At 67.7% G+C, this 55,958-nt stretch carries 53 protein-coding genes, 1 tRNA gene and 1 other RNA gene (1 of these 55 cut by a window edge); 36 read left to right on the top strand and 19 right to left on the bottom strand.

Going from position 1 to position 55,958, the window contains the following annotated elements; genetic code table 11:
- Together ACGVWT_RS12785 and ACGVWT_RS12790 are read left to right on the top strand one after the other, a co-directional pair.
- Positions 1 to 2,161, top strand: the 3' portion of a protein-coding gene (locus ACGVWT_RS12785; protein ID WP_315462761.1) for an ATP-binding protein. 239 nt of this gene lie to the left of the window's left edge; the window shows 2,161 of its 2,400 coding nt (coding positions 240-2,400); its start codon lies beyond the left edge, outside the window; it ends in the stop codon at positions 2,159 to 2,161.
- A gap of 58 nt (positions 2,162 to 2,219) precedes the next feature.
- Positions 2,220 to 2,609 carry a response regulator gene (locus tag ACGVWT_RS12790; RefSeq protein WP_315462762.1) on the top strand — a complete coding sequence of 130 codons (390 nt, stop codon included), beginning with the start codon at positions 2,220 to 2,222 and terminating at the stop codon, positions 2,607 to 2,609.
- Here ACGVWT_RS12790 and ACGVWT_RS12795 read toward each other — a convergent pair.
- A complete protein-coding gene (locus tag ACGVWT_RS12795; RefSeq protein ID WP_315462763.1) occupies positions 2,606 to 2,818 on the bottom strand; it encodes a hypothetical protein in 213 nt (70 codons plus the stop codon). The genes ACGVWT_RS12790 and ACGVWT_RS12795 overlap by 4 nt on opposite strands.
- A 208-nt stretch (positions 2,819 to 3,026) precedes the next feature.
- Here ACGVWT_RS12795 and ACGVWT_RS12800 point away from each other — a divergent pair, with 208 nt between their 5' ends.
- Positions 3,027 to 4,388 carry a carboxylesterase family protein gene (locus ACGVWT_RS12800; protein ID WP_315462764.1) on the top strand — a complete coding sequence of 454 codons (1,362 nt, stop codon included), beginning with the start codon at positions 3,027 to 3,029 and terminating at the stop codon, positions 4,386 to 4,388.
- 203 nt (positions 4,389 to 4,591) lie between these two features.
- On the opposite strand, the gene ACGVWT_RS12805 is transcribed toward ACGVWT_RS12800, so the two are convergent.
- Together ACGVWT_RS12805 and ald are read right to left on the bottom strand one after the other, a co-directional pair.
- The gene (locus ACGVWT_RS12805; RefSeq protein WP_116460728.1) at positions 4,592 to 4,810 is read right to left on the bottom strand and encodes a DUF3072 domain-containing protein; all 219 of its coding nucleotides are present in this window, start codon (positions 4,808 to 4,810) and stop codon (positions 4,592 to 4,594) included.
- Between the two features lie 38 nt (positions 4,811 to 4,848).
- A complete protein-coding gene (gene ald, locus ACGVWT_RS12810; protein WP_315462765.1) occupies positions 4,849 to 5,955 on the bottom strand; it encodes an alanine dehydrogenase in 1,107 nt (368 codons plus the stop codon).
- 123 nt (positions 5,956 to 6,078) lie between these two features.
- Here ald and ACGVWT_RS12815 point away from each other — a divergent pair, with 123 nt between their 5' ends.
- The 5 genes from ACGVWT_RS12815 to ACGVWT_RS12835 all read left to right on the top strand — a co-directional run bounded on the left by ACGVWT_RS12815 (position 6,079) and on the right by ACGVWT_RS12835 (position 9,662).
- Complete coding sequence (locus tag ACGVWT_RS12815) at positions 6,079 to 6,522, top strand: Lrp/AsnC family transcriptional regulator (RefSeq protein ID WP_017978174.1); 444 nt, start codon at positions 6,079 to 6,081, stop codon at positions 6,520 to 6,522.
- A gap of 199 nt (positions 6,523 to 6,721) precedes the next feature.
- Positions 6,722 to 8,644 carry a potassium transporter Kup gene (locus ACGVWT_RS12820; RefSeq protein ID WP_116460730.1) on the top strand — a complete coding sequence of 641 codons (1,923 nt, stop codon included), beginning with the start codon at positions 6,722 to 6,724 and terminating at the stop codon, positions 8,642 to 8,644.
- On the top strand, positions 8,641 to 9,150 hold the full coding sequence (locus tag ACGVWT_RS12825; protein ID WP_315462766.1) for a 2'-5' RNA ligase family protein: 510 nt from the start codon (positions 8,641 to 8,643) through the stop codon (positions 9,148 to 9,150). Before ACGVWT_RS12820 ends, ACGVWT_RS12825 begins: the two co-directional genes overlap by 4 nt.
- 44 nt (positions 9,151 to 9,194) lie before the next feature.
- Positions 9,195 to 9,271 (top strand) — tRNA-Met (locus tag ACGVWT_RS12830).
- 202 nt (positions 9,272 to 9,473) lie between these two features.
- The gene (locus ACGVWT_RS12835; RefSeq protein WP_243402929.1) at positions 9,474 to 9,662 is read left to right on the top strand and encodes a hypothetical protein; all 189 of its coding nucleotides are present in this window, start codon (positions 9,474 to 9,476) and stop codon (positions 9,660 to 9,662) included.
- Here ACGVWT_RS12835 and fdhD read toward each other — a convergent pair.
- Genes fdhD through ACGVWT_RS12850 form a run of 3 tightly spaced genes read right to left on the bottom strand, consistent with a single transcriptional unit; the run spans position 9,659 to position 13,235 of the window.
- A complete protein-coding gene (fdhD, locus tag ACGVWT_RS12840; RefSeq protein WP_315462767.1) occupies positions 9,659 to 10,450 on the bottom strand; it encodes a formate dehydrogenase accessory sulfurtransferase FdhD in 792 nt (263 codons plus the stop codon). The two genes, ACGVWT_RS12835 and fdhD, sit on opposite strands and share 4 nt — an antisense overlap.
- The gene (locus tag ACGVWT_RS12845) at positions 10,447 to 11,040 is read right to left on the bottom strand and encodes a molybdenum cofactor guanylyltransferase (protein WP_394426661.1); all 594 of its coding nucleotides are present in this window, start codon (positions 11,038 to 11,040) and stop codon (positions 10,447 to 10,449) included. The genes fdhD and ACGVWT_RS12845 overlap by 4 nt, the downstream gene beginning before the upstream one ends.
- Positions 10,947 to 13,235 (bottom strand): FdhF/YdeP family oxidoreductase, encoded by a 2,289-nt coding sequence (locus ACGVWT_RS12850; RefSeq protein ID WP_315462768.1) that lies wholly within the window; start codon positions 13,233 to 13,235, stop codon positions 10,947 to 10,949. The genes ACGVWT_RS12845 and ACGVWT_RS12850 overlap by 94 nt, the downstream gene beginning before the upstream one ends.
- A 360-nt stretch (positions 13,236 to 13,595) precedes the next feature.
- On the opposite strand from ACGVWT_RS12850, the gene ACGVWT_RS12855 reads away from it, so the two are divergent.
- Entirely contained in the window at positions 13,596 to 16,658 is a 3,063-nt protein-coding gene (locus tag ACGVWT_RS12855; RefSeq protein WP_315462769.1) for a TonB-dependent receptor domain-containing protein, read from the top strand.
- 87 nt (positions 16,659 to 16,745) lie between these two features.
- Positions 16,746 to 17,714: a thioredoxin-disulfide reductase gene (gene trxB / locus ACGVWT_RS12860; protein ID WP_147034968.1), complete on the top strand. Its 969-nt coding sequence runs from the start codon at positions 16,746 to 16,748 to the stop codon at positions 17,712 to 17,714.
- 131 nt (positions 17,715 to 17,845) lie between these two features.
- Here the strand turns inward: trxB and ACGVWT_RS12865 are convergent, their stop codons facing one another.
- The 3 genes from ACGVWT_RS12865 to ACGVWT_RS12875 are packed head-to-tail and all read right to left on the bottom strand — an operon-like array spanning position 17,846 to position 19,592.
- A complete protein-coding gene (locus tag ACGVWT_RS12865; RefSeq protein WP_315462770.1) occupies positions 17,846 to 18,610 on the bottom strand; it encodes a hydrolase 1, exosortase A system-associated in 765 nt (254 codons plus the stop codon).
- A complete protein-coding gene (locus ACGVWT_RS12870) occupies positions 18,598 to 19,308 on the bottom strand; it encodes a hypothetical protein (protein ID WP_315462771.1) in 711 nt (236 codons plus the stop codon). Before ACGVWT_RS12870 ends, ACGVWT_RS12865 begins: the two co-directional genes overlap by 13 nt.
- A gap of 11 nt (positions 19,309 to 19,319) precedes the next feature.
- Positions 19,320 to 19,592 carry an acyl carrier protein gene (locus tag ACGVWT_RS12875; RefSeq protein WP_116460738.1) on the bottom strand — a complete coding sequence of 91 codons (273 nt, stop codon included), beginning with the start codon at positions 19,590 to 19,592 and terminating at the stop codon, positions 19,320 to 19,322.
- Positions 19,593 to 19,677: 85 nt separating this feature from the next.
- On the opposite strand from ACGVWT_RS12875, the gene ACGVWT_RS12880 reads away from it, so the two are divergent.
- Both ACGVWT_RS12880 and ACGVWT_RS12885 read left to right on the top strand, forming a co-directional pair.
- The gene (locus ACGVWT_RS12880) at positions 19,678 to 21,171 is read left to right on the top strand and encodes an acyl-CoA ligase (AMP-forming), exosortase A system-associated (RefSeq protein WP_315462772.1); all 1,494 of its coding nucleotides are present in this window, start codon (positions 19,678 to 19,680) and stop codon (positions 21,169 to 21,171) included.
- Positions 21,168 to 22,382 (top strand): pyridoxal-dependent decarboxylase, exosortase A system-associated, encoded by a 1,215-nt coding sequence (locus ACGVWT_RS12885; protein ID WP_315462773.1) that lies wholly within the window; start codon positions 21,168 to 21,170, stop codon positions 22,380 to 22,382. Before ACGVWT_RS12880 ends, ACGVWT_RS12885 begins: the two co-directional genes overlap by 4 nt.
- A 94-nt stretch (positions 22,383 to 22,476) precedes the next feature.
- On the opposite strand, the gene ACGVWT_RS12890 is transcribed toward ACGVWT_RS12885, so the two are convergent.
- Positions 22,477 to 22,914, bottom strand: coding sequence for a DUF4879 domain-containing protein (locus ACGVWT_RS12890; RefSeq protein WP_315462774.1), 438 nt, complete (start codon positions 22,912 to 22,914; stop codon positions 22,477 to 22,479).
- A 161-nt stretch (positions 22,915 to 23,075) separates the two neighbouring features.
- Between ACGVWT_RS12890 and ACGVWT_RS12895 the strand changes: the two genes are divergently transcribed.
- The 11 genes from ACGVWT_RS12895 (at position 23,076) to ACGVWT_RS12945 (ending at position 37,145) form a co-directional block, all read left to right on the top strand.
- A complete protein-coding gene (locus tag ACGVWT_RS12895; protein ID WP_017978189.1) occupies positions 23,076 to 23,723 on the top strand; it encodes an XrtA/PEP-CTERM system exopolysaccharide export protein in 648 nt (215 codons plus the stop codon).
- Positions 23,724 to 23,727: 4 nt separating this feature from the next.
- Positions 23,728 to 25,239: an XrtA system polysaccharide chain length determinant gene (locus tag ACGVWT_RS12900; RefSeq protein ID WP_315462775.1), complete on the top strand. Its 1,512-nt coding sequence runs from the start codon at positions 23,728 to 23,730 to the stop codon at positions 25,237 to 25,239.
- Between the two features lie 10 nt (positions 25,240 to 25,249).
- A complete protein-coding gene (locus ACGVWT_RS12905; RefSeq protein WP_315462776.1) occupies positions 25,250 to 26,281 on the top strand; it encodes an AAA family ATPase in 1,032 nt (343 codons plus the stop codon).
- Positions 26,281 to 27,882 carry a hypothetical protein gene (locus tag ACGVWT_RS12910; protein ID WP_315462777.1) on the top strand — a complete coding sequence of 534 codons (1,602 nt, stop codon included), beginning with the start codon at positions 26,281 to 26,283 and terminating at the stop codon, positions 27,880 to 27,882. The genes ACGVWT_RS12905 and ACGVWT_RS12910 overlap by 1 nt, the downstream gene beginning before the upstream one ends.
- A gap of 12 nt (positions 27,883 to 27,894) precedes the next feature.
- The gene (locus tag ACGVWT_RS12915; protein ID WP_315462778.1) at positions 27,895 to 29,337 is read left to right on the top strand and encodes an AAA family ATPase; all 1,443 of its coding nucleotides are present in this window, start codon (positions 27,895 to 27,897) and stop codon (positions 29,335 to 29,337) included.
- Positions 29,327 to 30,181, top strand: coding sequence for an XrtA system polysaccharide deacetylase (locus ACGVWT_RS12920; protein ID WP_315462779.1), 855 nt, complete (start codon positions 29,327 to 29,329; stop codon positions 30,179 to 30,181). The genes ACGVWT_RS12915 and ACGVWT_RS12920 overlap by 11 nt, the downstream gene beginning before the upstream one ends.
- Complete coding sequence (locus ACGVWT_RS12925; RefSeq protein ID WP_315462808.1) at positions 30,181 to 31,224, top strand: FemAB family XrtA/PEP-CTERM system-associated protein; 1,044 nt, start codon at positions 30,181 to 30,183, stop codon at positions 31,222 to 31,224. The genes ACGVWT_RS12920 and ACGVWT_RS12925 overlap by 1 nt, the downstream gene beginning before the upstream one ends.
- Positions 31,224 to 32,378 carry a TIGR03087 family PEP-CTERM/XrtA system glycosyltransferase gene (locus ACGVWT_RS12930; RefSeq protein ID WP_315462780.1) on the top strand — a complete coding sequence of 385 codons (1,155 nt, stop codon included), beginning with the start codon at positions 31,224 to 31,226 and terminating at the stop codon, positions 32,376 to 32,378. The genes ACGVWT_RS12925 and ACGVWT_RS12930 overlap by 1 nt, the downstream gene beginning before the upstream one ends.
- Positions 32,375 to 33,871, top strand: a complete 1,497-nt coding sequence (xrtA, locus tag ACGVWT_RS12935) for an exosortase A (protein ID WP_315462781.1) — start codon at positions 32,375 to 32,377, stop codon at positions 33,869 to 33,871. Before ACGVWT_RS12930 ends, xrtA begins: the two co-directional genes overlap by 4 nt.
- Entirely contained in the window at positions 33,871 to 35,757 is a 1,887-nt protein-coding gene (locus ACGVWT_RS12940) for an XrtA/PEP-CTERM system amidotransferase (RefSeq protein ID WP_315462782.1), read from the top strand. Before xrtA ends, ACGVWT_RS12940 begins: the two co-directional genes overlap by 1 nt.
- 77 nt (positions 35,758 to 35,834) lie before the next feature.
- On the top strand, positions 35,835 to 37,145 hold the full coding sequence (locus ACGVWT_RS12945; RefSeq protein WP_315462783.1) for a methyl-accepting chemotaxis protein: 1,311 nt from the start codon (positions 35,835 to 35,837) through the stop codon (positions 37,143 to 37,145).
- Here ACGVWT_RS12945 and ACGVWT_RS12950 read toward each other — a convergent pair whose 3' ends face one another.
- Both ACGVWT_RS12950 and ACGVWT_RS12955 read right to left on the bottom strand, forming a co-directional pair.
- The gene (locus ACGVWT_RS12950; RefSeq protein WP_017978200.1) at positions 37,146 to 37,331 is read right to left on the bottom strand and encodes a hypothetical protein; all 186 of its coding nucleotides are present in this window, start codon (positions 37,329 to 37,331) and stop codon (positions 37,146 to 37,148) included.
- Entirely contained in the window at positions 37,331 to 37,756 is a 426-nt protein-coding gene (locus tag ACGVWT_RS12955; protein WP_315462784.1) for an MAPEG family protein, read from the bottom strand. The genes ACGVWT_RS12950 and ACGVWT_RS12955 overlap by 1 nt, the downstream gene beginning before the upstream one ends.
- Positions 37,757 to 37,867: 111 nt before the next feature.
- Between ACGVWT_RS12955 and ACGVWT_RS12960 the strand changes: the two genes are divergently transcribed.
- Entirely contained in the window at positions 37,868 to 38,641 is a 774-nt protein-coding gene (locus tag ACGVWT_RS12960; protein WP_315462785.1) for an SDR family oxidoreductase, read from the top strand.
- A gap of 170 nt (positions 38,642 to 38,811) precedes the next feature.
- On the opposite strand, the gene ACGVWT_RS12965 is transcribed toward ACGVWT_RS12960, so the two are convergent.
- Together ACGVWT_RS12965 and ACGVWT_RS12970 are read right to left on the bottom strand one after the other, a co-directional pair.
- The gene (locus ACGVWT_RS12965) at positions 38,812 to 39,894 is read right to left on the bottom strand and encodes a deoxyhypusine synthase (RefSeq protein WP_053111627.1); all 1,083 of its coding nucleotides are present in this window, start codon (positions 39,892 to 39,894) and stop codon (positions 38,812 to 38,814) included.
- A gap of 117 nt (positions 39,895 to 40,011) precedes the next feature.
- Complete coding sequence (locus tag ACGVWT_RS12970; protein ID WP_207771668.1) at positions 40,012 to 41,253, bottom strand: type III PLP-dependent enzyme; 1,242 nt, start codon at positions 41,251 to 41,253, stop codon at positions 40,012 to 40,014.
- Between the two features lie 139 nt (positions 41,254 to 41,392).
- Here ACGVWT_RS12970 and ACGVWT_RS12975 point away from each other — a divergent pair, with 139 nt between their 5' ends.
- Positions 41,393 to 42,355, top strand: coding sequence for a threonine/serine dehydratase (locus tag ACGVWT_RS12975; RefSeq protein WP_315462786.1), 963 nt, complete (start codon positions 41,393 to 41,395; stop codon positions 42,353 to 42,355).
- A 47-nt stretch (positions 42,356 to 42,402) separates the two neighbouring features.
- Here ACGVWT_RS12975 and mtgA read toward each other — a convergent pair whose 3' ends face one another.
- The 4 genes from mtgA to ACGVWT_RS12995 form a co-directional block, all read right to left on the bottom strand.
- On the bottom strand, positions 42,403 to 43,086 hold the full coding sequence (mtgA, locus tag ACGVWT_RS12980) for a monofunctional biosynthetic peptidoglycan transglycosylase (RefSeq protein ID WP_315462787.1): 684 nt from the start codon (positions 43,084 to 43,086) through the stop codon (positions 42,403 to 42,405).
- A 9-nt stretch (positions 43,087 to 43,095) separates the two neighbouring features.
- Entirely contained in the window at positions 43,096 to 44,505 is a 1,410-nt protein-coding gene (locus tag ACGVWT_RS12985; protein ID WP_315462788.1) for an NAD(P)/FAD-dependent oxidoreductase, read from the bottom strand.
- 1 nt (position 44,506) lies between these two features.
- Positions 44,507 to 45,409: an RNA polymerase sigma factor RpoH gene (rpoH, locus tag ACGVWT_RS12990; protein WP_017978208.1), complete on the bottom strand. Its 903-nt coding sequence runs from the start codon at positions 45,407 to 45,409 to the stop codon at positions 44,507 to 44,509.
- Positions 45,410 to 45,472: 63 nt separating this feature from the next.
- Complete coding sequence (locus ACGVWT_RS12995) at positions 45,473 to 46,420, bottom strand: RluA family pseudouridine synthase (protein ID WP_315462789.1); 948 nt, start codon at positions 46,418 to 46,420, stop codon at positions 45,473 to 45,475.
- 20 nt (positions 46,421 to 46,440) lie between these two features.
- Here ACGVWT_RS12995 and ACGVWT_RS13000 point away from each other — a divergent pair, with 20 nt between their 5' ends.
- From ACGVWT_RS13000 to ACGVWT_RS13050, 11 genes are all read left to right on the top strand, one after another.
- On the top strand, positions 46,441 to 46,842 hold the full coding sequence (locus ACGVWT_RS13000) for a M67 family metallopeptidase (RefSeq protein WP_315462790.1): 402 nt from the start codon (positions 46,441 to 46,443) through the stop codon (positions 46,840 to 46,842).
- 186 nt (positions 46,843 to 47,028) lie between these two features.
- On the top strand, positions 47,029 to 47,673 hold the full coding sequence (locus ACGVWT_RS13005) for a histidine phosphotransferase family protein (RefSeq protein ID WP_116460760.1): 645 nt from the start codon (positions 47,029 to 47,031) through the stop codon (positions 47,671 to 47,673).
- A 78-nt stretch (positions 47,674 to 47,751) separates the two neighbouring features.
- Positions 47,752 to 50,043: a chemotaxis protein CheA gene (locus ACGVWT_RS13010; protein WP_394426688.1), complete on the top strand. Its 2,292-nt coding sequence runs from the start codon at positions 47,752 to 47,754 to the stop codon at positions 50,041 to 50,043.
- Positions 50,043 to 50,468: a chemotaxis protein CheW gene (locus tag ACGVWT_RS13015; RefSeq protein WP_116460762.1), complete on the top strand. Its 426-nt coding sequence runs from the start codon at positions 50,043 to 50,045 to the stop codon at positions 50,466 to 50,468. The genes ACGVWT_RS13010 and ACGVWT_RS13015 overlap by 1 nt, the downstream gene beginning before the upstream one ends.
- A 68-nt stretch (positions 50,469 to 50,536) precedes the next feature.
- Positions 50,537 to 50,902, top strand: a complete 366-nt coding sequence (locus tag ACGVWT_RS13020) for a response regulator (protein ID WP_017978214.1) — start codon at positions 50,537 to 50,539, stop codon at positions 50,900 to 50,902.
- Between the two features lie 14 nt (positions 50,903 to 50,916).
- Positions 50,917 to 52,068 carry a chemotaxis protein CheB gene (locus tag ACGVWT_RS13025; RefSeq protein WP_315462792.1) on the top strand — a complete coding sequence of 384 codons (1,152 nt, stop codon included), beginning with the start codon at positions 50,917 to 50,919 and terminating at the stop codon, positions 52,066 to 52,068.
- On the top strand, positions 52,065 to 52,970 hold the full coding sequence (locus ACGVWT_RS13030; protein WP_315462793.1) for a protein-glutamate O-methyltransferase CheR: 906 nt from the start codon (positions 52,065 to 52,067) through the stop codon (positions 52,968 to 52,970). The genes ACGVWT_RS13025 and ACGVWT_RS13030 overlap by 4 nt, the downstream gene beginning before the upstream one ends.
- Before the next feature lie 58 nt (positions 52,971 to 53,028).
- On the top strand, positions 53,029 to 53,718 hold the full coding sequence (locus ACGVWT_RS13035; RefSeq protein ID WP_116460765.1) for an N-acetylmuramoyl-L-alanine amidase: 690 nt from the start codon (positions 53,029 to 53,031) through the stop codon (positions 53,716 to 53,718).
- Between the two features lie 79 nt (positions 53,719 to 53,797).
- An RNA gene (gene rnpB / locus ACGVWT_RS13040) (RNase P RNA component class A) lies at positions 53,798 to 54,162 on the top strand.
- A gap of 55 nt (positions 54,163 to 54,217) precedes the next feature.
- Complete coding sequence (locus ACGVWT_RS13045) at positions 54,218 to 54,757, top strand: J domain-containing protein (protein WP_116460766.1); 540 nt, start codon at positions 54,218 to 54,220, stop codon at positions 54,755 to 54,757.
- Entirely contained in the window at positions 54,742 to 55,062 is a 321-nt protein-coding gene (locus tag ACGVWT_RS13050) for a (2Fe-2S) ferredoxin domain-containing protein (RefSeq protein WP_116460767.1), read from the top strand. The genes ACGVWT_RS13045 and ACGVWT_RS13050 overlap by 16 nt, the downstream gene beginning before the upstream one ends.
- Before the next feature lie 135 nt (positions 55,063 to 55,197).
- Here the strand turns inward: ACGVWT_RS13050 and ACGVWT_RS13055 are convergent, their stop codons facing one another.
- Positions 55,198 to 55,602, bottom strand: a complete 405-nt coding sequence (locus tag ACGVWT_RS13055; protein ID WP_017978220.1) for a SufE family protein — start codon at positions 55,600 to 55,602, stop codon at positions 55,198 to 55,200.
- Positions 55,603 to 55,958 lie beyond the last annotated feature (356 nt).

The following is a 55,958-nucleotide window of genomic DNA, read 5'->3' on the forward strand; positions in this document are numbered from 1 at the left end:
CGACGTCGATGGCGCCCGCCCATTGATCGAACATGCGGTACGCGTGTCGGCGCGACTGGCGCCGAATGCGATGCTGCACGGCGACGCCTTGCTGGCGCGGGGCTGGATCAACACCGCGCAGGCCGATGTCGCGGATGCGCTCAGCGACTATCAGAACGCCTATGCAATCTTCCGCCGGCAGGGCGAGGTGCGCAGCCAATCCAAGGCGTTGCAGTCGATCGGGGCGCTGTACAGCGGCGCGAACGACCATGCGAGCGCGCTACGCTATTTCGATCAGGCACTAGCGACCTACCGCGGTGATCCGATGTTGGCGCTGTCGCTGTACAACAACCGCGGCGGCGCGCTGAAAAAGCTGAAACGGCTGCGCGAGGCGGAGGCGCAGTTCGACAAGGCACTGGCGCTGACCGCGCAGATGCGAAGCCCGCTGCTGCGGTCGCTGGTGCTCGGCAATATCGCCGAAACGCGGCTGGCGATGGGCAATGTCGCGGGCGCGCAGCGCGCGATCGACGAAGGTTTGCGTCTGTCGGGTCGGGACGGTGCCGGTCAGCCCTATCGCACGGTCTTGATCGGGCTGGCCGCGCAGGCGGCGTATCAGCGCCACGATCTCGCGACGGCGGCGCGGCTGATCGGCGAGCGTTTCGCCGGCCAGGATTTCGCCAAATCGACGCTGATCGATCGCGAAGCGCACCAGACCGCGTATACGATCTACCGCGCAAGCGGTGCGCCCGACCTCGCGCTACAACATTTGGTGGCGCTGAAGCGGCTGGACGACGAGGCGACCATGCTCGCCCGGTCGACCAATGCGGCGCTGATGGCGGCGCGCTTCGATTTCGCGAATCAGGAACTGCGGATCGCCAACCTGCAGCGCGACGAAGCGCGGCGGAACGTCGCCTTCGAAAAGGCGCGGGTACGCACGCAGCAGACCGTGTTCGTCGGCTTCGCCGTTGGCGTCTTGGCAGTGCTGCTGATGCTCGGCATCGGCATCGTCACGCTGCGGCGCAGCCGCGACCGGGTACGTGCCGTCAACGCCGACCTTAAAAAAGCTCTGGCCGCCAAGTCCGAATTCCTCGCGACGACCAGCCATGAAATCCGCACGCCGTTGAACGGCATCCTGGGCATGACGCAGGTAATGCTGGCGGACGGCAGCGTCGCGGGCGATTTGCGCGATCGGCTGACCGTCGTCCACGGTGCCGGCGTGACGATGCGCGCATTGGTCGACGACATCCTTGATGCCGCCAAGATCGAAAGCGGTCGCCTGACGATCGAAGACGCGCCGTTCGATCTTGCTGCGATGCTGCGGGACTGCCTGCGCCTGTGGCAGGATCAGGCGGCGGCCAAGGGTCTCGTCTTCCACGCCGACCTGTCGCGCTGCCCCGATTGGATCGTGGGCGATGCATTGCGCGTGCGGCAGATCGTGTTCAACCTGATGTCCAACGCGTTGAAGTTCACCGCGAGCGGCAGCGTGACGTTGACCGTCGAGGCGATCATGGCGGCGGGTGAAAGCGAGCGCATCCGAATCGTGGTCGCCGACACAGGCACCGGCATCGCCATCGAACAGCAGCAGGCGATCTTCGAATCGTTCACCCAGGCGGACACCAGCACCACGCGGCGTTTCGGCGGGACCGGGCTGGGTCTGTCGATCTGCCGCAACCTTGCGCGGGCGATGGGCGGCGAGGTGACGGTGGCGAGCGTGCCGGGTCAGGGCGCCTGTTTCACGGTCGACCTGCCGCTCCGTCATGCCGACCGGCCGGAGCAGCCCAGGAACCAAGCCGAGGCGGGGACCCTGGTCGTCGATCCGCATCCGATCACGCGGGCGATGCTGAAGACGGTGATCGCGACGCGGGCACAGGACGTCGTACCGCTCGCGTCGCTGGACGAGGCGTTTGATCGGCTGGCTGCCGACCCCGTCGACCGGATAGTCGTCGACGTCGCCGCGCTGCGCACATGCGACGACCCACAGGCCGAGGTGCGGCGCCTGGTCGCAGCGGCGGACCGCGAAGCGACAGTGCTGCTGCTGTGGCCGGCGGATGCCGCTGGGGCGCATGCGGCCTTCGATCCCGAAATCGAAGTCCTGCACCTTCTCAAACCGATAGCGGCGAGCGATTTGCTCGCCGTCCTATTCGCCAGCCGCGACGCAACGCTTGTGTCGCAGGCGGCATGAGGCGTAGACGCGCAGCCATGTTGACCCATTGCCCTCGCGGACGCCGGATCATGGTGCGATGAACGTATTGTTCATCGAGGACGACCGGATGAATCGCCGCGTCGTCCGCGACATGCTGGACGTCGCCGGCGTCGGGATGGTCGAAGCGGAGAACGCCGAGGCGGGCCTGGCGGCGATCGAGGCCGAGACGTTCGATATGCTGCTGATCGATCTACGCATGCCGGGGATGGATGGCATCACCGCGATCGGGCACATTCGCGCGCGCACCGATGACAAGGCCAATGTGCCGATCATCGTCATCACAGCGGACACGGCGCTGGATCTGCGCGAACGCTGCCTGGCGGCGGGCGCGAACGAGGTCCTGTTCAAGCCGGTGGCGATGGATGCGCTGTTTGAGGCGATGGGGCGGATCCTGGCACAGGACCCGGGCGGCGCGACGATTGGCTAAGCCGTTTCGTCCTCGCCGGACGCTGGCGCACGCGTAGGCAGAATCGGGCTTTCCTTCGCCACGGTCGGGTCGGGCGTGCCGACGAGGGCGATCGTGTCGTCCTGCTCCTTCACCGCGAAGCCGACGTCTTCCAACCCGAGCTTCAGGTGGATGCGGGTAAGATGATCCGCCTCGACAAGGGCGAACAACGTCTCTGGTGTTGCGCTCATCCGCGTCCAACTGGTCAGGAATGGAGCCGTTCCGATATTAACCACCAATATGAATGATTTGCGACAGACCGTTGGCTGACGTCCGCGAAGGATGGCACCACCCGCGATCAGCGCCCGCGCTGTTGCCCGTCCGATGATCCCATGCGAGGCTTGGCGCGTCGCGATGTGACCGGAGCGCCCTATGAATTTGATTCCCCTTCGTTTTGCCATGACCCTGGCGATCGCCGGTGCGAGCACCGCGGCACTTGCGCAAGCCGTTCCGCAGGCGCGCACCGCCAGCGGGCCGGTCCGCGGCACGACCGAGGCGGGGGTGGATGCGTTCAAGGGCATCCCCTTCGCCGCGCCGCCGGTGGGGACGCTGCGCTGGCAGCCGCCGCAGCCGGCCAAAGCCTGGACGGCGCCGCGCGATGCCACGCGCTACGCCGCGGATTGCATGCAACTGCCGTTCCCCAGCGATGCCGCGCCGCTCGGCACGGCGCCGGCGGAAGACTGTCTCTACGCCAATATATGGCGGCCAGTGGGTGTGACGGCGGGGGCGAAGCTGCCTGTGCTGGTGTGGATCTATGGCGGTGGGTTCGTCAACGGCGGGTCGTCCCCGCCGACGTACAGCGGTGCGGCGCTGGCGCGGCAGGGCATCGTGATGGTAAGCTTTAATTATCGATTGGGGCGTTTCGGCACGTTCGCGCATCCCTCGCTTGTCACCACGCCGCGCGACGTAGATTTCGGGCTTCTCGACCAGCTTGCCGCGCTGCGCTGGGTAAAGCGTAACGTCGCCGCGTTCGGGGGTGATCCCGATGCGGTGACGATCATCGGCGAAAGCGCGGGCGGCATGTCGGTCCACGCCATGCTGACTTCGCCCGCCGCGCAGGGGCTGTTCCGCGCCGCGGTGATTCAGTCGGGTGGCGACGGATCGTACAAGGGCGCCAGCGTGGCGACCGCAGAGGCGGCGGCGACCGCCTTCGCGCGCGCCAAGGGCATCGACGGTACAGGCCCCGCCGCATCGGCGGCGTTGCATGCTCTGTCCGGCGAGCAGGTGGTCGACGGCCTCAACCTTGCCACGCTGGGGCAGCAGCAGGGCGAGGGGCGCACGTACAGCGGTCCGGTGCCCGACGGCCGCACCTTCGTCGACAGCCGCGACGCCTATCGCGCCGGCCGGTTCGCGCATGTGCCGGTGATGGTGGGGGCGACCAGCAACGATATCGGCGGACCGGGCGGCGTCATGCTTGGGGGCGCACGCGACGTCGCCGGGCTGCTCGCGAAGCAGGGCGTGCCGGTGTATTATTATCGCTTCGATTATGTCGCGACCTCGGCGGCGACGCCGGATGGCGCGGGGGCGGGGCATGCCACGGACATCCCGTTCTTCTTCGATACGGCCGACGTCAAATATGGCGCGGCCACCACGAAGACCGATCGCGCAGCGGCGACCGTGGCGAGCCGCTATCTCGTAAATTTCGTCAAGACGGGCGATCCCAATGGCGCGGGCGCCGTGCCGTGGCGGCGGTTCGGGGCGTCCGACCCCGCGATGCTGACGATGACGCGGGGCGGCGGGGCGGTGCTGGCGCGCGAGTGAACTGGCAAAGCGCTTGGTCTCGTCGCGACGGGCGCGCGGTGCTGGTCGTTGTTACGTTATTGCAACCGTAGCGAAGCAATCCAAGGCGCCTTGCGCCGACCAGAGATTGCTTCGCCACCCTGCAATGACGGGCCACTTAAAATTGCTGGCCCTGCTGGGGCGCCGAACCTGCCCCGCATCAAACGAAGGTAAGCTTCGCCGCCTTACTTCCCGCGCCCAGTTGCCTCTTGCAGCGCATCGATGCGCTTCGACGCTTCCGCCTTGGTCAGCGTGTCGTCGAACGTTTCGCCGGCTTCCTCGCTTAGCGTCTTGAGGTAGCTCGCCTGCGCGCCGGTCATCGCCTCGTCGCCGGTCGTCCAGTCGTCGGGATCCTTTTCGGCGTTGCCGGTCGGATGATCCTTGGGATTTTCGGTCATGGACATGGGGTCTTCCTTTCAGAAGACCCCAACATTCCTGTTCCTTATCCGTTCCAGCCGGTGAACGGCATGTTCAACGCCTCGGCCACCGCATGGTGCGTGATCTTGCCGTGATAGACGTTGAGGCCGTTGGCGAGGTGCGCGTCCGCCTTCATCGCCGCTTCCGCGCCCATGTTGGCAAGCTTGATCGCGAACGGCAGCGTCGCGTTGTTGAGCGCGAAGGTGCTGGTGCGCGCGACCGCGCCCGGCATGTTGGCGACGCAATAATGGATCACGCCATCGACTTCGAACACCGGGTTTTCGTGGGTGGTGGCATGGCTGGTTTCGAAGCAGCCGCCCTGATCGATGGCGATATCGACCATCACCGCGCCGCGCTTCATCGTCTTGATCATGTCGCGCGTCACGAGCTTCGGCGCCGCGGCGCCCGGCACCAGCACCGCGCCGATGACGAGATGCGCGTTCTTCACCGCCGACGCGATCGCCGCCTTCGATGCGTAAGCCGTCTTGATCTGCGAGCTGAAGAACATGTCCAGCTCAGCGAGGCGATCGTTCGAAATGTCATAGATCGTCACGTCGGCGCGCATGCCGACCGCCATCTGCGCGGCGTTGACGCCCGAGACGCCGCCGCCCAGGATCGCGACCTTCGCCGGTGCCACGCCCGGCACGCCGCCGAGCAATACGCCACGGCCGCCCTGTTCCTTCTCGAGATAATGCGCGCCGACCTGCACCGACATGCGGCCCGCGACCTCGCTCATCGGCTTCAGCAGCGGCAGGCCGCCGCGTGCCGCCGTCACCGTCTCATAGGCGATGCAGGTCGCGCCCGACTTCACCAGCCCCTCGGCCTGCGCCTTGTCGGCGGCGAGGTGGAGGTAGGTGAACAGCAGGTGGCGCGGTTCGAGCAGCGCGATCTCGCTCGCCTGCGGTTCCTTCACCTTCACGATCATGTCGGCGGCGGCGAAGACCGCAGCGGGATCGGCCAGGATCGTGGCGCCCGCGTCGATATAGTCCTGATCCTCGAAATCGATGCCGGAGCCGGCCTTGGTCTCGACGACGACCTCATGGCCGGCGGCTACCAGTTCGGCGACCGACGGCGGGGTCAGGCCGACGCGATATTCGTGGTTCTTGATTTCCTTGGGAACACCGATGCGCATGGGAATCTCCTCTTCCGACGGCGCTCTTACTACGCGCAGGGCGGGAGAGGCTTGCAATGTCATTGCCCCTGGACAGTCACAGCGGGATTTCCTTGCGTGAATAGGTATCGTAGAGCGAGGATCATGCTCGACGCCCTCGACCAGAAGATCTTAGGCCAATTGCTCGTTAGTTCGGACCTTACCAGCGCCGAACTGGGGGAGAAGGTGGGCCTGTCGCCCAGCGCCGCGCATCGCCGCGTCGGATCGCTCAAGGACCGCGGGCTGATCGCCGGCTTTCGCGCTGTGCTCAGCAAGGCCGCGCGCGGCAATCCCAGCGTCGTGATGGTCAACGTCACGTTACGCGACCAGCGCGAGGAGACGATGGCGGCGTTCGAGCGCCAGATCGTCGATGTCCCGGAAATCCGCGACTGTTTCCTGATGAGCGGCGAGGCGGATTATATGCTCCACGTCGAGGTGCGGCGCGACGATACGTTCGAACGCATTCACCGCGAAACGCTGTCACGATTGCCCGGCGTCACCCGGCTGGCGTCGCACTTCGTGATCCGCGAGGTGTTCCGCAGGCCGTAACTCCCGTTTGCTTCCAATGCGGTACGCCAGCGGAGAGTTTGGCGGCACCACTGGTCGCATCACCCGCCGTCCTTTGCTCAGCGCGGCTCATCGCCTTCCGCCGCCGTTGCTCCCGCCGTTCAGGCCATGCTAAGGCGACACCGATGCAACAGCTTGCGAACAACGCCGGTCGCGTACCGACGGACCGATCGAGCCGCTCGTGAGCAGCCCCGTACCGGCAGCCCCTCCCGACGCCCGCGCCGAGGACGAAACCCCCGTTCATCACAGCGATGGCCTGCTGAAGCTGGCAGTCGGCGCGATCGGCATCGTCTTCGGCGATATCGGCACCAGCCCGCTGTACGCTTTCCGCGAAACCTTCGCGGGACACCATAAGCTCGCGCTCGATCCGCTGCACATCATGGGCGTGTTGAGCCTGATGTTTTGGTCGATGATGATCGTGGTGACGATCAAATATGTCGCCATCATCATGCGCGCCGACAATAACGGGGAAGGGGGAAGCCTGGCGCTGCTCGCCCTCGTGTCCGGCCGGACGAAGAGCAAGCGATGGTCGACCGGCATCGTGCTGCTCGGCGTCTTCGCCACCTCGCTGTTCTACGGCGATTCGATGATCACGCCTGCGGTGACCGTGCTCGGCGCGGTCGAGGGGTTGGCGATCGCGGCGCCGGCCTTTTCCGGGCTCGTGCTGCCGATCGTGCTGGCGATCCTGATCGCGCTCTTCTGGGTCCAGCGCAGCGGCACGGCGCGTATCGGTCTGATTTTCGGGCCGATCATGCTCGTCTATTTCGGCGTGATCGCGGTGCTGGGGCTGCTCAGCGTCGTCCAGACCCCCCACGTCCTGTGGGCGTTTTCGCCGCACCACGCGATCCACTTCTTCCTTGCCGATCCGGTTCGCGCCTTCCTGGCGCTCGGCTCGGTCGTGCTTGCGGTGACGGGGGCGGAGGCGCTGTACGCCGATATGGGGCATTTCGGGCGCAAGCCGATCGGCCTGTCGTGGCTGGTGTTCGTACTGCCCGCGCTGATGTGCAACTATCTTGGGCAGGGCGCGCTGCTGTTCCGCGAGGGCGAGGCCGCGCTGCGCAGTCCGTTCTACATGCTTGCGCCCGACAGCCTGCAGCTGCCGCTGGTGCTGCTGGCGACGATGGCGGCGATCATCGCCAGCCAGGCGGTGATTTCGGGCGCCTTCTCCGTCACGCAACAGGCGATCCAGTTGGGCTTCATGCCGCGGCTGCGCATCGAACATACCAGCGCGGCGACGGTGGGGCAGATCTACATCCCGCTCATCAACTGGCTGTTGATGACGATGGTCATCCTGCTCGTGCTGTTCTTCCGCACCTCGTCCAACCTTACCTCGGCCTATGGCATCGCGGTGACGGGGGCGATGTTCATCGATACGTGCCTGCTCGGCGTGGCGTTGACCCGGTTGTGGAACTGGCCGCTCTATGCCGCGGCGCCGCTGCTTGGCCTGTTCTTCCTGGTCGATGGCGCCTATTTCGCCGCGAACCTGACCAAGGTGCCCGATGGCGGCTGGTTCCCGCTGATGATCGGCCTGATCGTCTTCACCTTCCTGACGACCTGGTCGAAGGGGCGGACGCTGATGATGGAGCGGCTGCGCGAGGCGGCGATGCCGACCAAGGTGTTCATCACCTCCGCGATCAATTCGGCGAGCCGCGTGTCGGGGACGGCGGTGTTCATGACGTCCAGCGCCGATGGCGTGCCGCATGCGCTGCTCCACAATCTGAAGCACAACAAGGTGCTGCACGAGCGGATCATCCTGCTGACGGTCAAGATCGTCCAGCAGCCCTATTGGCCGGAAACCGACCGCGCCAAGCGCGAGGAGATGGGCGAGGGCTTCTACCGGCTCGTCCTGCGCTACGGCTTCATGGAGGAGGTGGACGTGCCGGCGGCGCTCAAACGCGTTCATGGCTGCGGCACCGATTTCAAGATGATGGACACCAGCTTCTTCCTGTCGCGCCAGACGCTGCTCGCGTCCGAACGGCCGGGCATGATGCTGTGGCGCGAAAAGCTGTTCGCCTGGATGCTGCGCAACGCCGAAAGCGCGATGGAATTCTTCCGCCTGCCGACGAATCGCGTGGTCGAGCTGGGCAGCCAGGTGGAGATTTGAGCGAGCCGGCCCCCATCATCGTGACGGCCCTGTTCGGGCGGCGCGACCAGGGCTGGTTCGATGCGCAGCGGGCGGCGCACTTCCCGCCCGAACGCAACGTGCTGGCCGCACATCTAACGCTATTCCATCACCTGCCGCCCTCGGCGGAGGGCGAGGTCAAGCATCGCCTGAACGGCCTTACCCGCGGCGTGCGGCCGCCGCAGGCGCGCGTGGGCGGGCTGATGTCGCTGGGGCGCGGCGTCGCCTATCGGATCGAATCGCCCGATCTGGTCGCGATCCGGCGCGATCTGGCCGACGCCTTCGCGGGCCTGCTGACCCCGCAGGATGCCGGTGGTTGGCGCCCGCACGTTACCATTCAGAACAAGGTCCAGCCCAATATCGCCAAGCTGCTGCTGACCGCTTTGTCGCGCAATTTTGTACCTCGCGACGTCGAAATCGCGGGGCTGGCGGCATGGTGGTATCGTGGCGGTCCCTGGGAAGCAATTTCCCGTCACATGTTCGCTTGACGGGGGCCGCATCCCGCTCCTATAGGCGCCCCTCCACACGGCGGGGCGGAGTAGCTCAGCTGGTTAGAGCACGGGAATCATAATCCTGGGGTCGGGGGTTCAAGTCCCTCCTCCGCTACCACATCGGTAGCGCCGCGCGTGTGAGGCGATCGACAGACGGAACGCTTTGTTCACCATTGCCGTGCGATAGCAGGCGCTGGTCGGTTCGGGTCGCGTCGATGCCCTATCACTTTTCCAATGAACGTCGGGCCGCTGATCGGCGGGTTGCCAAACAGTCCCATGCGGGGCCTGAGCGTCGTCTGGCGGAGCGCCGGGCCACCGAGGTGAAGCTGGTCCGCAAGCCGCAGCCGATGCACCGTGGCGTGCTGTGGGCGGCGGTTTTGATGGTTCTGGTCCTGTCCGACAGCGTGTGGCTCGACGGGGCGTATCGCCACATGGTGACGGGCGGCATCGCCGACTGGATCGCCAGCGTGCGCTATTGGTCCGACCACGTCTGGGACTGGCGCGCCTAGGCGAAGGCGCCAAACGGATCGTTCATCACCAGCATCGCGTCGGACCGCGCGAGCGCGATCAGCGTCAGGCTGTGCGCGCGGGCGTGATCCAGCGCGAAGCTGGTGGGGGCGGAGATGCCGACCAGCAGCGGTGTCGCGGCGACCAGCGCCTTGTCGGCCATTTCGAAGCTGATGCGTGAGGTGACGAGCGTGAAGGCGGCCCCAGCGCTCGCCCGCGCCTGCGCGCCGATCAGCTTGTCGAGCGCATTGTGGCGGCCGACATCCTCGAAGATCGCCGCGATCACACCATCGGCGGTGCAGGCGGCCGCGGCATGGACGGCACCGGTCGCGGCGTTGAGGCGCTGGTGCGCGCGAATCGCGGCCAGCGCGGCAAAGATGGCAGCCGGCTCGACGACAGGGCAGGGTGGCCGCTGGCGCACCGGGCGGACGAGCTGCTCCAGACTGGCGATCCCGCACAGTCCGCATCCCGTATCGCTGCTGCGATGGCGGACGCGGTCGTGGATGCGGGGGCGGCAGTGCGCGGTGAGCGCGACGCGGACGATCCAGCCCGCCTCCGCTTCGAAGACGTCGATATCCTCGACGTCGGCGGCGGTGTCGGCGAGGCGTTCGGTCAGCATGAAGCCGAGCGCGAAGACGTCGAGATCGCGCGGCGTCATCATCATCACCGCATAGCCGAGGCCTTCGACCTCGATCGCGACGGGTGCCTCGACCGCGACGTCTCGCAGGCCCGTCGTGGCGCGGCCATCGGCGTGAAGCACCCGGATCGGCTCGGGCCGCGATACGCTCACAGTGCGGCGAGATCCTCGGGCGTGTTGACGTTGGCGAGCCGCTCCGGTGCGGCGATCGGCAGCGCGCCGATCTGTTGCGCCCAGCCGCGCACCGAACGTCGGCCGTCGCGCGCGAGATGGTCGGCGAGCGCATCGGCGAGGTCGGCGGGCCAGTGGCCGATGACCGGCGCGTCACTACAATAGCTGGGCGCGCGGCGCAGCAGTGAAGCGACGAGCGCCTCGGGCAGATACGGCGTGTCGCAGGGCAGCGTCAGCACGCTGTCAAAGCCCTGCATCGCCGCGTGATGCAGCGCCCCCGCGATGCCGCCGAGCGGGCCCAGGCCGGGGGCAGGGCGATCCGCGATCCCGCCCTCACGCCCCACGACGACCACCGCATCGGCCCAGCGCGCGCAGACGTCGCGGACATGCGACAGCAGCGGCCGGCCGTCCCACAACGCGGCTGCCTTGTCGCTGCCGAAGCGGCTCGATTGGCCGCCGGCGAGGATCGCAGCGAGGATCAGGCTGCCTTCTCCACCCGCACCGGTACGGATTTCCCCGCAGGAACATGGCTTTGTTCGGCCTTGTGCGTGACCGGCATCAGGATGTTGCATTCCGGGTAATAGCCACCCAGGCAGCCGCGCGGAATGTCATAGGGCACGACCAGCAGGCCATCGACGCGCTTGTCGCCGTTGGTGCCCTCGTCACCGACCAGATCGACCTTGTCGTGCTCGGCCAAGCCAAGCTCTGCCATGTCCGCGCGGTTCATCAGCACGACGTCGCGCGTACCTTTGATGCCGCGGAACCGGTCGTGATAACCATAGACGGTCGTGTTGAACTGGTCGTTCGAACGCAGCGTCATCAGGCGGAAGCGGCCCGGGGCGTCCTTGAAACCGGTGGCGTTCAACGCGCTCGGCACGTTGAACTCGGCGCGGCCGCTGTCGGTGAGCCATTGGCGGTGTGCGGCAGGCACGCCCTTCCAGAAGCCGCCGGGGATCCACATCCGTTCGTTGAAGCGGGCGAATTTGTCCGGATAGGTCGCCTCGATCGCGTCGCGGACGAGACCGTAATCGCCGACCCACGCGTCCCAGTTCACCTTCGGGTTGGGATCGAGCGTCGCCTTGGCGATGCCGGCCAGGATTGCGGGCTCGCTGAGCAGGGTGTCCGCTGCCGGTGTCGCGCGGCCGCGGCTGCCATAGATGCGGCTGAAACTGTCCTCCATCGTCACCGCCTGAGGGCCGGTCGCCTGTTCGTCGGTCTCGATCCGGCCGAGGCAGGGGAGGAGGTAGCAGGTCTTGCCGGGCAACAGATGCGTGCGATTGAGCTTGGTCGCGATGCTGACGGTGAGGTCGAGCGTCTGCCACGCCGGCTCGATCCGTGCGGTATCGGGCACCGCCCGGGCAAGGTTGCCGCCGAGACCCAGGAACGCCTGCGCGCTGCCGTCGATGATATGTTCGCACGCTTCGACCGTGTCCCAGCCCTTGTCGCGCGGGGGATCGAAATCATAGAGCTGCTGCAGCCGGTCGAGCGGGGCAAGCTCCGGCTTTTCAGTAATGCCGACGGTGCGCTGACCCTGCACGTTGCTGTGGCCGCGGACGGGGCCGAAGCCGGCGCCGGGCTTGCCGACGTTGCCGCGCAGCAGCATCAGATTGACGAGCGTGTGGAGGTTGTCGATGCCGTGCACGTGCTGGGTCAGGCCCATGCCGTAGACGCAGATGACCCGCTTCGACCGGGCATAGACCGCGCCAGCGGCCTCCATGTCCTGGCGGGAGATGCCGCTTTCATGCTCCAGCGTTGCCCAGTCGGTCGCGCGGACCATGTCGGCGAACGCCTCGAACCCCGTCGTATGTTCGGCGATGAAGGCATGATCGAGGATAGCGGGGGCATTGATCCGCTGGCACTGATCGTCCGCCTCGATGACGTATTTGCAGATACCGACCAAAGCGGCGATATCGCCGCCGGCCTTCACCTGGTGATATTGCGTGGCGATCGGTGTCGACTTGCGCGTCGCCATCTCGATCGGGTTTTGCGGGTCGGTGAAGCGTTCGAGACCGCGTTCCTTCAGCGGATTGAACACCACGATCTCGACGCCCCGCTTGGCGCAGCTGCGCAACGGGTGAAGGAAGCGGGGCGAGTTCACGCCGGGATTCTGGCCGAAATAGAAAATAGCGTCACACTGGTCGTAATCCGACAAATGGATCGTGCCGACAGGCGAACCAATTGCAGACTTGAGGCCGACCGAGGTCGTCTCGTGACACATGTTGGAGGAATCGGGCAGGTTCTGGCTGCCATACAGGCGCGCCATCAACGCCCACATATAGCTGGTTTCCAGACTGGCGCGGCCGGACGCGTAGAAGATCACCTTCTTGGGATCGTAGCGCTTCAGATGCGTGCCGATATCCGCAAAGGCCTCCGCCCAGCTGACCGCAACATAGCGATCCGTGGCGGCATTGTACTTCATCGGATGCGTCAGCCGCCCGGCCTGTTCCAGGTCGTAATCCTTCCAGCCGCGCAAGTCGCTGACGGTATGCTGCGTGAAGAATTCGGGCGTGGTGCGATAGGTGGTCAGCTCCCACGCGGTCGCCTTCGCGCCGTTTTCGCAGAATTCGGCGATATGCGGATGCGCCGGCTTCCCCCAGGCGCAGGACACGCACATGAAGCCGCCTGGCTTGTTCTGTCGGGTCAGTTCACGCGCGGTTTCAGGGCGCACCTTCTCGCGCAGGTTGATCTCCGCAACCGACTTCATCGATCCCCAGCCGCCGGCGGGACCGGTGTAAGGTTCGGTGCTGATCGTCTGGTCGTCGCTCACGTCGCAGTCCCTCCGCTCGTCCGAACGCCAACGTCCCGCCCGGCGGTTGGATGCATGCCGCATGCCACGGCTTATGTACACGCCATCCGATATCTTATCACACGCCTGCCGGCCGGCGCAGGGCTCAAACACCGCAATTTGAATCAACTTCCCGTAAATTGGTATTGTATTGATCTAAAAGGAATGAGACCACGATGGTTCTGAGGGGTGGTTCCAAACAAACCGCAAGTAAATAAGGAACGCTATGCTGTCCTTGTTTGCTGGCCATAACCGGGTGATCCGTGGCGGTGACACACGGACATTCGCGCTGATCGGTCGCGGCGAATTGCAATCATCCCCGGATCACGAAGGGGAAAGAACATGATGATGTACAAGGGGATACTCGCCTCCACCTGTTGTCTGGCGGCGTTGCTCGCCATGCCGGCACAAGCCCAGGTCACGACCGATCAGGACGCTGCGACCCAGATCGGAGATCCTGTCGCTTCGGCAAAGCTCGCCGCCGATCGGGCGCGCGACGATTCGGTCACCGCAGACAAATCGCAGGACATCATCGTAACGGGCACGCGCATCGCGCGCCCGAACAACCGCTCCGCCGCGCCGATCACCACCGTCACGGTCGCCGAAATCGCTGCCCAGGGCGCGACGACGATCGAAGAGGTGATGAACCGCCTGCCGCAGGTTCAGGCCAATGCCGAACAGAATTACGCCGATTCCGATGGCCGCCAGCGTATCAAGCTACGCAGCCTGGGCTTCGAACGCACGCTGACGTTGGTCGACGGGCTGCGGCTCGGCATCCAGAACGGCATGGACGTCAGCCTGATCCCCAACGAGTTGGTCGAGCGGATCGACGTTCTGTCGGGCGGTGCGTCGTCGGTCTACGGCTCGGACGCGGTCGCAGGCGTCGTCAACTTCGTGCTGAAGAAGGACTTCAACGGCATCGCGCTGACCGGCAACTACAGCTTCTTCAACCACGACAATCGCGCCAACCCGGTGACCGAAGCGGCCGGCCGAGCCTTCTTTCCGGCGAAGCAGGGCTGGACCAACGACGGCGGTCGTGCGAACCTCACGCTCACCGCGGGCAAGACCTTCCTGGACGGGGCGGTCAGCCTGTCGGGCTATCTCAACTATCGCCAGTCGGATCAGGTGAACCTGGGCGACCGGTCGCTGTCGGCGTGCGAAGTGACGCAGACCATCGCGACCGGTGTGCTCAACTGCACGCGCAGCACCTATACGCAGGCGGGCACGATCGTCCCGGGCGGGATCGGCGTGGGTAGCACGTTGGTCAACGATCCCAGCGGGTCGGGCCGGTTCGTGCCGTATAACTCCGGTCCGGGCACCTCGACCAATCCGTTCGACGAACTGGCATTCCAGCGGCCGTTCAACCGCCTGAATACCGGCGCCTTCCTGAACGCCAGGATTTCGAGCGACATCGAATTGTATTCGACCGCGATGTTCTATCGCGACCGGTCGTTCAACACGCTGCCCAACCGCGTCTATTCGTACAGCGCCTATGGCGCGCCGGCATATCAGACCAACTGCGACAATCCGTTCCTGTCGGCGTCGCAGCGCACGACGCTGTGCGGTACGCGCACGACTGGTCTGGTGCCGCTCGACGTCCGTTATCGCTTCGATGCGCTGCCGCTGGTCGAGACGGGGTTCGAGAACCGCGGCGTGCGCGTCGCGGGCGGCCTGCGGGGCAAGGTGCTCGACGATGCATGGCGGTATGACATCGCAGGTGTCTATTCGATGATGCGCGCCAAGACGATCTACCCGTCGCAGCCCGATTACGACCGCGTCAACCGATCGCTCAACGTGGTGAACGTCAACGGTACGCCGACCTGCGCGTCGGTGGTCAGCGGTGCCGACCGCGCCTGTGTGCCGTTCAACGCCTTCATCCCCGGTAACAGCAACCTGGCACTGAACGACTATCTGTTCACCAGCACCGACGGGTCGCAGAACAGCACGTCGCTGATGTGGCAGGCGCTCGCGGTGCTGAACGGTGACCTCGGCAAGTACGGCATCACCTCGCCGCTCGCCGAGCAGGGCGTCGCAGTCGCTTTCGCCAGCGAATTCCGCGCCGAGCTGTACAAGAGCAGTGCCGATGCGCAGTTCCGTGCCAGCAACGGCGGCACCGACGCGCGCTTCACGCAGAACGTCGTCGAATCGAACGTCGAGGTGCAGGCGCCGCTGATCGAGCACAAGCCGTATACCGACCTGTTGCAGGTCAACGGCGGCTATCGCGTGTCGAAATACAACCGCCTGAACGGCACCTTCAACACTTGGAAGGTTGAGGGCATTTGGGCGCCGATCGCGGACATCGGCTTCCGCACCTCGTTCAACAAGGCGCAGCGCGCGCCGACCGTGATCGAGGCGGATCAGGCGAGCAACGTCAATTATACGACGACGGGCCCGAACGATCCCTGCGCGTCGACCCGCGATCCCAACTCGTCGAACCCCAACGTACGGGTCGCACCCACGGCGTCGATCGAGCAATGTCGTCGCACCGGCCTGCCCGACAATCTGTACGGCAGCGCGACGTTGGACTGTTCGGCGCTGAATACCGGCTGCACCGTGCGCAACGGCGGGTTCAACCTGAAGCCCGAAACGGCCTATACCAAGACGTTCGGCGTGATCCTGCGCCCGCGCTTCATTCGCGGGCTGACGGTGTCGGCCGACCGGTTCATCATCAACCTGAATGACTCGATCAACTTCTTCCAGGTCAACGACTTCCTGAATGGGTGTCTGACCACCGGCCTGCAATATTACTGCCGCGGCATCGTGCGGAACCCCGGCACCTACACGCTGAACAGCGCGCCGGGCGGCAATCCGGCCACCGGCTATTATGCGCGCGGGACGAGCAACAGCTACAAGTCCCAGTCGCATGGTTGGGACTTCCAGGGGCAGTACACGCTGGGCTTGGCCGGGGCGGGGTCGCTCGACACATCGTTCAACGGGACGCTGACGACGCGCGTCGGCAGCCAGGATACGCCCGACGCCACGCCGCGCAACTGCGTCGGCTATTACGGTCCGGGCTGTGGCGAAAGCATGCCGCGCTGGTCGCACGGCCTGCGCACCACCTGGACCAGCGCCGACAAGGTGGCGAGCGTGTCGCTCAACTGGCGGCACATCTCGGGCATGACGATCAGCTACAACGCGCCGGCCGACACGGGCATTCCGGCGAACACGGCGCAGTTCCGCCGGTTCTACACGGGCGTGCCTGCGTACGATTACATCGACCTGTCGACCGGTTTCGACATCGCCAAGCGCTTCTCGCTGCGGGTGTCGGTAAACAACCTGTTCGATCGCGATCCGCCGCTGCTTCCCGACTCGCGTAACGTGCTGGGCCTGCTGCGGAGCAATACGCTGTTCCGCTACGACCTGCTCGGTCGGCAGATCGTTGTGGGGGCAAGCGCGCGCTTCTAAACGCGCCTTCGCCTATCCGATGGTTCAAAATCGTGGGCCGATCGCCTAGATCGGTCCACGACTCTTTCATCCGACAGGCGCTTTTCTATGACCACTCATACCACCCGCATGCTGATCCTCGGTTCGGGGCCTGCGGGACTGTCCGCCGCGATCTATGGCGCGCGGGCGGGGATGCAGCCGATCGTCGTGCAGGGTATCCAGCCCGGCGGTCAGCTGACCACGACGACCGACGTCGAGAACTATCCGGGCTTTGCCGACGTCATCCAGGGCCCCTGGCTGATGGAGCAGATGCAGAAGCAGGCCGAGCACGTCGGCACGCGGCTGATGTGGGACACGATCGTCGAGGTCGACCTGTCCAAGCGTCCGTTCCGCCTGATCGGCGACGGCGGCGACGTGTATGAGGGCGAGGTGCTGGTGATCGCCACCGGCGCCCAGGCCAAGTGGCTGGGCATAGAGAGCGAAGAGCCGATGAAGGGCAAGGGTGTCAGCGCCTGCGCGACCTGCGACGGCTTCTTCTATCGCGGCAAGAAGGTCGCGGTGATCGGCGGCGGTAATACTGCGGTCGAGGAGGCGCTGTACCTCACCAACCACAGCGATGACGTGACGCTGATCCACCGCCGCGACACGTTGCGCGCCGAACGCATCCTGCAGGAGCGGCTGCACGCGCATCCCAACATCACGGTGCTGTGGAACAAGGAAGTGCGCGAGTTCGTCGACGGTGGCGGCACCGCGGGCCTCGTCGCGCTCGAGCTGGAGGACACGCAGACCGGCGAGCATTCGCGGCTCGACGTACAGGGCGGCTTCGTCGCGATCGGTCATCATCCGGCGACCGAGCTGTTCCGTGGGCATCTGGCGCTGGACGACGACGGCTATATCGCGGTGGAGACCGGCTCGACGCGCACCAGCGTGCCGGGCGTATTTGCGTGCGGCGACGTGGCGGACAAGGTGTACCGGCAGGCCGTGACGGCGGCGGGCACGGGCTGCATGGCCGCGCTGGATGCCGAGCGTTTCCTGGCGGCGGCGGAGTTCGCCGAAATGGCCGAGGCGGCGGAGTAAGCGGAAGGCTGCCGCTTCCGCCTCAAGACGTCACCCCAGCGCAGGCTGGGGTCTTTTGCGGCCCTCGACGTGCTAGCTAACCGAAAGATCCCAGCCTGCGCTGGGATGACGTTGAGCGGGTCGCGTTGCGCTTAGCGATGCGCCAAGGCGGCGAGGGCGGCGTCGTGCAGAACGCGCTGGTCCTCGACCCGGGCGAAGCTGTGCGATGCGGTGTCGATCCGCGTCGCCGGCAGGTGGCGCGCGGCGGCGGCATAGGCTTGCGCGGTGGCGTCGCCGCTGGCGAGCAGGACGGTCGCCGCGTCGCCCCACTCTTCGATCGCGGAGACGACGCGGGTGGCGAGCGCTTGCGGCGCTGCGGCGGCGGCCTTGCGCAGGCCCTTCATTGCCTTGGCGAGGTCGATGCGGCCGGTGAGCAGGCGGCGCCATGCCGCGAGGTCGGTGAGGCGCTGGCGGTAGGTCGCGCGGATCGCGGCGGCGGGGGGCAGGGCGTCGGTCTGATCGATCGTCCAGGGATTGGCGAGCAGCAGGCGATCGATGCCGGCGTCATGGCCGAACAGGGCGAGCGTGCTCGCCGCGTCGCAATTGCCGAAGCCGACGATGCGGTCGAGCTGGGGGGCGTGGGCGCGAAAGGCGGCGGCTGCGGCGATCAGATCGTCTCGGGCGGACAGGAAACCGCCGTTTTCGCCGGTCGAGTCGCCGATGCCGCGGCGGTCGTAGCGGAATACCGGATGGCCTGCCGCCGCCATCGCCTGGGCCAGCAGCGCCATGCCGCGGTGCGCGCCGCAGCGGATTTCGTTGCCGCCCGAGACGATCAGCAGACCGGTCGTGCCGGGGGCGGCGTCGAGCGTGCCGATCAGCGTTTCGCCCGCGCAGCGGAAGGTGATCAGGCTTCGCATGCGACGATCCAGTCGGCGATATCGGCGGCGAGCGTGGCGGCGAGGGCAGGGTCGTCGCCCGGCTCGGCGCGGCGCCAGAGCGGGGCGGCTTCAACGTGACGGTCGGCGGGGGCGGAATCGGACGACAGGCGCACGACGCGGCGGGGGGGGCTGGATTGATCGAAAGGGCTGGCGGTCGTCAGCGCGTCGAGCAGGTCTGCCGGGATACGGTTGCCCGCGATCTCGATAGGCTCGCTGTCGTCCATCATCACTTGAAGGTCGCCGTCGTTGCCCGCTGCCCGCCACGTCCGGTGCAGGCCGCGAACCAGGGCGCGGCCGTCCTGCGGCGCGAGATGCCACCGGCTGGCAAAGGGCGCGACCATATCGAGCAGGGTGCCGCTGCGAAGGCCGACGGCATGCACGGCACGCCCCGACGCCAATTGCTGGCAGGCAAGCGCTTCAACGGCATCTTTCATCCGCGACAGCGTGCAGTCTTCAAGGGGCACAAGGCTCTCGCCCTGTCCCGGCACGTCCGGCAATATCCCGGCGATCCCCCGCTCCGCCAGCCGGCGCAGGAGGCTGACAGCGAAGGTGCGCGTGCGGTTGGCTTCCTCGAACAGCGGCAGCGCCAGGATCGCGACCGGCCCGGTATCGGGGCCCAAGCGCAGCAGCGCTTCGCGGCCGCCGCTCCAGTCATAATGGTCGATGCGCGGCGCCATGCCGCCGGACGCTAGACCAGCGCCTTGCCCGCGGCAAATTCGACGAGCGCGCCGAAGGTTTCGAGCATGTCGCCATCGACCTCGTCATCCTCGATCAGGATGCCCAGTCGATCCTCGATCTCGGTCAGCACGCCCGCGACCGCCATCGAATCGAGTTCCGGCAGTGCGCCGAACAGCGGCGTCGTCGCCCGGAATTCCGCGACCCGCTCGGGCGACAGGCCCAGCACATCGGCGAGGACGGCGCGAACGGTGGTTTCGACCTGGGTGTAGCCTTCGGGAAGCAAAGCGTTCGGCCTTCGATCGGGGACGTGCGCGGCTGCGTTAGAGGCTGGGGCTGCATTCGGCAATAACGTGACGCTATGAGGGGATATGGCGCCAGACCCGACACCGTTTCCGATCGACCATCTCTTGCGGGGAGACCCCGATGCCCCGGCGCTGATCGAGCGCGCGCGGACGTGGCGCTTCGCCGAGGTCGAGGCGGCGGTGGCGAGTGTCGCGGGCTGGCTTGCGGGGTGGGGATTGGCGCCGGGTACGCGGATCGCGACATGGCTGCCCAAGACGGCGCTCGCGTGCGTCATGCCGCTCGCCGCGGCGCGGGCGGGGCTGGTCCATGTGCCGGTCAACCCGGCGCTGCGGCGGGCGCAGGTCGCGCATATCCTGGCCGACAGCGGTGCGGCGTTGCTCGTTACCCAGGCAGCGCGCGCGGCGACGCTGGAGGCTGGCGACCGGCCCGATGATTGCCGGCTGGTCGAGGCGGACGCCGTGCCGATGGCGGACGCGGGACCGGCGCAGTCGGATCACGATCCGGCATCGTTGGCGGCGATCCTCTACACCTCCGGGTCGACGGGACGGCCGAAGGGCGTGATGCTGAGCCATGCGAACCTGTGGCTGGGGGCGGTATCGGTCGCGCACTATCTGCGCCTGTCCCCCGCTGATCGCGTGTTGGCGGTGTTGCCGCTGTCGTTCGATTACGGGCAGAATCAGCTGCTTTCGAGCTGGTATGCCGGCGCCGCGGTGGCGCCGCTCGACTATCTGACCGCGCGCGACGTGGTAAAGGCGGTCGAGCGCACGCATGCGACGACGCTGGCCGGCGTGCCGCCTTTGTGGCTGCAGCTGCTGGAAGCGGACTGGCCGGCGGAGACGGCGGCGCGGCTGCGGCGGCTGACCAATTCCGGGGGGGCGCTGACGGAGCGGCTGGTGCGCGGCCTGCGGTCGCGCTTTCCGCAGGCAGACCTAGTCGCGATGTATGGCCTGACCGAGGCGTTTCGGTCGACATGGCTCGACCCGGCGCTCATCGATGCGCATCCCGACGCGATGGGCCGGGCGATCCCCTTTGCCGAAGTGGCGGTGGTGAAGGCGGACGGGACGCGCGCGGTCGGCGAGCCGGGCGAACTCGTCCACGCCGGGCCGTTGGTCGCGCAAGGCTATTGGTGCGATGCGGAGCGGACCGCGCAGCGCTTTCGTCCGGCGCCCGCGTGGATGGCGAGCGGCGGCATGGCGGTATGGTCGGGCGATACGGTGCTGGAGGGGGCGGACGGGCTGCTCCGGTTCGTCGGGCGCGATGACGAGATGATCAAGAGCGCGGGCAACCGGATCAGCCCGCTCGAGGTGGAGGAGGCGGTGCTGGCGGGCGGCGAGGCGCGCGAGGCGGTGGCGGTCGGCGTGCCCGATCCTCGCACCGGGCAGGCGATCGTGGTGGTGCTGGCGGGCGATCCCGCGGGCGAAGACGCATTGCGCGCGCGGTTGCGCGGGCTGCTGCCGAGCTTCATGCAGCCCGCGCGCTACGACTGGCGCGACGAACTGCCGCGCAACGCGAACGGCAAGTTGGACCGGGCGGCGATCCGGGCGGAGACGAGAGCATGAAGCCGATGGGGGGGCTGCCGCCCGAATTTGCCGGGCAGAGCGGCAGGTTGACGATCGCGGGGCGATCCGCGGACGACTGGGCGGAAGCAACCCCCGTCTTTGTCTATGACGTCGGCATCGTCGCGGCGCGCGTGGCTCGATTCCGGGCGGCCTTCCCCGACGTGGATCTGCATTATGCGATCAAAGCCAACCCCTTGCCCGCGCTGCTCGACCGGGTCGCGCCGCTGGTTGATGGGCTGGACGTTGCGTCGGGTGGCGAACTCGAGAAGGCTTTGGCCGTGAAGCCCGCGTCGGCGATCAGTTTCGCCGGCCCCGGCAAGCGCGATGTCGAGCTGCGCGCGGCAATCCGGGCAGGCGCGACGCTCAACGTCGAATCGGAAGGCGAGGCGACGCGGGCGCTGCGGCTGGGCGAAGACCTCGGCATCGCGCCGCGGCTGGCGGTGCGGGTCAATCCTGACATCGAATTGCGCGGTTCGGGCATGCGGATGGGCGGGCGACCGTCGCCCTTCGGCGTCGATGCGGCACGCGCAGCGGCACTGGTCCGCGCGATCGTCGTGAGCGGGGCGGACTGGCGGGGCTTCCACATCTATGCCGGCAGTCAGGCGCTGGATGCCGGCGCGATCGCCGAGACGCAGGCTGCGACGCTGGCGCTCGCTGCGCGACTCGCCGACGAAGCGGGTGCTGCGCCGCCGCTGGTCAATCTGGGCGGGGGGTTCGGCGTGCCCTATTTCGCCGGCGACGTGGCGCTGAATGTCGAGGCGGTGGGCGCGGCGCTGGGCGCGGCACTGGCGGTGCGGCCCGCCGTATTGGGCCAGGCCCGCTTCGCCATCGAGTTGGGGCGCTGGCTGGTGGCGGAGGCGGGCGTCTATCTGACACGCATCGTCGATCGGAAGGACAGCCAGGGCGAGACGTTCCTGGTCACCGACGGCGGCCTCAATCACCAGCTCGCCGCATCGGGCAATTTCGGCACGGTGGTGCGGCGCAACTATCCGCTGGCGCTGGCGCGCGACGTGGGCGGCGCGGGCGACGAGACGGTGTCGGTGGTGGGGCCGCTCTGTACGCCGCTCGACCGGCTGGGCGACCGGATCGCGCTGCCGCATGCCGATGCGGGCGACCTGATCGCGATCTTCATGGCGGGGGCCTATGGCGCTAGCGCCAGTCCGTCCGGCTTCCTGGGCCACCCGCCCGCGGTGGAGATTGTTGCGGGTTAGGACCCGTCGGCATTCGGGCGTGCCGCCGCCGTCAATTCTTCCCCCTGGCCGCGGAGGATTTGATGCTACCGCATTGGCGTAGGTCCCGGCCGGATCAGTCGATCGTGATCGTCGTGTCGAGCGTTATCGCCGGCAGATTGGCGGACGTATCCTGCAACGCGACCGTCGCGCCCTTGCGCAAGGGGCCGAGATGGTAGGTGATCTCCACGCCCGTCATCGGCTCGCCCGGGCGGCAGGCGCCCGCGGTCACCGCGCTGCCGCACAAGGGGCGCTGAGTGGAGGGCGGGGCCGCGACCGCGCCGTCGATGCGGACGACGCGCGCCCGGCCGATGCCGGTTTCCTGTACGACGATGCTGATCGGCCCGGTGTGCGGCCGGTTGGTGTGCGTCTGGTCGGGGGCAATCCGTTCGGACTGCGTCGCGGAACTGACCCCGACGATCTGAAGGCCGGTCAACGGCGGGGCGGATTGCGCGCCCGCCGCCACCGGCGTAAGCGCCAGCATGAGGCCGGCGGGCAGGAAAAGCCGTGTCATACGGTCAACATACCCGCGTCGTCGTTCTGTTGCGAGAGGGACGACGGTGGCCTTCCCAGCAGCGTCACTAACGCTATCTTCACCTCTCTCGCGCCATAGCCATCGCTCAAGCCCTTGATCTCACGTGTGCGTGGCGGTCCATGGGCGTCAGGAGACCTTGCATGCGTTCCGGTAAGTCCGTCCGTGTCCTGCTCGCCATCGGCGCCGCGTCCAGCGCGCTCGGCGGATGCGTCGGTGGCGGCGCCAGCCATCCCGAATTGCCCCCCGCCAGCTATGTCGCGTCGAAGGAACAGCCGGGCGAGGAATATGTCATCGGCCCGCTCGACCAGCTCAACGTCTTCGTCTGGCGCCAGCCGGAACTGACCGCGAAGGTGCAGGTGCGCCCCGATGGCCGCATCACCACGCCGCTGATCAACGACATGCCCGCGGTCGGGAAGACGCCCGCGCAGCTCGCCGCAGACATCAAGAAGGCGCTGAGCCAGTATGTTACCGACCCGCGCGTGTCCGTGATCGTCGAGAATTTCTCGGGCACCTACAGCCAGCAGGTGCGCGTGATCGGCGCGACCGAAAAGCCCGCGTCGATTCCCTATCGCGCCAATATGACGCTGCTCGATGCGATGATCGCGGTCGGGGGGCTCAGCCAATATGCGGCCGGCAACAAGGCGAAGCTGATCCGGCACGACCGCGATACCGGCGAACAACACGAATATCAGCTGCACATTGCCGATCTGTTGAAGCGCGGCGATTCGAGCGCCAACGTCAGCCTGCAGCCGGGCGACGTCATCATCATCCCCGAATCGATGTTCTGATCGGATGAACGGCCTCTACGACGAAGCGCGCCTCGCGCTCCATGCGATCTGGACCCGGCGCTGGCTGGCGCTGGCGGTTGCCTGGGGGGTGTGCGTGCTCGGCTGGTTCGTGGTGAGCCAGATCCCGAGCCGCTACGAATCGCGGGCGCGCGTGTTCGTGCAGATGCAGTCGGTCCTGCCCGCGTCGATGGATGCCGCCCCCCAGACGCAGCAGAAAGACGTCGACACGATCCGCCAGACATTGGTCAGCGCGGTGAACCTGGAAAAGGTGGTGCGCGGCACCGACCTTGCGCAGACCGTGTCGAGCGACCGCGACGTCGCCGATCGCGTCGCCGGCCTGGCGCAGGCGATCAAGGTCGAAAGCCAGCAGGACAATCTGTTCCAGATCACCACCACCGCGGCCAGCCCCAAGCTGGCGCAGCAGATCACCCAGAAGCTGATCGACATCTTCGTCGAAACCAATTTGGGCCGTGATCGCAGCCAGACGACGCAGAGTCTCGACTTCCTCGATGCGCAACTGGCGCAGTTGCAGAAGCGACTGTCGGACGCGGACACCAAGCGCTCCGATTTCCAGACGCGCTACCTCGGCTCGCTGCCCGGCACCGGCACGGTTGCCGACCGGGTCGGCGCGTCGCGCGCGCAGATGGCGCAGGTCGACAGCGATCTCGCCACCGCGCAGTCGAGCCTCGCGACGTTGCAGGCGCAGATGGCCGGTACGCCGCAGACCGTTGCGGGCACCGGCGGCATCGCCGCGGGACCGGCGCGCGCGGCGCTGGCGACCCTTCAGGGCCAGCTCGCCGATGCGCGCGCGCGCGGCTATACCGACCAGCATCCCGACGTGATCGCGTTGAAGCGCCAGCTTGCCGTCGCGCAGGCGGCGGCGCAGCGGGAGCCGGCGGGCGCCGGGCCGGCGGGCACGCCCAACCCCGTCTATCAGTCGCTGCAATCGATGCTGGCCGACAAGCAATCGGCGGTGGCCGGGCTGCGGATGCGTAAGGCGCAGTTGCAGGGCGATCTCGACCAGCTGACCGCCAAACTGTCGCAGGACCCGGCGGTCGCTGCCGAACAGGGGCAGATCGACCGCGATTATCAGGTGCTGAAGGATCAGTACGACCAGTTGCTGACCCAACGCCAGCAGGTCGCGTTGCGCGGGCAGGCGGCGACGCGGACGGACAATGTGAAATTCTCGGTCATCGACCCGCCGACGGTGCCGCGCGCGCCGACCGCGCCAAACCGCATGCTGCTGCTCACCGGCGTCCTCATCGCCGGGCTGGGCGCGGGCATCGGCGCGGCGTTCGCGATGGGGCAGCTGCGCGCGACCTTCGCCACTGCACCGCGGCTGGAAAAGGCGACCGGCATGCCCGTGATCGGCGCGATCGGCGAAGTCGTGACGCGTATCCAGGCGGAACAGCGGGCGAAACGCCTGAAATTGTTCGCGGGCGGTGCCGCGGGGCTGGTGGCGGCCTATGTGCTGCTGCTCGGCGTCGAGGTGCTGCAACGCGGGCTGGCGGCGTGACGGGGACGATATGATGCACAAGCCCATCCGCCGCGATTCGTTGCTCGAACGGGCCGCGCGCGCCTATGATTTCGGTGCGGGGTTCCGCGCGCCGGTGAAGGACGCCGTCGATCCGGTGCAGGACGACGCCGTTCCCGCGCCTATGCCCGCGCCCGACGTCGAGCCGGTACCGGTCGCCGAGGAGCCGGCCTGGCAGGCGGCTGCGCCGATCGAGGATCCAACCTTCCTCGCGATCCCGCCCGAATTGCGCGCGCCCGTGGGTCAGGAGCTGCCGCCGGCCTTTTACGAAACGCCCGAGTTGAGCGACATCGCCGCGATCGATCGCGGCATGCTGGCCGAAGCCGGGATGATCGTGCCCGGCGCGCCGGTGGGGCCGCTCGCCGAGGAATTTCGTCTCATCAAGCGCCAGCTGCTGATCACGCGCGAACGCATCGCGCAGGGCAATCAGGGCGACAAGGCGCGTACCGTGCTCGTCTGTTCGGCGCGACCGGGCGACGGCAAGACCTTCTGCGCGGTCAATCTCGCGCTATCCATGGCAATGGAGCGGGATACCGAGGTGCTGCTGGTCGACGCCGATTTCGCCAAGCCCGACGTGCTCGCGCGCCTGGGCCTCGCCGAGCAGCCGGGGTTGCTCGACGCGCTGGCCGACAGTCGGGTCGATGTCGAGAACCTGGTGATCCGCACCGATATCGGCGGCCTGTCGATCCTGCCCGCCGGGACGAAGACGGCGACGGATACCGAGCTGCTCGCCTCCGCCCGCACGCGGACGGTGTTGTCGCGCCTGCTCGACGCCAATCCGCGCCGCATCGTGATCTTCGATTCGCCGCCCGCACTCGCCGCCTCGCCCGCGGCGGTGCTGGCGATGCTGGTGGGACAGGTGATGCTGGTGGTTCGCGCCGACGACACGCCCGAAAACGAACTGCGCGAAGCGGTGCAGCGGCTCGACGGCTGCGACGAGATCGCGCTGGTGCTCAACGCCGTGTCGTTCGTGCCCGGTGGCCGGCGCTACGGCACCTATTACGGTCAGGAGGGGGGCAAGTGATGCGGTCTATCTCTCTGGGGCTGGCGCTGGGCGCTTTTGCGGTCGCGGGATCGGCCGAGGCGCAGGGCCGGCGCGTCACCGCGACGCCTTATATCGAACTGGGGCAGGTGCTCGACGCCGACCTCAATAGCGGCGACGTGCTGACCTATTCGACCATCGCGGCGGGCATCGACCTGGCCGCGGGCACGTCGCGCGTGAACGGGCAGCTGTCCTATCGCTACGAACGGCGGATCGCGTGGGACGACCGGATCGGCGATTCGGACGTCCATACCGGTCTGGCGCGCGTCTCGGCGAAGGTTGCGCGCGGCTTGACGCTGGAGGCGGGCGGCATCGCGACGCGCGCGCGTGCCGACATCCGCGGTGCGGCGCCGGGCGTGCTGGTCGGCAATGTCGACAACATCAGCCAGATCTATTCGGTCTACGCCGGCCCCAGCTATGCGACCAACGTCGGGCCGGTGGCGGTCGCCGCCAGCTACCTGGCGGGCTATACCAAGGTCGAAAGCCCCAGCTTCGTGGGCGTCGGCCCCGGTCAGCCGCGCTTCGATTATTACGACACCGCCTTCAACCAGTCCGCCGGGATCAGCGCAGGCGTGCGACCGGGCCAGGTGCTGCCCGTGGGCCTGACTGCCAGCGCTGGCTGGGACCGTGAGGACGCGGGGCAGCTGGATGGCCGCTACGAGGGCTGGCGGGTGCGCGGCGACGCGTTGATGCCGGTATCGCCCTATGTCGCGCTGACCGCCGGCGTCGGCTACGAACGGATCGAGACGAGCAACCGCCCGGCGCTGACCAATGCGGCGGGCCAGCCGGTGGTCGACGGCGATGGCCGCTTCGTCACCAACAGCGCCGCGCCGCGTCAGATCGCCTATCGCACCGACGGCGTCTATTACGATGCCGGTGTCGTCTGGCGCCCCAACCGCCGCGTGTCGGCGGAGGCGCGCGTCGGCAAGCGCTTCGGGTCGATCAGCTATAGCGGCCTTGCTACCTATCGGGCGTCGGAACATGTCGGAATGGCGGCGAGCGTCTACGACAGCGTCACGACCTTCGGCCAGCAGCTGCGCAATGGGCTGCAGCAGTTGCCTACCAGCTTCATCTCGGCGCGCGACGCGTTCACGCAGCAGTTCAACGGCTGTGTCTTTTCGACCAGCGGCGCGACGCCGGGCGGCTGCCTAAATGACGTATTCCAGTCGATCCAGACCGCCAGCTATCGCGCGCGCGGCGTCGACGCCGTGCTGTCGGTCACGCGCGGCCGGACGACCTATGGCGGCGGCGTCGGCTATGCCAATCGCAAGCTGTTCAACCGCGACGACGTGCCCGGCGTGACGCTGTACGGGATCGAGGATCAGAGCGCCTATGGCCAGCTGTTCCTCAACCGCCAGCTGTCGCCCGTCTCGACCATCGACGGCAACCTGTTCGTCAATTATTACGAATCGGGCGTTGCGCAGGCGGCTGGCGTCTGGGCCTATGGCGGCACCGCCAGCTATGGGCACAGCTTCGGCCGGATCACCACCTCTGCCAGTGCGGGCGTCTATGCGTTCGACACGGGCGATCTGGACACCACCTGGTCCGCGCAGGCGCTGATCGCCGCGCGCTATTCCTTCTAGGGGCCGCACAGGATGTACGAAGACCATTTCGGGCTGACCGGACGCCCCTTCCAACTCACCCCAGACGCGCGCTTCTGGTATGAGACGGCGACGCATCGCAAGGCGATGGCCTATCTCGGCTATGGCATCGCGCAGGGCGAGGGGTTCATCGTCGTGACCGGTGATATCGGCGCGGGCAAGACGACGCTGGTGGGGCATCTGACCGGCCTGCTCGATCCCGCCGCGCTCAACGTCATCACGATCGTGTCGACCGCGATCGCCGCCGACGACCTGCTGCGCGTCGTCGCGACCGGGCTGGGCGTCGATCCGGCCAACCTGACCAAGGCGCAGCTGCTGACCGCGATCGAACGCGGACTGCATGCGGTGAAGCGCTCCGGCCGGCGCACGCTGCTGATCGTCGACGAGGTGCAGGCGCTGCCCGTCGATTCGTTGGAAGAGCTGCGCATGCTGTCCAACTTCCAGGCGGGCGGACACGCGCTGCTGCAGATCCTGCTGCTCGGCCAGCCCGAGTTCCGTGAGCGCTTGCAGGGATCGGAGCGGCTGGAGCAATTGCGCCAGCGCGTCATCGCCATCCATCACCTCGACCCGATGGAGCCGCACGAAGTCGCCGACTATGTCGCGCACCGCCTGTCGGTAGTCGGCTGGCAGGGGCGACCGGACTTTGCGGACGATGCGTTCGAGGCGCTGTATCGCGGCTCGGGCGGCGTCCCCCGGCGGCTCAACCAGCTTGCCGCGCGCGTCATGCTGGCGGCGGCACTGGAAGGGCATGAGCTGATCGACGGCCGGCTGGTGCGCCAGGTTGTGCGCGATTTGGAGGCGGACCTGCCGGCAAGCTTTACGCCGTCGGTGGTGCACTCGGCCCCTGAAGCCGAAGCCGAACCCGAACCCGTGACCAAGGCCGTTGTCACGCCGGAGCCGCTAGCTTTCGAGCCGACGATCGTGCCGATTGAGGCGGAAGCGGAAGCCACCACCGAGGAATCCGCCATTGAGGACGTGACGCCGATCCGCCGGTTCGTGCCGCGGACGCCGCAGTGGCTCGAACCCGTCGCCGATGCGCCGCGCGATCCGCTGCCGATCGTGGCGGAGCCTGTGGCCGAACCGGCCGAAGCGCCTGCGTTCGCGCCAATCGTCGCGGATGCGTCCGACGAAGCGACGCAAGAGCCGCTGGTCGAAGAAACGACAACCGAGGATGCGCCGGCCTCGGCCGAAGCGGAACCTCAAGCGGCACCGGCCGCGCCCGCGTCGAGCGATGCCGAGCGCATCGCCGCGCTGGAGGCGCGGATCGCGCAACAGGAAGAGGCGCTGCGCCGTGTGCTGACGCTGCTGGTCGACTGGGTCGAGGCAGACCGTAGCGAAGCGGCGGCGACAGCAATGGTTGCCGGCGTCGCCGACCTGCACCATGGCCATGATGCCGTTCCCATCCGCTCGCCCGCCGCGTGGGACCATGCCGCCTGAGCCGCTCCGCAACGGCCTGTCGGTCGATGTCGAGGAATGGTTTCAGGTCGGTGCGTTCGAACGCACGATCGACCGGGCCGACTGGGACACGATCGCAAGCCGCGTCGAGGCGAACACCGGTGCGGTGCTCGACCTGTTCGCCGAAAGCGGGGTGAAGGCGACCTTCTTCACGCTTGGCTGGGTCGCCGATCGCCATCCGCGGCTAATCCGCCGCATTGCGGACGCGGGCCATGAGATTGCCAGCCACGGCTGGGACCATCAGCGCGTCTTCACCATGGACGCCGCGGCCTTCCGCGCCGATCTGGCGCGCGCGCGCGCAGCGTTGGAGGATGCGAGCGGGCAGGCGGTGACCGGCTATCGCGCGCCCAGTTTCTCGATCGATCCGCGCAATCTGTGGGCTTTTCCGGTGCTGGCGGAGGCGGGCTATGCCTATTCGTCCAGCGTCGCGCCGGTCGCGCACGACCATTACGGTTGGCGCGATGCGCCGCGTTACGCCTTTCGTCCGCTGAAGGATTCGCCCCTGATCGAGCTGCCGGTGACGGTCGCGCGCGTGGCGGGGCGGCACATCGCGACCGGCGGTGGTTTCTTCCGCATGCTGCCCGGCGCGCTGACCGATTTCGCGGTGCGGCAGGTCAATGCGGAGGGCCATGCGGGCATTTTCTACTTCCACCCATGGGAAGTTGATCCAGACCAGCCGCGCGTCGCGGAAGCGCCGCTGCGGTCGAAGGTGCGGCACTACAGCCGGCTTGGCGCGATGGCGGGCAAGCTGCGCGGCCTGATCGCACGGCACGACTGGGGCCGCGTCGACGCCGTCGTCGCGCGCGAGGCGGCGCTGCTCGCGTGATGCACGCGCCGATCGAGCCGCGGCTGGACGTGCGCGAAGCGAATCTGGGCGATGTCCGGGAGAGCGGCGCGATCGACGCCTTCGTCCGCGCGGCGGCGGAGGCGACGCCATTCCACCTGACCGGCTGGAGCCGCGCGGTCGAGCGGGGTTGCGGCCAGCGCGCGCGCTATCTGATCGCGACCTATTCCGACGGTACGATCGCGGGCGTGCTGCCGTTGACCGAAATGCGATCGCCGCTGTTCGGCCGCGCGCTGGTGTCGACCGGCTTCGGTGTCGATGGCGGCATATTGGGCGATGGCGTGGAGGCGTTGGCGGAGGCCGGCTGGGCGTTGGCTCAGCGACTGGGCTGCCCCGGCGTCGAACTGCGCGGCGGGCCGGCGCCGCGGGGCTGGGCGACCAACGATACCGCCTACCTCGGCTTCGTCCGCGATCTGGCGGCGGATGACGATGCGGAATTGCTCGCCGTACCGCGCAAGCAGCGCGCAGAGGTGCGCCGCGCGCTGGGGCTGGACCTAGGGGTCGTCACCGGCGGCGAGGCGCTGCTGCGCGAGCATTATGGCGTCTACGCCGAATCGGTGCGCAACCTCGGCACGCCGGTGTTTCCGGCGGCGCTGTTCCGCCACGTCGCGGGGGCGCTCGACAGCGACGTGCTGACCGTGCGGCATCAGGGGCGGGCTGTGGCGAGTGTGCTGAGCCTGTATTTCCGCGGCACCGTCTTTCCCTATTGGGGTGGCGGAACGGCGGCGGCGCGGGGGCTGCGTGCCAACGATCGCATGTACTTTGCGCTGATGCGCCATGCGCGGGATCGCGGCTGCACGCGGTTCGACTTCGGCCGGTCGAAGACGGGCACGGGCGCGGCAGCCTTCAAGAAGAACTGGGGCTTTACCGGGGTGCCGCGCTGCTATGCGACGCGTAGCGACGGGCCCGCGCGCGAGGTCAATCCGCTCAATTCCAAATATGCGATGATGGTGGCGACGTGGAAGAGGCTGCCGCTGCCACTCGCCAATCTGATGGGACCGTGGATCGCCCGCGGCCTGGGCTGATGGAGCTGCTGTTCCTCGCGCACCGCGCGCCCTTTCCGCCCGATCGCGGCGACAAGATCCGGAGCTATCACGTCCTGCGCCATCTGATGGCACGCGCGCGCGTTCATCTGGTCGCATTCGGGGAGGGCGACGCGGATTTCGACGTGCCGGCACCGCTTGCGGAGGGCCTGGAAAGCATCACGCTGATCCGCCGCACCAAGCCGCAGGCGCTGGCGGCCGTCGAGGCGCTGGCGACGGGGAGGCCGGTGTCGCTCACCGCCTTCGACGCGGCGGCGATGCGGCGGGCGGTCGCGGCGCGGCGGGTCGATGCCGTCTACTGTTTCTCTGGCCAGATGGCGCAATATCTGCCTGCGGGCGTGCCGGCGGTGATGGACTTCGTCGACGTCGATTCCGCCAAGTTCGCGCAATTCGCCGATGCCGGCAGCGCGGCGATGCGCTGGATGATGCGGCGGGAGGCACGGCTGCTCGGCGCGTTCGAGCGGCAGGTGTCGGCAACCGTCCGCGCCAGCCTGTTCGTCAGCGAAGCGGAGGCGGCGCTCTTCCGCAGCGACGGTGGGGCAGGGCGGATCGTCGCGGTGGAAAATGGCATCGACGCGGCGGCGTTCGATCCGACGAGTGTCGGTCCGGCGACGCAGGGTCCACTGCTCGTCTTCACCGGCCAGATGGATTACCGCCCGAACGTGGAGGCGGTGGCCTGGTTCGCGGCTGAGGTGATGCCGCGCGTGCGCGAGACGCATCCGAATGTCCGCTTCGCGATCGTCGGACGTGCGCCGACCGCGGCGGTGCAGGCACTCGCCGCGCCCGATGTGATCGTGACTGGTGCGGTCGACGACGTCCGCCCGTGGCTGGCGGCGGCGAGCGTGTGCGTCGCGCCGCTGCATCTGGCGCGTGGCATCCAGAACAAGGTGCTGGAGTCGATGGCGATGGCGCGGCCCGTCGTCGCCTCGCCCGCCGCCGCCGAGGGGATAGACCACGCCGGCACGCTGCGAGTGGCTGGGAGTGCGACGGAACAGGCAGCGGCGATCGGCGCGCTATTGGACGATCCGGGCGCGGCATCGACGCTCGGGGCTGCGGCGCGGGCGCGGGTATTGGCCCGTTACGATTGGGCGGCGCGGCTGGCGCCGCTCGACGACCTGCTCGGGCTGGGTGCATGAGCGGCTGGCGGCGGCATGGGATCGGGCTGGCGCTGGCTGCCGCAGTCATCTTGCTGATGTTCCGCGCCGACGTGGTGCGGCTCGTCACGATCTGGTGGACCAGCACGACCTTCGGGCATTGCCTGTTCATCGGTCCGGTGATCGGCTGGCTGGTCTGGCAGCGGCGGCGCGAGCTTGCCACCTTGACGCCGATCGCCTGGTGGCCGGGGTTACTCCTGGTCGCGGCGGGGGGCGCCGGCTGGCTGATGGGCGATGCGGGCTCGGTCAGCTTCGCGCGGCAATTGGGCATGGTGCTGATGCTGCAAGGCGCGGTGGTGACGCTGCTCGGCGCGCAGGTCGCGCGCGGGCTGCTGTTCCCGCTTGCCTATGCGCTGTTCCTCGTGCCCTTCGGCGAGGCGTTGGAGCCGTCGTTGCAGGCGGTGACGGTGCGGATCGTCATGCCGCTGCTGCATCTGTTCGGCGTGCCCGCCACGTCGAACGGCGTGCTGATTCACGCCGGCCGCTATTATTTCGAAGTGGCGGAGGCGTGTTCGGGGGCAAAGTTCGTCATCGCGATGCTCGCGTTCGGGGTGCTGGTCGCCAACGTCTGTTTCGTTTCGTGGCGGCGGCGGATCGGCTTCATGGTCGCCGCGCTGATGGTGCCGGTGATCGCCAACGGCCTGCGGGCCTTCGGGACGATCTACGCCGCGCATCTGACCAGCGTGGAGGCGGCGACGGGGTTCGACCATATCGTCTATGGCTGGCTGTTCTTTGGGCTGGTGATGGCGGCGGTGCTGGCGATCGGCTGGCGCTGGTTCGACCGCGCGCCCGATGCGCCCGCCTTCGATCCTACGCGCCTGCCGCCGGTGCGGAGGGGGCGGATCGCGTTACCGCTTGGCGTTCTGCTGACGGTCGTCGTTGCAGGTATCTGGCCGATGTGGAGCGCCGCCATCGCCCATCGCGCCACGCCGCTGCCAACGCAGATCGACCTGCCGATGGTCGCCGGCTGGACCCGCGCGCCGCTCAGCCAGCGCGCGGCGTGGCAACCTTACTACCCCGGCGCGGATCACGTCCTGTTCGGTCGCTACACCCGCGATGGCGCCGCGGTCGACCTAGCCGTCGCGGTGTTCGCATCGCAGGGCGAGGGGCATAAGATCGGTGCGTTCGGCACCGGCCCGATCCGCGAGGAGGACCGCTGGGTCCGCATCGCCGATGCCGCGCCGATTGCCGGTGGCGCGGCGCTACGCATGACTGCGCCGGGTAGCGACGGCCATGCGGTGGAGCGCGTCGTCGCGACATGGTACGTCGTGGGCAACAGGGTTACGGCGGACGAGCGCGTGGTGAAGATCGAGACGATGAAGGCAAAGTTGCTCGGGGGCCCGCAGCGCGCGGTGGCGCTCCATCTGTCGGCCGAAGTGACGCCTGGCCGCGACGCGCGCGACGATATCGCCGCCTTTGCCGCGGCATTGGGTCCGATCGACGGTGTGGCGGATCGCCTGACGGGCGCGCGCTGATGTGCGGCATTGCGGGGCTGTTTCACCCTGGCACCCCCAAGCCCGTCGATCCCGCCCGCATCGCCGCAATGATCGCGGTGCAGGCGCATCGCGGCCCGGATGGCGACGGCGTATGGACCGCGCCCGGCGTTGGCCTGGGTCATCGCAGGCTGTCGATCATCGATCTGGAAGGCTCGCCGCAACCGATGCACGCGGGCGCGCTGAGCGTCACCTACAATGGCGAAATCTACAATTTTGCCGAGCTTCGCGCGCAGCTGGAGCGGGGTGGCGCACGCTTCGTCACCGATGGCGATACCGAGGTGCTGCTGCACGGCTGGCGCGCCTGGGGGCCGGGGCTGCTCGACCGGCTGAACGGCATGTTCGCCTTCGCGATCCACGATGCGGAGGCGGGGACGCTGTTCCTTGCCCGCGACCGGCTGGGCGTGAAGCCGCTCCATTATGTCGAACTGTCCGACGGCAGTCTCGCCTTCGCGTCCGAACTGAAGGGCCTGCTCGCGCATCCGTTGCTGCGCCGCGTCCCCGATGCGACCGCGATCGAGGATTATCTGGCGTTCGGCTACGTCCCCGACGACGCCTGTCTGATCGCCGGCGTGCGCAAGCTGCCCGCGGGCCATTGCCTGCTGGTGCGGCGGGGGCAAAGCGTACCGGCGCCGCGCCAATGGTGGGACGTCAGCTTCGCCGACCGGGCGACCGGCTCTGCGCGCGCGCTCGGCGAGGAGCTGTTGGCGCATATGCGCGAGGGCGTGCGCAGCCGCATGGTCGCCGACGTGCCGCTTGGTGCCTTCCTGTCCGGTGGCGTCGATAGTTCCGCGGTCGTGGCGCTGATGGCGGAGGCGAGCAAGGCGGCGGTGCGCACCTGCACGATCGGCTTCGACGAGGCGGGCCATGACGAGCGCGCGCACGCCGCGGCGGTCGCGCAGCGCTTCGCCACCGATCATCACGCCCAGGTCGTGCGCCCCGACGACTTCGCGTTGATCGACACGCTGGTCCAGCATTTCGACGAGCCTTTCGCCGATGGCAGCGCGCTCGCGACCTATCAGGTCGCCGCACTGGCGCGGCAGCGTGTGACGGTGGCGCTGTCGGGCGATGGTGCGGACGAGGTGTTCGCCGGTTATCGCCGCTACCGTTTCCAGGCGGCCGAAGAGCGCGTGCGGGGGCTGTTGCCACCTGCGTGGCGCACCGCGGCGTTCGGGACGCTGGGGCGCTATTATCCCAAAGCCGATTGGGCACCGCGGCCGTTGCGCGCGAAGACGACGTTGCTCGCCCTCGCCAGCGATGGCGACGAGGCCTATGCGCGCGCCGTCGGCGTCACGTCACCCGAGCTGCGAGGCACGTTGCTTGGCGCCGACGTGCGCGCCGCGCTGCAGGGCCACCGCGCGGAGGACCGCTACATCGCCGCGATGCGCGCAGCGCCGGCGCGCGATGCGATCGATCGCGCGCAATATGCCGACCTGAAGATCTGGCTACCCGGCGATATCCTGACCAAGGTCGACCGGACGAGCATGGCGGTGGGGCTTGAGGCGCGCGAGCCGTTGCTCGACCATCGGCTGGTCGAGTTCGGCGCGCGACTGCCCGCGCCGATGCGGCTGCACCGGGGGACGGGCAAATGGCTGATGAAACGCAGCCTCGAACGCTATCTGCCGCGTGACATCCTCTATCGGCCCAAGATGGGCTTCGTCACCCCGATCAGCGACTGGTTCCGTGGCGCGCTGGCCGATCAAGCGGAGGCGCTGACCCGGTCGCGCTTCCTCGCCGACAGTGGCTGGCTGGCGATGCCGACCGTAGCCCGGCTGGTCGAAGCGCATCGCAGCGGGCGCGCCGATCACGGCCGCACCCTATGGCAGTTGATGATGCTGGAACGCGCCGGACGCCGCCTGTTTGGCTGATCGTTTCGCTGCCGGTGTAACCGGAGTGTCATCAAATCCTAACCCGCCATTTACCACTCGCCCCTAGTATCCGGGCCATGCTGTTCGACATCGATCTGCTGCGCAACGGCGCCTTCGGTGGTGTGCAGCCGTCGGTTAAGGGCGAGGGTGTTTGCCTGATCCACACCGCATCGCTGGCGCAAGCGGTGGATATGTTCCGGCAATCGCCCGATCTTCGGCTGCTAGCGATCGTCGATGCGCAGCGTTGCCCGGTCGGCGTCATCCGCGAACGCGACGTCCGGACCATCCTGTTCAACCCGTTCGGCCACGCGCTGATGCAGAATCCCAGCATCGGCGGATCGCTGAAGACGTTGATTCGACCTTGCGGCACCGCCGATGCCGCGCTGGATGCCGACGCGCTCGTGCTCGCCTATCTCGACGCGGGTGGGGACGGACTGGTGCTGACCCGCGATGGCGTGTTCGATTCCGTCGTCGATGCGGCCGCGTTCGAACGGCTGTCCATCCAGCGTCGTGCGCAGGTGATGGCGGATCGCGAGGCACGGGCCGCGCGGATCGACGCAGCGGGCAAGGCCTTCACCGCCGATGTCGCGCATCTGGCGGCGGAGCTGGCCGAAGCGGCAGAGCGGATCGCGGCAATGGCGGGATTGGTGGTGACCCGCGCCGGAGCCTCGCGTCGGGACGCAGCGTCGGTGGCGGGTGCTACCAGCCAGATGGTCACCGCGCTGACCGACATCGCGGAACTCGGCCGGACACTGGCGACGACGCTGGACAGTATCGGCGGGCAGACGGCCCGCGCTGCGGCCTTGCGCAGCGATGCGCGCGTGGCGGTGATCGCCGCGGGCGACCGCGTGACGCGACTGGTGGAGAAGGCGGCTGCGGTCGACGACATGCTGCGCCTGATTCAAACGATCGCCAGCCAGACCAACCTGCTTGCCCTCAATGCCGCGATCGAGGCGGCGCGTGTGGGAGAGGCGGGGCGCGGCTTTGCGGTGGTGGCGAGCGAGGTGAAGACGCTGGCGCAACAGACCGGCACGGCGGCCAAGGACATTGCGGCGCGCGTGGCGGATATGCACGGCCTGCTCGGCGACGTCGTCGGCGGCCACCGCACGCTGGAGACGACGATGGCCGCCATCGCGGATACCGGCGTCGCGATCGAACAGGCGGTCGCCGCGCAACAGGGCGCGACCCGGCGGATCGCCAGCCATGTCGAGCAATCGGCCGAGGCCGGCCATGCGATCGACGATCGCGCGCGGGCGATCAGCGATCAGTCGGCGGCGATCGGCGACGACGTGTCGGGGCTTCAGGCGGTGTCGCGGACGCTGGCCGAATCCACCGGCCGTCTTCAGTCGCGGGCCCGCAGCTTCGTGAAGCTTACCGCGTCGCTCTAGTCAGCGTAGCTTGGCGATCGACAGGCCATCGGCCTTGGCGCGATCCTTGGTCGATTCCTCGCTGCGTTTCAGCGCCTTGGCGATCGCCTTCAGCGCCATGCCCTTTTTGGCAAGCGTGTGCAGCTTCTGGATTTCGTCCGCGGTCCAGGGCTGGCGATGGCGCTCGAACGTCTCTCCCTTGGCCATCAGAATACCGCCAGTGCGGCGTGGAGGGTGAGCGCGACGAGCGCGAGCGTGGAAGCGAGGAACAGCATGAAGCGGGGCAATACGCGATTGACCGTCGCCTGCACCAGCGAATGCGCGATCCGCAGGCCGACATAGGCCCAGGCGATCGCCGCATTGGGGCCATCGCCCGTGCCGCTGAGCGCGATGACGGTGCAAACCGCGTAGAATAACGTCGGCTGCTCCATCAGGTGATTGTAATTGTGCGCCTTCCACTGGATGTGTCTGGGCAGCGCACGGTCGGCGTCGGCGGCGGTGGAACCGACCAGCTTGCTCATGTCGACCCCCGCCGCCTTCATGGCGGGCATGCGCGTCGCCATCATCCAGGCGAACATCACGAGTGTCCAGGCGATGAGTGCCACCATCGGCCGCAGGATGTCGCTGTGCATGTTGTCCCCTCCGTTGGGAGCAGAAGCTGACGGAAAGCGTTTCGCCCCGCAACCTTTTGATATCGGTGGCCCCGGCATTCCGCCGCGCCCCGCAGCCAAGGACGACGCGCAATGAAGCAGACCGGCAATACGATCCTGATCACCGGCGGCGGTTCCGGCATCGGCGCGGCGCTGGCGCAGCGCTGGCACGATGCGGGCAACACCGTCATCATCGCAGGCCGACGGCAGGAAGCGCTGGACGAGGTCGCGCAGGGGCGCGAGGCCATCCATACGATGACGATCGACGTCGATAGCGCCGAGGGCGTCGCCGACTTCGCCAAGCGGGTGATCGAGGCGCATCCCGACCTCAACGTGCTGGTCAACAATGCGGGCATCATGCGCTTCGAGACGCTGGAGACGCAGCGCGACCTGTCCGATGCCGAGGCGACGGTGACGACCAATCTGCTGGGGCCGATCCGGCTGACCAATGCGCTGATCGATCACCTCACCGCGAAGGACGATGCGGTGATCGTCAACGTGACCTCCGGCCTCGCCTTCGTGCCGCTGGTCGATGCGCCGACCTATTGCGCGACCAAGGCGGCGATCCACAGTTACACGCTGTCGCTGCGCAATGCGCTGGACGGCAAGGTCGAGGTGATCGAGCTCGCCCCGCCGGGCGTGCAGACGACGCTGACGCCCGGGCAGGAGAAGCGCTCGATGTACCAGCCGCTCGACGATTTCGCCGACGAGGTCATGCGGCTGTTTGGCGAGCAGCCGACGCCGAAGGAGATCCTGGTCGAGCGCGTCCGTGGCTTCCGCAACGCCGAACGCAACGGCAATTTCGACGCGACGATGCAACAGCTCAACGACTTCGCCCGCAAGGCGCGGGAGGAGGGGAACGCTTAACGTCCGTCATTGCGAGCGCAAGCGAAGCAATCCAGGGCGTCCTGGTCCGGCCCTGGATTGCCGCGCTTCGCTCGCAATGACGGAGGGTTGGGTCGTCGTGCCCGGCCGATACGAAAAGGGCGCCCCCGGATGAACGGGGGCGCCCTCTGTCGTTGGCCGTAAAGCCCGACTTACTTGTCGAACAGCTTGCCCCAGCGGTGGACCGGGCGGTCCTTCCACAGGCCACGGTGATAGGCGTCGGACGCCAGCAGCGGCATCACGCTGCCCGCTTCCGCGAACACCATCTGCTCGATGCCGGTGTTCACCTTGCCCCAGCTGGCGGCTTCCTGCAGCGTCGAGGACGAGCAGGCGCCGTCGCGGACGTCGGCGACGGTGATCTGCACGGCATACTTGTGCACCTGAACGTCGTCGTGACCTAGAATCTCCGCGCAGACGACCGTGTCCTGAATGAAGTTCTTCGGCACGCCGCCGCCGATCATCAGCAGGCCGGTGGTGCCGGCTTCGATCTTGATCTCGGTCAGCTCGCGGAAGTCGGCGACCGCGTCAATCATAACATAGGGCTTGCCCGCCTTGGCGGCATCGACCTGATGCTTGACGAGGCCGAAGCCTGCCGACGAATCGACGAACGCCGGGCAGAAGATCGGCACGTCATGCTCGTAGGCGAGCTTGACGAGGCTGTTCTCCTTCTTGCCGTGCTCGACCAGATACTTGCCCATCTCGCGGATAAAGGCGCGCGAGCTGTAAGGACCCGCCGGTAGCGATTCCGCGATCTCGAAGATCGTGTGGTCGACGTGCTGCAGCGCCTCTTCGTCGATGTACGTGTCGTAGATGCGGTCGATGTAGAGCGAGCGCAGCGTATCATCGTCGGGGATTTCCAGCGCCTGATAGTGCTTGTGGCCCAGGCCCTCGAAGAAATCCATGTCGACGATGGTCGCGCCGGTGGCGACGATGCCATCGACCATATTGTTCTTCACCAGCTCGGCATAGAGGTCCATGCAGCCGCCGGCCGAGGTCGAACCCGCGATGACGAGGAAGATCGAGCAGTCCTTGTCGGCCAGCATCTGGTTGTAGATGTTGGTCGCGCGACCAAGGTCGCGGCTGGTGAAGCTCATGTCCGCCATCGCCTCGACGATCGGGCGCGCGTCGAAGCTCTTGATGTCGATGTGCTTGACCTGCTTCGACAGCAGCTCGGCCTTGCGGGTGTCGTTGATCGGCGCGTTGGCGCCTGCGGTCTTGGTGAGGGTGTCGGTCATGGTTCGCCTTTGGCTATCCAATACCCGTCGTCATTCACTGTTGGGGACGCGGAAACCCAATGATCTCCCCCGCGCAAGCGCGCGAGGGGAGGGAAAGGATCGATTACGGTAGGGGCGTTACAGCTTGACGACGTTGCCCGCACGCTGTTCCGCGACGAGGCGGTCCTCGGCGTAGACCGACAGCATCGGCTCGTCGGTCACGACGACGGTGTCGCCGGTGCCGAAGCCGTTGAAGCCGGTGCGCATCGCCTGGCCATAGGCGCCGAGCATGCCGATCTCGAAATAATCGCCGGTGTTCGTATCCGCGGGCAGCGGGAACGGGCCGGCCATATAGTCGAGATCGTCGCAGGTCGGACCCCAGAAGGCGAAGTCCATGTCGCGCGCGTCCGATTCCGGCTCGCGCAGCAGCTGCACCGGATACTTCCAGCCGATATGCGCCGCATCGAACAGCGTGCCATAGGCGCCGTCGTTGATGTACAGCTCATGCCCGCGGCGACGCTCCACGCGCACCACGACCGACGCATATTCGGCGCATAGCGCACGGCCCGGCTCGGCCCACAATTCGGCCGAGTAGCTGACCGGCAGGCTTTCGAACGCGCGATGGATCGTTTCGAAGAAACGCTCCAGCGGCGGCGGGGTCATGCCCGGATAGGCCGAGGGGAAGCCGCCGCCGACGTCGATAACGTCGACCGTCACCGCCGCGTCGACGATCGCCGCGCGCACCCGCTCCATCGCGTTCGAATAGGCGTCGGGCGACATCGTCTGGCTGCCGACATGGAAGCAGATGCCCAGCGCGTCCGCCACCTGGCGGGTCGCGATCAGCAGCTCCTTCGCCTCCGCCTGACCGACGCCGAACTTCGAACCGAGGCTCAGCTTGGCATATTCGGACGAGACGCGCAGGCGCACGCACAGCGTCAGGTCGGTCGCGCCCTGCGTGGCCCGGACGATCTTCGCCAGCTCTTCCAAGCAATCGAGCGAGAAGGTCTTCACGCCGTGGACGAAATACGCCTCGGCGATCGCCTCTTCCGACTTCACCGGGTGCATGAAGCAGCAGGTGGCATCCGGCAGCGTCGCCTTTACCAGACGCACCTCCGCGATCGACGCGGTGTCGTAATGCGTGATGCCGTTGTCCCACAGGATCTGGAGCAACGCGGGCGTCGGGTTCGCCTTCACCGCATACATCGGACGCCCCGGAAACTTCTCGACGAAGAATCGGGCGGCCCGCGCAGCAGCGTGCGGACGGACGAGCGTCACCGGATCGACCGGGCGACTCTGGGCGATGTCGATGCCCCCACCGAGAACGGAGGAACGGGCGGTCGAGAGGGGCGCTAACCCCAGCGCGCTATGGTGCTTGGCCAATTCAAGGGACCTCCAATTGCCTTACGGCATACGGTGACAAAAGCTGCCTTGCGGTTGGAAGTCCCATGGGGCAGCGGAGGCGCGATCTATGGTTGCTTGGCCTGCATGTAAAGTGGCTGATCGCACGAAAGGACGAAAAGTGACGATTTTGCGACAGCCGACGCGGGCGGGGGTGCGGGACGCGGCCGAAAAGATCGCGCGAATACTGCCACCGACGCCGCTTTATGTGCACGAAATCAAGGGGATGAAGGTCGCCTTCAAGGCGGAATCCTTGCAGCCCATCGGCGCGTTCAAAATCCGCGGCGCATGGCATCGGTTGACCGCATTGGACGCGGAATCACGTGCTCGCGGCGTCGTCGCCTTCTCCAGCGGCAATCACGCGCAGGGAATCGCCTGGGCGGCGAAGACGCTGGGGATGCCGGCGACGATCGTGATGCCGGCCGACGCGCCCCGCGCCAAGCTGGAGGGCACGCTGGCGCTGGGGGCGGAGGTGGTCCGCTACGACCGCGCGACGGAAAGCCGCGAGGCCATCGCGGCGCGGCTGGCGGAGGCACGCGGCGCGACGTTGGTGCCGAGTTTCGACGACCCCTGGGTGATCGAGGGGCAGGGGAGTGCGGGGATCGAGGCGGAGGCGCAGATGGCGGCGCTCGGCTTGGGCGCGCCAAGCCGCGTCGTGGTGCCGTGCGGTGGCGGCGGCTTGTCTGCAGGGTTGGCGCTCGCCCTGAAGGATGCGGCGATCACCGTCGTGGAGCCCGAGGGCTGGGACGACATGCGCCGCAGCCTGGAGGCGTCCTGGATCGAACCGGTCGGCCCGAACCCGCCGCCGACCGCTTGCGACGCATTGCAAACGCCGCGCGTATCGCCGCTGACCTTCGACGTGCTCGCGCGCCGTGATGCGACGGGTGTCGCGGTCAGCGAGGCGGAGACCGCGGCCGCGCAATGCTGGGCGGCGGAGCGCCTGCGGCTGGTGGTCGAACCGGGCGGCGCGGTGGGACTGGCCGCGGTACTGGCGGGGAAGGTCGTCGTGGAGCCGGGGCTGCTGGTGATTCTGTCCGGCGGCAACGTCGACATCGACGCCTATGCCCGGGCGATCGCCGGGTAGCACCTCCTCGTCATCCCGGCGCACGCCGGGATGACGAAGCAAGCCGATCAGAACCCCTTGCCGAGGCAGCTATCCAGCCCGTTGCGCTTCACCGCGCCGACATAGCGTGCCAGCGCATTGCCGTGCCGCCGCACGAACCCGCGCGGGTCGATCGCAGCGCGTTTCTTGGGTAGCGGCAGCACCGCGGCGATCCGGCCCGCCTCGGTCGGCGACAGATGCGTCGCGTCATGGTCGAAATAGCGCAGCGCGGCGGCGTCCGCGCCATAGGTGCCGATCCCCGTCTCGGCGACGTTGAGGTACACCTCCATGATCCGCCTCTTGCCCCACAGGGTCTCGATCAGGACGGTGAAATAGGCCTCCAGCGCTTTGCGCGCATAGCCGCCGCCCTGGAACAGGAACACGTTCTTGGCGGTCTGCTGGCTGATCGTCGATCCGCCGCGCAGCCGTTTGCCCTGCGCGTTGCTGTAGGCGGCGCTGGCGATCCCCTTCCAGTCGAAGCCGTGGTGCGAACAGAAGCGCGCGTCCTCGCCTGCGATGGCGGCGCGCGCCATGTCCGGATCCATCTCCGACAGCGGCATCCATTGCTTGGTGACGCTGCGTCCGCCGAGCAGGTCGCCCATCATCGTCCAGGTGAAGGGGACGGGTACGAAGCGGAAGATGCCGACCATCAGTACCGACACGATGACGAACGCCAGCACGGCTTTCAGCAGGATACGGAGGACGCGGCTCATCGCCGCGCTTTACGGGGCGGGGTGCTCCGGCATCAAGCCCAGGATCGCGGCCGCGGCGTCGACGCCGGTCTGGTATGCGCCGTGCGCGGTCGAAAAGTCGTGCGCCGAACAGGCCTCGCCGACGAAGAACAGCCGGTCGTCGATGGGCGCCGCCAGCGCTGCCCGCGCGCCCGCATGGCCGACCGCCGCATGGCTGTAGCTGCCGTGGATATGCGCCGCGTCCCGCCAGCGTGTCGCGCCGAGCGGATGCAGCCGCCGCCGCCAGTCGCTGCCCAGCAGGGCGACCAGTTCACGAATCGCGAAGTCGATCGCCGCCCGCTCGTCCGCCATCCCTTCCGCGCAGGATCCGCCGAAGAAGCTTTCGATGATCGGCAGGCCGAACGGTGACAGCCGGTGGCTGGCGGTGCAGGCGCTGTGCGGGTTGCCGGTCAGGTGGGCATGTGCCGGCCATTCGGGCGTGTCGACGGCGAGGAACACCTTGTCCGCCAGGCCAAGTGGCAGGTTTGCCGCCGCCTGCTGCTTACCGGGCAGCGGTGGGTCGAAGACAAGTCCGTCGTACGCCGTCGTCGGCAGCGCGAGAATGACCCGCGCTGCCTCGATCGTCCCCGCAGGCGTGTCGAGGCGGATCGTCGTCCCGCGATGGTCGATCCGCGTGACCGGCATGTCGAGCCGCACCGGCAGCCCGCGCGCATGGCCGACGATCAGCGTGCCGTAACCGTCGGGCAGCGCCCAATTGTCGTCGGTCGCCGCATCTTCGTATGCGGCCCAATCGTGCAGCGACACGTGGTCCAGCGGCGCGCCATTGGCATAGCCGGAGATGGCGTCGATCATCGGCCGCCACGGATAATTCGCGGCGACGAAATCCGACAGCGGGCGGTCAGGGCCGTGGAGCGCGGCATGCGCGGCGGTTTCGAACCGGTCGTAGGCCTCGCCAAACGCGCGTTGCTCGTCAGGCGGAAAGCCCAGGTCGCGCCATTGCACGCCCCAGTTGGGGGACGATCGGTCGATGGTTACACCGGCGTCCTCGGCGATCCGGGTCCAAGGGTTGCGCTTGGCAGAGTGGAGCCAGCCGCAGCCGGCGTCGACGGTGATCGTGCGGTCCGACGTACCGTTGGGGGCATCAGCCAACGTCGTCACCCCAGCGTAGGCTGGCGTCTTCTTCGGCAGGAGCGAAGCATCAGCCAAGCGGGAGATCCCCGCCTGCGCTGGGATGACGGTGTGGGGCCGGGGTGACGCAGTGAGTGGGGCGGGGGCGAGCCTACCATCCAGCGACAAGCGCACGCTCCGTGCCCGCCCACCAAGGCGGTCCCCCGCCTCGACCAGCAATACCTCGGCACCCGCATCATGCAGCGCCCGCGCTGCGGCGATGCCGGCCGCACCGCCGCCGACGACGACGGTCAGGCCGGCCGGCACAGTCACCTCAAGCCGCGATCAGGCGCTTTTCGCCGGCGATGCGCATCATCGCCTTTTGCAGCTTCTCGAACGCCCGCACCTCGATCTGACGCACGCGCTCACGGCTGACGCCATAGACCTGGCTCAGCTCTTCCAGCGTCTTGGGATCGTCGGTCAGGCGCCGCTCGGTGAGGATGTGCTTCTCGCGATCGTTCAGGTCGTCCATCGCGCTGACCAGCATGTCGTGGCGGACGTCTGCCTCCTGCGCGTCGGCGACGACGGCGTCCTGCAACGGCGCGTCGTCCTGCAACCAGTCCTGCCACTGGCCCTCGCCATCCTCGCGCATCGAGACGTTGAGCGACGTGTCGCCGCCCATTGCCATGCGACGGTTCATGCTGACGACGTCGCTTTCGGCGACGCCCAGATCGGTTGCGATCTTGGTGATGTGCTCGGGTCGCAGATCACCGTCCTCGAACGCGTCGAGCTTCGACTTCATGCGTCGCAAGTTGAAGAACAGCTTCTTCTGCGCCGCCGTGGTGCCCATTTTCACGAGGCTCCACGATCGCAGGATATATTCCTGGATCGAGGCGCGGATCCACCACATCGCATAGGTGGCGAGGCGGAAGCCCCGATCGGGCTCGAACTTCTTCACGCCCTGCATCAGGCCGATATTGCCTTCGCTGATCAGCTCCGACGTCGGCAGGCCATAGCCGCGATACCCCATCGCGATCTTGGCGACGAGGCGCAGGTGGCTGGTGACGAGCTGTGCCGCCGCCTCGGTATCGCCATGCTCCTGAAAGCGCTTGGCGAGCATATATTCCTGCTCGGGTTGCAGGATGGGGAATTTCTTGATCTCGGCGAGGTAGCGGTTGAGGCTCTGCTCGCCGCCGAGGGCAGGTATCGTCGCGGGGACGTTGCTGCGGGCTGCCATGATCTGATCTCCCTTATCTTGCGGAGGCGTGTCGTCCCTGTCGCGGCAACGAACGGTCCGGACCTATACGTGAAGCTCGGTGAACAGTTCCTGCATGTCTGCAGGCATATCGCTATCGAACGCCAAAGCGGTGCTTTTCACCGGATGGATGAACCCCAGATGCGCCGCATGCAAGGCCTGGCGGCGGAAACCGAGGGTTTCGAGAAGCGCTTTTTGAGCACCCTTTGTTCTACCATAGACCGGGTCGCCCAGCAAGGCGTGCCCGATCGAGGCCATGTGGACGCGCACCTGATGCGTGCGCCCCGTCTCCAGCCGGCATTCGACCAGTGCCGCGTCGCGCAGCACCTCCATCGTCCGGTAATGCGTCACGGCACGCTTGCCGCCCTGGACGATCGCGATCTTCTTGCGGTTGGTCGCCGAGCGGGCGAGGGGGGCGTCGACCTTGCCCTCCACCGGTCGCGGCCGTCCGCCGACGATCGCGCGGTAGCGGCGGTCGATACTATGATCGTGGAATTGCCGTGCGAGGCCTTCGTGCGCACGATCGGTCTTCGCGGCCACCATCAGGCCGCTGGTATCCTTGTCGATCCGGTGGACGATCCCCGGCCGCGCCACGCCGCCGATGCCCGACAGGCTGCCCTGGCAATGGTGGAGCAGGGCGTTGACCAATGTGCCGTCGAGATTGCCAGCCGCGGGATGAACGACGAGGCCGGCCGGCTTGTCGATCACGATCAGATGTTCGTCTTCATAGGCGATGACGAGCGGGATATCCTGCGCCTTATTGTGCGGCAGCGTCGGGTTGGGCACCGCGACGTTCAGCCGATCGCCGGCGCTCGCGCGCTTGGCGGGATCGCGCACCATCACCCCGTCGCGCGTCACCGCGCCGCTGGCGATCAGCACCTTCAGCCGTTCGCGCGACAGCGTCGGCACCGCATCGGCTAGCGCACGGTCGAGCCGCCAGCCATCGGCGGCAGGCGCGATCGTCGCTTCAAGGATGGAAACCCCCCGGTCCATACCGTAACGATGTGGGAACGATGGTGACGATTGCAAGCGACCTTGCCCGGCAAATCCTGTGCGCTGCGGCAGCGTCGCCGGAGGAAGAGGTGTGCGGCCTGCTGTTCGGCACGGCCGCCGCGATCGAGGCGGTACAACCATGCCGCAACGTCGCCGCCGATCCGTCACGCTGGTTCGAGATCGACCCAGCCGCTCTGCTGGCGGCGCACCGTGCGGCACGGAGCGGCGGGCCCGCGATCATCGGCTGGTATCATTCGCATCCCTCTGGCGAGGCCATGCCCTCGCCGCGCGACGCCGCGAGCGCGGCGCCAGACGGCATGCTGTGGCTGATCGCGGCGGGGGGGGAGGTGCGAGCATGGCGGGCGGTGGAGGATGGGCCGGTCGAGGGGCGGTTCGAGGCGGTGGCGCTCGGTGTATTATAAGAACTGTCGTCATCCCCGCGGAGGCGGGGATCCATAACCTCTACCCTTTCGGCTCGATCCGCCACGCTGGCGCGTCTGGATTCCCGCCTACGCGGGAATGACGAAAGTGGCTCGCATGCCTCGCTGCGCTTGCACGCGTGACTCATCCCCGCCACATCAGCGGCTACGCGTTGCAAAGGGATCAGAATGTCCGTCAGCCCGATCGATTTTGCGAGCCTGCTCTGCTCGCGCCTGTGCCATGACCTGCTGTCGCCGGTCGGCGCGCTCAACAACGGGCTGGAGCTGCTCGGCGACGAGAACGATCCCGAGATGCGTACCCGCGTCTTTCAGCTGCTCAGCGAGAGCGCGCGCGCATCCGCCAACAAGCTCAAGTTCTTTCGCCTTGCCTTCGGTGCCGCCGGCGGGTTCGGCGAACAGGTCGACGCGCGCGAGGCGAAGACCGCGATCGAGGGCCTGCTTGCCGACAACAAGCGCACGCAGTTCAACTGGTGGGTGGAAACGGAGACGCTGCCCAAGTCCGCGCTGAAGGTGATGCTGAACCTCGCCCTGATCGCCAGCGAGGCGCTGGTGCGCGGCGGCACGCTGGATGTCGGCGGTGAAGACAATGGCGGGCAGCTGGAGATCGTCGTCAAGATCGAGGGGCCGCGCATCATCCTCGACCCCGAATTGCGCCGCACGCTGACCGAGGGCGAGGGGGCCGAGGGCGTCACCCCGCGCGCCGCTGCCGCCTATCTGGTCCACACGCTCGCCGCCCAGGCCGGTGGCACGGTGCTGGTCAGCGAACCGGCCGAGAATGTCATGATGTTCGGCGTCGCCTTTCCGAACGGCTGACCGGAGTCGGGCGCCGCAGTAAACGCGCTCTTAACCCCTCATCCGCCATGACCCCACGCGACTATCGCCCGGGGACCCATGGACGACCTGCTGCAGGAATTCATCGCTGAAACCCGCGAGACGCTCGACGCTTTGTCGGGCGAGATCGTCGCGTGGGAAGCGGATCCGGGCGATCGCGCGCGGCTGGATGCGATCTTCCGCTTCGTCCACACGGTAAAGGGCAGCTGCGGCTTCCTCGATCTGCCGCGCCTCGCCCGGCTGAGCCATGCCGCCGAAGATGCGCTGGCGACGGTGCGCGACGGCCGCCGCACGCCGGATACCGCGCTGGTCGATGCCGTCCTCGCGATCGTCGACCGGATCGGCGACATCGTCGAGGCGATCGATGGCGGCGAAGCGCTGGACGATGCGGGCGAGGACCTGCTGATCGCGGCATTGGCGGAGGATGCGCAGCCGGTCGCGTCGGTCCAGTCGGCGCACCTGCCGCGCGTCGGCTCCCGCTCCGTCCGGCTGAACGTCGACCTGCTCGACCGGATGATGAGCGGCATGTCCGACATGGTGCTCGCCCGCAACGAACTGGCGCGACGGCTGCGCGATGCCCCTATCGATCCTCTGGTCGAGGCGGCGCTGGAGCGCCTGTCGCTGACCGTCGCCGACATGCGCGATACCGTCACCCGGACCCGCATGCAGCGGATCGACGCCTTGTTTTCCGCCTTGCCGCGCATGGTGCGCGATACCGCCGGTGAGCTCGGCAAGCAGGTGGCGCTGACCATTGAGGGCGCCGACGTCGAGCTGGATCGCGAGATGATCGAACTGATGCGCGATCCTTTGCTCCACATCATCCGCAACGCGGTCGACCATGGTATCGAAGCGCCGGCGGACCGCCGCGCCGCGGGCAAGCGCGAAACCGGCCGCCTGGTCGTCGCCGCGCGCCAGTCCGGCAACCAGATCCTGGTCGAAATTACCGACGACGGCCGCGGCATCGACGTCGAACGTCTGGTCGAGAAGGCCAAGGCGCAGAAGATCCTGACCGCCGGCCAGGCCGCCACGATGGATCATGCCGCCAAGCTCGACCTCATCTTCCATCCCGGCCTGTCGAGCCGCGATACGGTGACCGCGATTTCGGGGCGCGGCGTTGGCATGGACGTGGTGCGCGCCAATATCGAACAGCTCGGCGGGCGCATCCATCTGTCCAGCCAGCCGGGGCAAGGGCTCGGCATCGTCATCTTCGTGCCGCTGACGCTGTCGATCATGTCGACGATCGTCGTCGGCGTCGGTGCCCATCGCTTCGCGATCGCGCGCCAGTCGGTCGACGAAATTCTGCGCATTCGCGGCGAATCGGTACGGATCGACACGATCGGCGATGCCGCGGTCGCTACTGTGCGCGGTCGCCGCCTGCCGATGGTGTCGCTCGCCGAGTTGATGGGGCTAGCCGGGGAGAAGGATCGGTCTGCGACGCTCGCGATCGTATCGACACGCGAAGGCGACTATGCGCTGGTGATCGATCAGGTGATCGACACCGAAGATCTGGTGGTCAAGCCGGCGGCCCCTGCCGTCATGGCGACGGGCCTCTACGCCGGCCAGACGCTGCCCGATTCGGGGCAGCCGATGTTGCTGCTCGACGGATCGGGTATGGCGACGATGGCGGGCCTGCGGTTCGACAAGACGCTGATCGCCGACGAGGCGCCGGTCGAACAGACGCGCGCCGACGCCATCCCGGCGTTGCTGTTCGAGGATCTCGACGGCCAGCGTCGCGTGATGCCGCTCGCGGCGATCGACCGCGTCGAGCCGGTGTCGGTCGACGCGATCCGCCTGACCGCGGGCAAGCTGCGGCTGGCGATCGGCGGGGCGCTCGTGCCCTTGCAGGCCGTCGCCCCGTTCGGCGACCGGCGCGAATTGCCCGTGCTGCGCCTGACCGATGGGTCGACCGAAATCGCCTATGCGATCCACGAACCGGTCGAGATCGTCCATCTGCCCGATCAGATCGCCCCCGTCTTCGGCTGCGGGCCGGTCGCCGGCGTCGCGATCATCGGCGGCGAACAGGTGGAATTACTCGACGCGCATGCATTGTTCGCGGGCGAGGCGCTGCGGCCTGTCGAGCCGCGGCTGTGCCTGTTGCAGGGGGACGGCAGCGGCTGGATGGAAACCTTCCTGCGGCCGATGCTGGATGCGGCGGGCTATCGCTGCGTCACCCAGCCGCCGGCAGACGTGCCCGCCGATGTCGCGCTGGTGATGGACGATCGACCGGTCGCGCCGGCCGTCGCGCGCAATGTCGTACGGCTGCGGCGCGATCCGGGGGTGGGCGAGGGCATTTATCGCTACGACCGGTCGGCGCTGTTCGATGCGCTGGCGCGCGCGGTGGGGGAACGATGATGGAGCTGTTCCTGATCGCCCAGATCGCCGGCCGCGGCGTTGCGATCGCCACGTCGCAGATCGACTCGGTGGTCGACATCGCCGAAACGGTCGCCGTGCCGCGGACCGCGCGCGCGATCCGTGGGTTGGTCGCCTTGCGCAGCCGCGTGGTGACGGTGATCGATACCGGCACCGCGCTCGGCCTTGCGCCGATGCCTGCCCATGCGCGGCGCGCGGTGATCACGCGGGTCGATGGCCATGATTATGCGGTGCTGGTCGACGCGCTCGACGACGTCGCGCTGTTCGACCGTCAGTCGCTCTCCCCCGGCCTTGCCCTCGATCGCGGCTGGGCGCGGGTGGGCGTCGGTCTGATCGAACGCGACGACGAGGCGCTGCTGATTGTCGATCTCGCGGCGATTGTTCCGCAACAGGCGGTGGCGGCTTAACGGCCCGCTTACCCTTGCCTGTCACAAAGGCTCCGAAACGAACACTTCCTTCGTGAAAAGGCGTATCCATGAAGACCTGCCTCGTCGTCGACGATTCGAAGGTGATCCGCAAGGTGGCCCGGCACATTCTGGAAACGCTGGACTTTACCGTGACGGAGGCCTGCGACGGCCGTGAGGCGCTCGACGCCTGTCTCGCGTCTGCGCCCGATGTGATCCTGCTCGACTGGAACATGCCCGTGATGAGCGGCATGGACTTCCTGCGGGCGTTGCGCGAATCGGCTATCCCCTCGCGGCCGAAGGTCGTGTTCTGCACCACCGAAAACGGCATGGCCTATATCCGCGCCGCAATCGATGCGGGCGCCGACGAATATGTCATGAAGCCGTTCGACCGTGACACGCTCGAATCCAAGCTCCAGATCGTCGGCCTCGCCTGAGCGGGTCCTGGTGCATGGCACTGCATCCCCAACCTTTGAGTGACGAGGCGCAGGCGGAGGACGACAGTCCCCCGACGCCGGCCCAGCCGCTGCCGCGCATTCTGATCGTCGACGATTCGGCCGTCACGCGCGCGGTGATCGAGCGGATCGTCACGGCCAGCGGCCGCTATGTCGTCGCCGCCAGCGTCAGCACGATCGCGGCGGGGCTCGCCGCACTGGCGCGGGAGGCGATCGACCTGATCCTGCTCGACATCAACCTGCCCGACACCGACGGCCTCACCGCCTTGCCGGCGCTGCTTGCCGCAAGCAACGCGGCGCACGTGCTGGTCGTCTCGGGCGCGTTGGAAACGGGCGGCGACGTCGCGCAGCAGGCGCTGGACGCGGGGGCGATCGACACCTTATTCAAGCCCGCGGCCGGGCAGCGTATCACCCAGTTCAGCGAATCGCTGCTCGACAAGATCGACCGGCTGCTGGACGTCGATGCCGCGCCCGCCGTGGTCGCGGAACCGCTACCGGCGATGGCGATCCGCACCCCTGTGACGGTGCGGGACGCGGCGGGCGTCTCCGTGCCGCTGGCGACGGCACCGGCGGATTACGACGTGGTGGCGATCGGCGCCTCCACCGGCGGCATCCATGCGCTGAGCGAATTGCTGCGTGCCATTCCCCCCGACTTCCGCCTGCCGATCCTCGTCACGCAGCATTTGCCCGCCGCTTTCATGCCCTATTTCGCGGCACAGCTGGCCGTGATCGGCGGCCGGCCCTGCGATGTCGCCTGCGACCGGATGCGCGTGCGCCCCGGCCGGATCATCGTCGCGCCGGGCGATGCGCATATGCGCTGCGTGCGCCTGCCCGACGGGTCGGCCGCGGTGCGCCTGACCGAGCAGCCGAGCGAGAGCGGCTGTATGCCGTCGGTCGACCCGATGCTGGCCTCGCTGGCCGAGGTGTTCGGCCCCCGCGTGCTCGCCATCGTGCTGAGCGGCATGGGGCGCGATGGCGCCGATGGCGCGCGATCGGTGCATGAGGCGGGAGGCAGCGTGATCGTGCAGGATCGGGTCAGCTCGGTCGTCTGGGGCATGCCGGGCACCATCGTGCAGGCGGGTCATGCGGATGTCGTCCTGTCGCCGCGCGACATAGGCCTGTTCGCCGCCGCCGGACAGCGGCCGTGATCGCCCCGTCGGGCGCCGCTGCCGTGCGACCGCCTGCGGCGGGCAGCACCGTATCGCCCGCGACGCTGCAGATGTTCAGCGCGCTGCTCGAGGCGCGGACGGGCCAGCGGATCGCCAGCTATCGATCCTGGCGAATCGACACGGCGCTGAAGTCGCTGATGCGCGATCGCGGGCTCGGCACGCTCGACCAGCTCGTCGCGCTGCTGCGTGACGGGCGCGATCGGCCGCTGGCCGACGAGGTGGTTGATGCGCTGCTCAATCAGGAAACCTCGTTCTTCCGCGATGCGCCGATCTTCGACCTCGTCGTCGAGGCGGTGGCGGCGGCGGAACGGCGCGGTCACCGGGCGCGCATCTGGTGCGCCGGCTGCGCGACCGGGCAGGAGCCGCAATCGCTGGCGATGCTGTTCGCCGAGCGTGCGGAAGCGGGCGCCCCCATGCCCGAAATCCTCGCGACCGACGTATCCGACCTGGCGCTCGCCCGCGCCCGCGCCGGCCGTTACACGCAGTTCGAAATCCAGCGCGGCCTGCCGATCCGCCAGCTGATGCGCTGGTTCGATGGCGAGGGTGGGGAATGGACGATCAAGCCCGACCTCGCCCGGCGCGTCATGTTCCGGCAGCACAATCTGGTCGCCGACCGTCCGCCGGCGGGCGCGTTCGACGTCATATTGTGCCGCAACGTGCTGCTCTATCTGTCTCCCGAAACCAAGCAGGCCGTCTTCCGCACCTTCGCCGACGCCCTGCGGCCCGACGGCCTGCTGGTGCTGGGGGCAGGGGAGACGGTGATCGGCCAGACGCAGCTGTTCCAGCCGAGCCGGACGCTGCGGGGCTTCTACGAACGGTCGTCCTTGCCGACGTCCGACTGCGGCATTGCCGTGGCATCGCAGGGCCGCGGCGGCGCCTGACCGCGGATCATCCGGCCCCTCTTACCTAGCTCGCCCGGCTCGGCTAACGTGCATCGCCATGGACCGTCTCGACACGCCCTCGCCGAACTTCGACGAGCGGACGCTGCCGATCAGCATGATCGTGCTGCACTACACCGGCATGCAGGATGCCGCCTCCGCGCGCGCGCGCCTGTGCGACCCCGAAGCCAAGGTTTCGTCGCACTATCTGCTCGACGAGGACGGCACGCTCCATCAGCTCGTCGCTGAGGAACACCGTGCCTGGCACGCCGGCGCGTCGCATTGGCGCGGCATCACCGACGTCAATTCGGCGAGCATCGGGATCGAGATCGTCAATCCGGGGCATGAATGGGGCTATCGCCCGTTCCCGGAGGCGCAGATCGAGGCGTTGCTACCGCTGGTTGCGGACATCAAGGATCGCCACGGCATCACCCGCGGCAACATCGTCGGCCATTCCGACGTCGCGCCGGTTCGCAAGCGCGATCCGGGCGAGCTGTTCCCCTGGCACCGGCTCGCCCGGCTGCGCCTCGCGCTGCCGCGGCCGACGCGCAACCTGCTCGACCCGATGTGGACGCAGGCGGGCTTTCTGCTCGCGCTGGAACGCTTCGGCTATGACGTCACCGATCCGATGGCGGCGATCATGGCGTTCCAGCGCCGTTTCCGCCCCGAACTGATCGACGGCGAGATCGATGCCGAATGCCGCATGATCCTGCTCGCGCTCTTGCTTCCCAAACCGCAGGGGGATGACTGACCTTTACGAACCGCGCGACAGAGCGCGTTTCGGTGGCACCGCTTCCCTAGCGCGTCTTATCGCGCTAGGGCGAACACCGTCAGAGGGTCGGGCGGCCGCGGGCACCGCAAGGTGCGCGAGGAAAGTCCGGGCTCCGCGAAACGACGGTGCCGGGTAACGCCCGGCGGGGGCGACCCCAGGGACAGTGCCACAGAGAGCAGACGGCCACTCCTTCGGGACGGTCATGGTGAAAGGGTGCGGTAAGAGCGCACCGCGCGACCGGTAACGGAAGCGGCACGGCAAACCCCACCGGGAGCAAAACCGAATAGGGACGGCACATGGGCTTCGTTTCAGCTCGTCGTCCGGGTTGGTTGCTGGAGGCGGCGCGCAAGCGTCGTCCTAGAGGAATGGTCGCCCAGTCCCTTCGGGGATGGACAGAACCCGGCTTAAAGACCCTCTGGCGTTTACTCGTGGCGGTAGGGCGGTTGCGCGGCGGCGCCTAGCGCTTATGTGGACGGGGATGGCGCGTAATCCCACCCGTTCGAACGACTGGGGCTTTCCCCGCTGGCGCGGCTACGGCTCGTCGCGCGAGGCGACCACGGTCCGCCTGTGCGACCGGCACGGCTGCGACGCGCCGGGCAATTGCCCCGCACCCAAATCGCCCAACAGCCCCGATCGCTGGTATTTCTGCGAGGCGCATGCCGCTGAGTACAATCGCGGCTGGAATTATTTCGAAGGCCTGTCCGCCGAGGAAGCGGCCCAACGCGAGGCCTCGGAAAGCCGCACCGCATCGGGCTATGCCAACGCCAGCCATTACGCCTGGGGCGGCCCCGGCGACGGCAGCCGCTCGCGCGACGAGATGCGCGCACTGGAAGCGCTCGAGCTGGAGAGCGACGCCGATTTCGATGCGGTGAAGGCGGCGTGGCGCCGGCTCGCCAAGGCAAACCATCCGGACGTCCGCCCCGGCGATGCCGATGCGGCGGTCCGCTTTCAGGCGGTACAGGCGGCCTACGAGGTCTTGCGGACGGCAGAGGAGCGGCGCGAGTGGCGCCCCAGCTGAAGCACGTCCCCAGCGCCTGGTCCGGCGCGGTCCTGGTCTGCGGCAAATGTTCGAAGAAGATCGACGGCGGCTTCGGCAAGAAGGGCCGCACGCCGCTGGCCAAGGTGTTGCGCAAGATCCTCGGGCTGAAGAAGGGTCGCAAGGCGCCGCTCGGCGTGGTGGAAACGCGCTGCCTCGGCGTCTGCCCGCGCGGTGCGGTGGCACTGATCGATGGCCGCGATCCGCATCGCTGGTTGGTCGTACCGCAAGGCGCGGACGTGGCGGAACTGGCGGCGCGGCTGGCGCCGGCGCCTGAGGCGGGCTGACCTTGGCCCCACCCACCCCGTCACCCCGGACTCGTTCCGGGTTCCACTCTGCGGCGAGGGGGCTGGCTGGAGGCGTGAACGTCCCCTAGCGGCCTGGTGGACCCCGGAACTCGTCCGGGGTGACGATGTGAGGGATCAAACGTACCGTGCCGCTGTCTCGCGGATCAGCGCGATCATGTTCGGAATGCCCTGAGTCCGGTTGGAACTCAGCTGGTTCTTGAGGTCGAACGACGCCAGCTCTCCCTCGATATCGGTCGCCAGGATATCACCCGGCGCGCGGTCCTGCACGGTGAGCAGCACCAGCGCGATGATCCCCTTGGTGATCGCAGCATTGCTGTCCGCCAGGAAATGCAGCGTGCCGTCGTCGCGGCGCGTGGGATACACCCATACCGACGCCGAACAGCCCCGCACCAGCGTCGCCTCGGTTTTCAGCGCATCCGGCATGGGCTCGAGCGCGCGGCCCAGGTCGATCAGCAACCGATAGCGATCGTCGGCATCCAAGAAGTCATATTCGTCGCGAAGGTCGGCGAGGCTGGTCATGCCAAGCGCGGTACAGGCGAGGGCAGGGCGGGGCAACCGGGTGCGGGGTTCGGCACGTATCCCGGTTCCCGGTCGTGCTTGCCCGCGACACCCCAACCGTCATCCCAGCGAAGGCTGGGATCTTCCGGCGATGGCACGCCTGGCGCCGCTGGGGTGACGTTCCAAACGGATCGCCCGGTCGCGCGCAGTCCCCACATCTCACAGACACGAAAAAGGGCGGCCTCCTTGCGGGGGCCGCCCTTGTTCTGTCGCTTTGGTCGGCCGTCATGGGCAAAGCTCATGACGTCGAAGCTCGGCTCACGCCGAGCCCGGCCGGCCTTGCGGAGGGGGCGGGCAGCGTGCTGCCCTGCTCCTCC

This window comes from Sphingomonas sp. S6 (assembly GCF_043498045.1).
Lineage (GTDB): Bacteria > Pseudomonadota > Alphaproteobacteria > Sphingomonadales > Sphingomonadaceae > Sphingomonas.

Coding starts and splice junctions, on each gene's coding strand:
- mtgA (WP_315462787.1), bottom strand. CDS start 43,086: ATGAGCCGCGTCCTCCGTATCCTGCTGAAAGCCGTGCTGGCGTTCGTC.
- ACGVWT_RS12945 (WP_315462783.1), top strand. CDS start 35,835: ATGCTGTTCGACATCGATCTGCTGCGCAACGGCGCCTTCGGTGGTGTG.
- ACGVWT_RS12845 (WP_394426661.1), bottom strand. CDS start 11,040: ATGCAACATCCTGATGCCGGTCACGCACAAGGCCGAACAAAGCCATGT.
- ACGVWT_RS12960 (WP_315462785.1), top strand. CDS start 37,868: ATGAAGCAGACCGGCAATACGATCCTGATCACCGGCGGCGGTTCCGGC.
- ACGVWT_RS12895 (WP_017978189.1), top strand. CDS start 23,076: ATGCGTTCCGGTAAGTCCGTCCGTGTCCTGCTCGCCATCGGCGCCGCG.
- ACGVWT_RS13000 (WP_315462790.1), top strand. CDS start 46,441: ATGGTGACGATTGCAAGCGACCTTGCCCGGCAAATCCTGTGCGCTGCG.
- ACGVWT_RS13035 (WP_116460765.1), top strand. CDS start 53,029: ATGGACCGTCTCGACACGCCCTCGCCGAACTTCGACGAGCGGACGCTG.
- ACGVWT_RS12920 (WP_315462779.1), top strand. CDS start 29,327: ATGCCGCCTGAGCCGCTCCGCAACGGCCTGTCGGTCGATGTCGAGGAA.
- rpoH (WP_017978208.1), bottom strand. CDS start 45,409: ATGGCAGCCCGCAGCAACGTCCCCGCGACGATACCTGCCCTCGGCGGC.
- ACGVWT_RS12885 (WP_315462773.1), top strand. CDS start 21,168: ATGAAGCCGATGGGGGGGCTGCCGCCCGAATTTGCCGGGCAGAGCGGC.
- ACGVWT_RS12915 (WP_315462778.1), top strand. CDS start 27,895: ATGTACGAAGACCATTTCGGGCTGACCGGACGCCCCTTCCAACTCACC.
- ACGVWT_RS12865 (WP_315462770.1), bottom strand. CDS start 18,610: ATGCGAAGCCTGATCACCTTCCGCTGCGCGGGCGAAACGCTGATCGGC.
- ACGVWT_RS12800 (WP_315462764.1), top strand. CDS start 3,027: ATGACCCTGGCGATCGCCGGTGCGAGCACCGCGGCACTTGCGCAAGCC.
- ACGVWT_RS13015 (WP_116460762.1), top strand. CDS start 50,043: ATGGAGCTGTTCCTGATCGCCCAGATCGCCGGCCGCGGCGTTGCGATC.
- ACGVWT_RS12955 (WP_315462784.1), bottom strand. CDS start 37,756: ATGCACAGCGACATCCTGCGGCCGATGGTGGCACTCATCGCCTGGACA.
- ACGVWT_RS12805 (WP_116460728.1), bottom strand. CDS start 4,810: ATGTCCATGACCGAAAATCCCAAGGATCATCCGACCGGCAACGCCGAA.
- ACGVWT_RS12965 (WP_053111627.1), bottom strand. CDS start 39,894: ATGACCGACACCCTCACCAAGACCGCAGGCGCCAACGCGCCGATCAAC.
- ACGVWT_RS13010 (WP_394426688.1), top strand. CDS start 47,752: ATGGACGACCTGCTGCAGGAATTCATCGCTGAAACCCGCGAGACGCTC.
- ACGVWT_RS12930 (WP_315462780.1), top strand. CDS start 31,224: ATGGAGCTGCTGTTCCTCGCGCACCGCGCGCCCTTTCCGCCCGATCGC.
- ACGVWT_RS12890 (WP_315462774.1), bottom strand. CDS start 22,914: ATGACACGGCTTTTCCTGCCCGCCGGCCTCATGCTGGCGCTTACGCCG.
- ACGVWT_RS12790 (WP_315462762.1), top strand. CDS start 2,220: ATGAACGTATTGTTCATCGAGGACGACCGGATGAATCGCCGCGTCGTC.
- ACGVWT_RS12910 (WP_315462777.1), top strand. CDS start 26,281: ATGCGGTCTATCTCTCTGGGGCTGGCGCTGGGCGCTTTTGCGGTCGCG.
- ACGVWT_RS12950 (WP_017978200.1), bottom strand. CDS start 37,331: ATGGCCAAGGGAGAGACGTTCGAGCGCCATCGCCAGCCCTGGACCGCG.
- ACGVWT_RS13045 (WP_116460766.1), top strand. CDS start 54,218: ATGGCGCGTAATCCCACCCGTTCGAACGACTGGGGCTTTCCCCGCTGG.
- ACGVWT_RS13020 (WP_017978214.1), top strand. CDS start 50,537: ATGAAGACCTGCCTCGTCGTCGACGATTCGAAGGTGATCCGCAAGGTG.
- ACGVWT_RS13025 (WP_315462792.1), top strand. CDS start 50,917: ATGGCACTGCATCCCCAACCTTTGAGTGACGAGGCGCAGGCGGAGGAC.
- ACGVWT_RS12905 (WP_315462776.1), top strand. CDS start 25,250: ATGATGCACAAGCCCATCCGCCGCGATTCGTTGCTCGAACGGGCCGCG.
- ACGVWT_RS13005 (WP_116460760.1), top strand. CDS start 47,029: ATGTCCGTCAGCCCGATCGATTTTGCGAGCCTGCTCTGCTCGCGCCTG.
- ACGVWT_RS12880 (WP_315462772.1), top strand. CDS start 19,678: ATGGCGCCAGACCCGACACCGTTTCCGATCGACCATCTCTTGCGGGGA.
- ACGVWT_RS12795 (WP_315462763.1), bottom strand. CDS start 2,818: ATGAGCGCAACACCAGAGACGTTGTTCGCCCTTGTCGAGGCGGATCAT.
- ACGVWT_RS12925 (WP_315462808.1), top strand. CDS start 30,181: ATGCACGCGCCGATCGAGCCGCGGCTGGACGTGCGCGAAGCGAATCTG.
- trxB (WP_147034968.1), top strand. CDS start 16,746: ATGACCACTCATACCACCCGCATGCTGATCCTCGGTTCGGGGCCTGCG.
- ACGVWT_RS12870 (WP_315462771.1), bottom strand. CDS start 19,308: ATGGCGCCGCGCATCGACCATTATGACTGGAGCGGCGGCCGCGAAGCG.
- ACGVWT_RS12995 (WP_315462789.1), bottom strand. CDS start 46,420: ATGGACCGGGGGGTTTCCATCCTTGAAGCGACGATCGCGCCTGCCGCC.
- ald (WP_315462765.1), bottom strand. CDS start 5,955: ATGCGCATCGGTGTTCCCAAGGAAATCAAGAACCACGAATATCGCGTC.
- xrtA (WP_315462781.1), top strand. CDS start 32,375: ATGAGCGGCTGGCGGCGGCATGGGATCGGGCTGGCGCTGGCTGCCGCA.
- ACGVWT_RS12815 (WP_017978174.1), top strand. CDS start 6,079: ATGCTCGACGCCCTCGACCAGAAGATCTTAGGCCAATTGCTCGTTAGT.
- ACGVWT_RS12940 (WP_315462782.1), top strand. CDS start 33,871: ATGTGCGGCATTGCGGGGCTGTTTCACCCTGGCACCCCCAAGCCCGTC.
- ACGVWT_RS12900 (WP_315462775.1), top strand. CDS start 23,728: ATGAACGGCCTCTACGACGAAGCGCGCCTCGCGCTCCATGCGATCTGG.
- ACGVWT_RS12855 (WP_315462769.1), top strand. CDS start 13,596: ATGATGATGTACAAGGGGATACTCGCCTCCACCTGTTGTCTGGCGGCG.
- ACGVWT_RS13055 (WP_017978220.1), bottom strand. CDS start 55,602: ATGACCAGCCTCGCCGACCTTCGCGACGAATATGACTTCTTGGATGCC.